The organism is Streptomyces griseoruber, assembly GCF_001514205.1.
Lineage (GTDB): Bacteria > Actinomycetota > Actinomycetes > Streptomycetales > Streptomycetaceae > Streptomyces > Streptomyces griseoruber.
On the sequence record NZ_KQ948768.1, the window covers coordinates 331,903 to 388,820 of the forward strand.

Here is a 56,918-nt window from a genome sequence, read left to right on the forward strand (position 1 = left end):
GGTGGGCCGCGGTGCGTTCGGTGTTGCTGGTGCAGGGCCGCAGGTAGGCCCATGCGTCGAGGAGGGTGCGGTGGAAGCCTGCGACCTTGCCGTCGCTCTGTGGCCGGTGGGCGCGGGTGAGTTCGCCGGCCGCACCGAGGTCGGCCAGCGCCCCTCGCCAGGCGGTCCCGGCGGTGACCTCCCTGCTCCTCGACCGCGTGCCGGCCGAGCGCGCGGGCACCGCCGACGGCGTCCTGAACACCGCACGCCAGGTCGGCGGTGCCTCGCCGTGACCGTGTTCGGCGCGCCCCGGTGGCCCAGCACGCGGCCTTCTTCCCCGGCCTGCGCACCAGCCTCCTGACCGCCGCCGCCCTGGTCCTCCTCACCACCGCGGCCAGCCCGCTGCTCAGGCCCGCCCGGCAGCAGTGACACCGGACGAACGACGGCAAGGAACCCGGCGCCGGCCCCCGGCCGGTCAGGAGCCGTCCGGGGCAGTCAGCAGGGCCAGATGGGCGAGGTCCCCGGGTGGCGGCGTGGTGACCGACCACAGGGGTGCGGGGGAACCGTCGGCGACCGCCGCCGGGGCGTCGGTCAGGTTCATCCGCTCGCGCAGCCGGCCGTAGAAGTCCATCGGGCCCAGGCGGACCGCACGCAGACGGCGCGGGGCCGCGTACACACCGATCCAGTCCCCCGGGTCGAGCACGCCCCGCAGCTGACCGTCGACACTGACCGCGGCCGGCCCCGAACGCTCCAGCAGACGCAGCCCGACGGGCTCGTCGGGCGCCGTGACGACCGAGCGGTCGAAGGCCATGTGAGGGGCGACCGGCGTGAACACGAGGGCCTCCGCGCGGGGCGAGACCACCGGCCCGCCCGCGGCGAAGCTGTAGGCCGTCGACCCGGTCGGCGTGGCCACCAGCAGCGCGTCGGCCGAGTAGGAGGCCAGCAGCCGGCCGGAGACGTAGACCCCCACCGACACCTGCCGGTCCCTCACCAGCTTCTCCACCACGACGTCGTTGAGCGCGGTGACATCCAGCGGAATGCCCCAGTCCGGGTCGACCTCGCAGTCGGGCCGCACCTGCGGAGGCGGCAGCAGCGGCCCCCGGCCGTACGCGATGAGGGATTCCATGCCCGCCGGCACCTCCAGCCGGCGCGAGGCGCGCAGGGCGAGCAGCATGCGGCTGTCGACCTCGAACCGGTCCTCCCGCACCGCGTCCAGTGCCGAGCGCACCGCGGAGGCCGACACCTCCGTCAGAAAGCCCACCCGGCCCAGATCGACCCCCAGGACCAGGGAGCCGTTCTCGGCGGCCAGCCGCGCGCCGCGCAGAAAGGTGCCGTCACCGCCCAGCGTCACCACGAGATCCGGGTCGCCCCCTGCCTCGACCTCCTCGCGGGCGCTGCGCCGTCCGCCGTCGTGCCACACGTCGATGTCCGCACACCCCACGGCGTGTTCCGCGCACCATGTGCGGACGAGGCCGGCCGCCGCCACGGCCTCCGGGCGTCCACCGTGCACGACCAGACCCAGCCGGTCCACTGTCACATCCGCCTCCGGACGATCTCGGGTCACCAGGTGGTGGCCTCGGTGCGCAGCACGACCCAGGTCTCGCCCCTGCGGACGCAGTCGGTGGCCAGTCGCAGCCGCCGGTCCCACCGGGTGCCGTACACGGTCGCGTCCGTGACGGTCCGGACGACCAGGCGGGCCGTGTCGCCGTCGACGTCGAGGGTCGTGCTCTTCTCCTCGATGGTGTGGTAGACGAACCGGCCTTGTCTCATCTCTGCCAGCCATTCGGCCTTCGGCTGCACGTATCCGGTCATGTGGGTGAGGGTGAAGCCGCCGCCGAGCAGGTCGCCGAGGACCGGGAATGTCGGCCTCGTGCATGGCGGTCAGGTAGGCGCGGTGCGCGTCGACGATCCCGTCGCGGGCGGACGGGCCGGCTGTTGGCCGCACGGGTGGCTCCGGCTCCGGAGGGGGGTTCCGCTTCGTTCGCGGGCCGGTCACCGGCCGAGCAGGCGCATGCCCGCCTCGTCGTGGTGGTCACCGGCGGCCGCCGGCAGGTTGTCGAGCTTCTCGATCTGCCCGGCGGTCAGGACGACGCGGTCGGCGGCGGTGTTCTCCTCGACCCGCTCCACGCGCTTGGTGCCGGGAATGGGGGCGATGTCGTCGCCCTGGGCGAGCAGCCAGGCCAGGGCCACCTGCGCGGGTGTCCCGCCGACCTCGTCCGCGACGGCCCTGACCTCGTCCGCCAGACGCAGGTTTCGCTGGAGGTTCTCGCCGGTTCCCTCGGCGACCAGTTCCGCCATGGTTCCCACGGTGTCCTCGATCGGGTGTCCGGGTCGACGCGGTGCTGGTAGCAGAGGTCGATGCGGTCCGTGCCGAGGCGCTTGAGGGAGCCTTCGACGGCGATGCGGATGTTCGCCGGGCTGCTGTCGATGCCGCCTTCGCGACCCGTGTGGGACATGAAGCCGAACTTCGTGGCGAGTACGACGCCTTCGCGGCGGCCCTTCGGCGCGCGGCCGACGAGTTCCTCGTTGACGTAAGGCCCGTAGACCTCGGCGGTGTCGAGCAGGGTGACACCGAGGTCGAGTGCCCGGTGGATCGTACGGATCGACTCCGCGTCATCGGTGCCCGCCCCGGTGTAGGCGTGGGACATCGACATCGCGCCCAGACCGATTCTGCGGGCCCGCCGAGCCCGGGTCACCCCGGCCGACGTGGGCCTCCCGGAAGGGCCGTCCGGAAGACGGAGCTGACAAGCCGTCCTGCCTCACTGCCGGTCCCGCACCGCAGGGTGCGCGTTCACCGGGCGGACCCTGTGCCAGGGCGACCTCCGCCGGGCATCTCCATCTCCTGCAGTACGAGCAGCGCGATGTCGTCGAGGCGCTGCCCGGTGGTGCCGGACGTGCTCAGCACGGTGTCGATGAGCAGATGCAGGTCCCGGTCGTCGGCTTCGCCGAGATGGTGGGCGAGGCGGGTGATGGAGTCGTCGAGGTCGACGCCCGGTGCTTCGACGAGTCCGTCGGTGTAGAGGGCCAGCAGCATCCCCTCGGTGAGCGGAATCTCGGTCACCGGGAAGGCCGCGTCCGGGTCGATGCCGAGGAGCGGTCCGGGCGGGACGTCCAGGGGCCGGGTCGCGCCGTCGGGGAGGCGCAGGATCGGCGGCGGGTGGCCGGCGCTGGCGAGGGTGACGCGTCGGCGGGCGAGGTCGAGGTGTGTGTAGAGGCAGCTGGTGAACAGGTCGGGGTCGAGATCGGTGAGGAGCCGGTTCGTACGCCGGAGGACCTGGTCGGGGGGTGCGCCGAGGGTCGCGTGGGCGTGAACGCCGGTGCGTACCTGGCCCATCAGGGCGGCGGCGGCGACATTGTGCCCCTGGACGTCACCGATGACGGCGGCTGCCGCGGTGTCGCCGAGTCGGATCAGGTCGTAGAAGTCCCCGCCGATGTCCATGCCGCGGGTGGCGGGGAGGTAGCGGGCGGCTACCCGTAGGCCGTCGATCGTGGGGAGGCGGTGCGGGAGCAGTGCCTGCTGGAGGCCGTGGGCGAGTTCGTGTTTGGTGTCGTAGAGGCGGGCGCGGTCGACGGCCTGGGCGATGAGCCCGGCGAGGGAGGTCAGGACGGCGCGTTCCTCGGCGCCGAACGTGTGGGGGGCGTCGTACGACAGGACACAGATGCCGACCGGGCGGCCGGAGATGATCAGCGGGAGGAACGCCCAGGCCTGCTTGCCGCTGACCGGCGGGGCCTCGGGATAGTCGCGCCGCATCTCCTCGACGTCGGCGAAGAACGCGGGGATGCCGGTGGCGAGGGTCTGCCCGGCCGGGGTGAAGGCGGTGTCGAGCGGGAGGCCGTCCAGGCGTGCGATGGTGTCCGAGGCGTAGCCGCGGTGGCCGGTGATCCGCAGCCGGCCGGCGTCGGCGGTGGACAGGACGAGGCCCCGGGCGCCGAAGGCGGGCATGATCTGGTCGGCGACCAGGTCGACGACGTCCTGGACGCCGACGACCTCGGTCAGCGCGGCGGCGAGGTGCGTGAGCTGGTACAGCTGGCCGGCGCGGGTCGACTCGGCGGCGGTGACGGTCCGGCCGGCCGCCGGTGAGGACGGCTCGTACGCACTGCTGGGAAGGATGCGGGCGCTGATGCCGCTGTCGTCCGGGTAGAGATGGAAGTCGAGCCACTGGTCCGGCGGGCGGCAGGCGGTGAACGAGACGGGCTCGCGGCTGATCACCGCGGCACGGTAGCGGTCCTCGTAGAGGGGAGCGTCGAGCCAGCGCAGGGACTGCCATGGCAGCGTGCCCAGCAGGTGGGCCGCCTCGCGGCCCAGGAGGTCGACGGCACCGGCACTGACGTAGGTGAAACGCCCCTCCAGGTCCAGCGCGCAGCTGCCGCCGGGCAGCCGCTCGACGAAGTCGGCGACGGCCGACGCCGTGGGAGCGGGCCGGCGGCCGGTTCCGACGGGAACGGCACGCGGCCGCTCGGGGTGGGCGGGCCCGGGCTGATCGGCGGCCTCCTCCAGCAGCCGGGCCAGACGGCCGCAACTGGACCTGATGTTGCCCCGCTCGCGTGGCGTCATGTGGGAGGGGCGCGTGGCCGGCCACATCAGCAGCAGCGTCCCCCACCGCCGGACGCCGGTGACCGGCGCCGCCGCCAGCGCCAGCGGATAGGGAAGGACCATCGCGGTGCGCGGATAGGAGCGGGCCATCTCCTCCTGGCTGCCGATCCACACCAGCCGGTTCTCACGCACGGCGTCGGCCACGGGTGCCGGGGAAGCGAGCGGGACTCGCGCCCAGGGGGCGGCGAACTCCACCGGGACCCCGCACACCGCGACCAGGCTCAGCAGCCGCTCGTCCGGTGCGAGCAGGTACAGAGCGCCGATGGACGCGCCGGTCCGGCGCACCGTCTCCGCGAACGCGGCATCCAGTACATCGGTGTCCGTCCCCGGATCAGCCCTACCGGTCATGCCCTCTGCTCCTCTCGGGGCCCGGGCTCCGGCGCCGTGAGCGGCGCGCGCCTCGGGCGGTCAGGAGGCGGCTGTGGCGAGAGCCCCGATGAGCTGGTCGCGGGGTTCCTCCTGGACCGGCCGGAGATGTCCAGCCTAGCCGCCTGCGCTTACGGCTCGCCCTGGCTCAGCTCCTCGAACTGCTCCTTCGAGCCCGTGACGGCCTGCCCGCTCCCCGGTCACGGGATCCCGCGTACACCGCGCGGTGCGGCCGCAGGTCCCGTAGGGTCGCAGTGCCGCCGCGGCAGGACCGGCGGTGCGGTGTGACCCAGCGTTCCTTCGCACGTGTCCGAGCGACGAGGAGTGCCCATGTCAGGACGGTTCGAAGCGACGGTCGAGGTCGACCGGCCCGTCGCGGAGGTGTTCGCCTACCTGGCCGACGGCCGCAACGACCCCCAGTTCAGCCCCCGGGTGCTCAGGATCGAGCGGATCCCGGACGCCCCGACCTCCGTGGGCACGATCTTCCGGAGCACCGTCAAGGACGCCGGGATGAAGACCGCACGCGAGTTCCGCATCACCGCGCTCGAAGCCCCCGTGCGACTCCGTTGGGCCGAAGTCTCGAAGAACACCGTGACCGCGCGCGAAGGCGGCTACGACCTGGAGTCATTGCCCGAGGGCCGGACGCGGGTCCGGATCCACAACGTCCTGGAGGGCCACGGGCTGGGCAAGCTCCTCGTCGGCCTGGCGCTCGCCGCGGCTCGCAAGGACGCCGACGCGTTCGGCCACCGGATCAAGGCCGCGGCCGAGGCGGCGATCGCTCCGCTCTGACGTCCCTCCAGGGCGGCCCCGCCTGCGTGGTCATCCACGTGGCGGGCGCCGGCATTCCGATACGTCGATCAGGCCGATCGCCTGGGGAATGATCACGGCCGCCGCGGCTCCCTGCACCACGCGGAACACGATCGGCAGCCCGGCCGCGAACGCCAGCGCGCCCGCGACGGGACACCGGCTGGGTGGGTCCGTGCGCGACGACACCCACGCGGGCTTCGGCCAGGGCGGGTGCGGGTGCTGTGAACTCGGCGGGCATCGGGCCTCCGGGAGGTGGGTTCGGCCGGAAGGGCGAGTAAGGGATGGCACGGTCGGGATTCAGAGGAACGCGTGTCCCTCGCCTCGGTAGGTGGGTGCCTGGCCGACGGTCTCGGAGCCGGACACCAGGTGGAGGGTGTTGACGCGTTCGCACAACTCGCCGGCCTTGGCGTGGCGCAGCCACACACGGTCGCCGAGCCGCAGGCCGTGCGCGGCCTCGCCCCGTACGGGGGTCTGGACCTCTCCGGCACCTTCGAGCGAGGTCAGCTTCAGCCCCTCGGGCCGGCTGAGGGTCGGCAGCCGGTCGGCGCCCACCGGCCCGGAGGCGACCCAGCCACCGCCGAGGAGCGTCGCGATCCTCGCCGTGGGGCGGCGTACGACGGGCATGACGAAGAAGGCGGCGGGGCGGGGCCGGAAACGGCGGTAGTGGTCGAACAGCCCGGGTCCGTAGAGCCCCGATCCCGCCCCGACCTCGGTGATGACATGCTCGGCGGCGGTCTGCTCGACGGAGCCGGTGCCGCCGCCGTTGACGAACTCCAGTGGTGCGACGGCCTCGACGGCGGCGACGGCGGCGGCCCGGCGTTCGGCGAGTTCCCGGGCCGACAGGCGCTGCATGGCCCGCCGCAGGACGCCCTGGACCGGAGCGCCGAGCGGGTTGTCCCCGAGGCCGGCGATCTGGCCCTCGTACGACATCACGCCCACCAGCCGGAAGCCGGGCCGCTCGGCGACGGTGCGGGCCAGGTCCGCGGCCTGCCACGGGGTGTGTACGGGGGAGCGGTAGGGGCCCAGGTGGATGCGGCCGCCGAAGAATTCGAGGGCGGCATCCAGGTCGATGCAGACCCGGATGTCGGGGCGCTTCGGGCCTGCGGCCTCGTCCACGAGGTCCAGATGGCCGACCGAGTCGATCATCAGGGTGACGCGCTCGGCAGCACGGTCGTCCGCGGCGAGCCGCCGCAGCGCTTCCCGGTCGGTGGTCGGGTAGCCGATGACCACGTCGTCGTGCTCCTCGGCCAGCCACAGGGCCTCGGGCAGGGTGAAGGCGAGGATGCCCTGGTAGCGCGGTCGTGCGACCGCGCGCCGGATGAGGTCACGGCTGCGCACGGACTTGCTGGCGAGGCGGACGGTGGCCTGGCCGTGCGTACGGCGGGCCAGGTCGGCGGCGTTGCGGTCGAAGGCGTCCAGGTCGACGACGGCGAAGGGGGGTTCCAGGTGCTCGGTGGCCTGGGCGAGCCGGGTCATCCGGTCCTCGCTCGGCCCGCTGATGGCGCCCCCCACCCGGTCGGGCACGGATGCCGCGGACGTACTCGTACGGTCTTCCTCGATTGTCATCACGAGCCTCCGGACGGGTCCGACAGCCGGGTGGGGCCGGTGCGCAGGAGGCGGTCGCGTTCGCGCCGCCCCTTGGCCTCGATGGTGGGCACGAGCAGGCGGATGAGCTGCGGTACCGCACCGGCGATCTGCTGGACGCGGCCGGCGAGGGCCGGGAAGACCACTTCGGTCGGCTTGGTGCGGAACGTCTCGACGACGGCCCTGGCGACCTCGGCGGGTGTCACCGGCTTCTCGGCGAACGCGGTGATCGCGGTCGGGTCGTTGAGCTCCTGGTCGAGCATCCCGGTGCGGGTGGATGCCGGGTGGATGATCGTGAAGTCCAGCGGGCCGTGCCGCTCCTCCAGCGCGACGGCATGGTGGAAGGCCCGCAGCCCGTGCTTGGTGCCGCCGTAGGGGGCGTATCCCGGCAGTGGCAGGAAGGAGCTCATGCTGCAGATCGTGACGATGTGGCCGCTGCCCCGCTCGGTCATCCTCGGGATGGCCGTGCAGACGCCGGTCATGGTGCCGAGCAGGTTGACCTCGACCATGGCACGGTGCTGTGCCAGGCTCAGGTCGCGGGTGTTGCCGGTGGTGATGACGCCGGCGTTGTTGACCAGGATGTCGACGGGGCCGAATTCGGCCTCGGCCGCGTCGAACGCCTTGGTCCAGCCCTCCGAGTCACGGATGTCGAGGCGGAAGGCCGCGGCCCGCCCGCCGAGACGGGTGGCGGTGGCCTGCGCGGCCGCCTCGTCGATGTCGGTCAGCAGCACACGGTGGCCGGCGCCGACCGCGGCCGCGGCGATCGCGGCTCCGATACCGGCCGCCGCGCCGGTCACGAGGACGACGCGGTCGTGCTGGGGTGGCTTGCTCATGGCCTCAGACTTTCTCTTGGTCAGTAGTCCAAGTCAATCGTTCAGGAATGGCCGAGACGCGACCTTTACCTTCCGGCGCACAGCCGGGACGCGGTGCCTCACAGCCGGAACACCTCGATGTGCCCGTCACTGAGCGCGGCAGCGCGCACGGGGTCGTCGGTCGGGACGGTCGCCGCCAACAGGGTGCGGCCGTCGTCGCCGGCCACCAGGCAGCTCAGCGTGTGCTGGCTGGTGGCGACGCGGTCGAGGACCCGCCCGCCCTCCTCGACCCGGACACACTCACCGCGCAGCGCGTTGGCGACCCAGACGGTCCGGCCGTCCTCGTCCCAGGCGAGACCGTCCGGGGCGATCGGCGAGGCGGGAGCGCCTGGCCAGCTCGGGGTGGTCCAGCGCGGCGGAGATCTTCCGGGTGACCCGGCCGAGGAGCGCCCGTCGTTGACCAGCCGCCACAGCAGAGGCGAGACCAGTGAGCCCCAGGGGCGCGGTGCGTCGAGCGGCCAACAGCATGCTGCCGAAGGTCGACTTCCCCGAGTTGCTCCTGGAGGTCGCCGAGCCGACCGACATGACAACCGCGTTCACCCATATCTCCGGTGCCGACCCGCACATGGACGACTTCGAGGTCAGCGTCTGCGCGCTGCTGCTCGCGGAGGCCTGCAACGTCGGCCTGACCCCGGTCGCCAAGCCGAACGTGCCGGCACTCACCCGCGCCGCCCGGTCCAGGTCGACCAGGGACACCTGCGGGCCGAAACCATCGGCGCCGCCAACGGGATGCTCATCGGCGCCCAGGCCAAGGTCGACATCGTCCGGGCCTGGGGCGGCGGCCTGGTCGCCTCCGCGGACGGGGTGCGGTTCCGTTCCGGTCCAGACGATCCACGCAGGTTACAGCCCCCGGTACTTCGGGCTACGCAAGAACGGCGCCACCTGGCTGAACGTGGTCAACGACCAGGTCATGGGCCTGGGCGGAGTGGTGGTACCCGGCACGCTGGGCGACTCTCTGTTCATCCTGGACGCGCTGCTGGGCCGCGACGGCGGACCGAAGCCGGAGACCGTGGTCACCGACACCGCGAGCTACAGCGACATCGTGTTCGGGCTGTTCGCGATCTGCGGCTACCAGTTCTCCCCGCGGATCGCGGACATCTCCGACGCCCGACTGTGGCGCACCCACGCCAGCGCGGACTACGGGCCGCTGCAGGAGGTCTCCCGGCACACGGTGCCCTTGGGACCGCATCCGGGCGCACTGGGGCGACACGCTGCGGGTGGCCGGCTCCCTGACCCTTGGTGAGGTCCGCGGCCACGACCTGATCCGCATGCTGTCCCGGGACGGTCGCCCGACCGGCCTGGGCGACGCCTTCGCCCACTACGGCCGGATCTTCAAGACCCTGCACCTGCTGCAGTTCATCTCCGACGACGGCTACCGCCGCATGATCGGCAAGCAGCTGAACATCACCGAGGCTCGCCACCGCCTGGCGCGGCGGATCCTCTTCGGCCGGCGCGGCGAGCTGCGGCAGAAACACAGCCTCTACCTGGACCGGGCGGCCAAGTATCTGGCCGCCGACGGCTTCCCCGTCACCGACGACCTCCTCGCCCGCCTCTCACCACTGCAGTTCGACCGCATCAACTTCCTCGGCCGGTACGCGTTCTTCCGCCCGGCCGAGGCCGGGCTCCGGCCGCTGCGCGAACCATCGGTCGGTGACGATGAGAGCGGGCTATAGGTTCTGCGCAGATGGCCGTACGGGGTGGGGTCCGAAAACCATTCGCGATGGCAGGGGCTTCGAGCCGAGACTGGTAGGTCGATCACATTCAACAGGAAGTGTGGCCAGCCCTGACGTACAACCGTGACACCCTGCTCTTCCCCGACAACCGCGTGCCTCACGTCACCTACGAGGACATTCGGAACTGGGACGAACTCGACCCGGCTCGTCACCCGTTCGCCTGGGATGAGACCGAAGACGCTCGTCTCCGCTCGCTGGTCCGCGCGTGGGTGCCGCCCGTGCTCTCCGGCATGGCCGGCTGGTGGCAGGGCGAACGTTGGTGTGAGAGCCAGGTAGACGCGGTCCTTCGGGAGCGATACGGCACCTGGGCCTGGGGATGGAGCTGGTCCTATCGCGACGGCGGGCCCATCGGCAACTGGGTCAGCGGGCCGAGCTCGGTGACGACCCCCGACGAGACCGCAGCACGCGTCGTAGCCGCGCTGCGGGAGTGGCGGGAGTGGCTGGAGCGGACGGCCCAGCGCTTCGCCGAGCTGGCGCCGCCGCCGGACGCCTCACCCGAGGATCGCAGCTGGCACCTGGAACGGGCCTGCGTCCGGCTCGTGACCCACGCGCTGGACTCGGGCGCGGACAACGCCTGGCGCGGCCAGACCTCGATCGTCCTGAGCTGGTTCCTCACCAGCACTGGCATGGACCGGGCCGAAGCCGCGCAAGCAGTGGAGAACGCGATCGGTGGCCGGTTCAAAAGCTGGGTCCCGGAGCGGACACTGATCGAATCCGTCGGCGATGACCTCGCCGTCGGCCTCACCGGCCACGCCCCGTACCAGGACCATCGTGAGAGGGCGGCGCTGGAGGAACTCCATGACCGCTACTGACAGCCTTTCAGTCTGGCTGCGCGTGCGCCGCGAGGTCGACTGGCAATGTGCACCGGCCCTACAGCGGGTCCCGCCCGACCGTGATGGGTTCCGGTCCTGGTGCGAGGGGCCGGTGCGTCGGCGCGACCCGGTTCGCGCCGAGCGTCTGCTCGCCGCATACGCCTTGGCCCGAGAAGATGCCGCACGCCGCGCCCCGCTGGACTTCGCCCTGCTGGCCGGTTGGCAGCGCGAAGTCCTTGCTGCAACAGGGGCACCGTTCCGCGTGAGCGACGCCTATGCGAAGGCTGGCCGCGAGCGCTACGGCCTGAGCCCGCGCACCCCAGCCGAGTTCGATTCCTGCCTGCGCGAGACGAACGACCCGGACATCCCGCTGGCGGCCCGCGCGGCCCGCGCCTACCTCGATGTGGCGTTCTTCCACCCCTTCACTGATGGCAATGCCCGCGCCGCGCTGTTGACCTTGGTCCATGTTCTGACCCGGGAGGACATCGTCCTTCCTGAGGTCGGTCCCCTCCAGACCACCCGCTACGCGGATGACCCGGCTGGCGCCGGCGACCTTGCCGCGCTCATCGGAGTGCTCAACCGCCGCCGACGATGAAGCGTTCGGGCGGGCGTACTGACAACTTCACCAGGCTTCAACAAACCATGGCGAGCTCAAGCGGTCAGCGCATCACCGCTGTTCAGGAGGTCAGCGTGGACCTCTGCCGGGGTGTGAGCACCCCCTTCGAGTCCGATGTGTTCGACCTCCTGGTCGCCGAACCCGCCCACCGGACCGAGATCCTCATCGGCTACGCCCGCCTCTCCACCGGCGGGCAGAAGCTCGACCGACGGATCGACGCCCTCACCGCGGCCGGATGCCGACGGATCTTCGCCGACAGGAAGTCCGGCAAGGATGACCTGCGCCCCGAGCTCAAGGCCTGCCACTCCTTCCTCGCCGCCGGCGACACCCTGGTGGTCCCCGCGCTGGACCGGTACGGCCGATCCCTCAAGGACCTGGTGAACATGGTCGGCGAACTCCGGCGCCGCGAGATCGGCTTCTGCTCGCTGCACGAGCGCCTGGACACCACCACCCCCGGCGGCCGGCTCGTCTTCCCCGTCTTCGCCGCCCTCGCCGAGTTCATCCGCGAGCTGATCGTCTCCGGCACCCGCGAGGGCCTGGACGCCGCACGCGCCCGCGGCCGCGTCGGCGGCCGACCCACCGTCGCCACTCCCGAAATCATCCGTGCCGCCCGCGACATGCTCCCCAACCCCGAGAACTCGATCACCTCGATCGCCAAGATCCTCGGCGTCAGCCCCGGCGCCCTCTACAACCACATCCCCGACCTACGGGAACTCCGCGCCTCCGGCCGCATCCCGGGGCAACTCACCACCGGCTGACCGCTCCCGCTACTGGCCGTTCCGATCCTCCCCGGAGGCCGTACGGCACGAGAGGAACGGCTCCATGCCCCCGACGACCACCACCACCGCCCCCGTCCCGCACGAGTCGGTCGGCCCCCTGCCCGAAGGCGTCACACTGCCGGTACCGCCGCAGAACCCGACGGTCGAGGAGGAGCGACTGATCCGCAAGCAGGAACTCGCCGCCGCCTTCCGGCTGTTCGCCCGCTTCGGCTTCTCGGAGGGAGTCGCGGGACACATCACCGGGCGCGACCCCGAACGCCCCGAGGCCTTCTGGGTCAACCCCTTCGGAATGTCCTTCGGGCAGATCCGCGTCCGCGACCTCGTCCTCGTCGACCACGACGGGACCCTGCTGGAGCGGAAGCGGCCGGTGAACAAGGCCGCGTTCTGCATCCCTTCGAGGTCCACCGGGCCCGCCCCGACCTCCGGTCCGCTGCCGGGCCGGTTCCGGTTCCGCCCGATGTGGGACCAGATCACACAGCAGGAACCGGATCTGCTCGACTGACGGACGGACCGGGAACGCCGGTCGGGCGGGCAGCGCGTCCGCACTCCTCACCGCGAGAGTCTCGAGGCGTACGTACTACCGTTCTGACCGGCACTTCCCCACCGGCCCCCTGCACCCTCCGTCCCGGACAGTGGCCGCACCTTCGAGAAACGGATCACCATGGCAAGGATCACCGACCGCACGATCCTCATCGTCGGCGCGTCCTCGGGCATCGGTGCGGAAGTGGCGCGCCAACTCGCCCCCGGCAAGAACCGGTTGGTCATCACGGCCCGGCGCGCCCCCGAACTGGCCCGGGTCGCGGAGCAGGTCCGGGCCGCAGGCAGCCACTGCCTGCCCCTCACCGCCGACGCCCTCGACCCGCGGGCGGCGGCCGACGTGGTGGCGGCCGCCGCGAGTGAGTTCGGGGCCGTCGACATCGCGCTGCTCAACGCCGGCGACGGACCGGACATGGCCATGGACGAGGTCTCCGTCGCCGATGTCTCACACATCATGGCGCTGAACTACGGGGTCGTCGTCAACCACCTCGTCCCGCTGACCGAGCAGATGCTCCGGCAGCAGAACGGCGGCCTGATCGCCCACACCAACTCCCTCGCGGGGCTCATGGGCCTCCCCCGCCAGGGCCCGTACTCGGCGGCGAAGGCCGCCGCCCGCACGCTGCTGGACGCCGCCCGCGTCGAACTGGAGCCCAGGGGAATCCGGTTCACCACCATCCATCCGGGCTTCGTGGCCACGGAACGCATCAGCGAGGACGGCCTGCCCAAGCCGTTCGAGATCAGCGAGGAGCGCGCCGCACGCCACGTCACACGCGCCCTGGAGAGGGAACCGGCTCACGCGTACTTCCCCTGGCCCACGGCGGCCCTGGTCCGCACCCTGCGCACGCTGCCGACGCCGCTCTCCTCCCTGATACTCCGGAAACTGGCCTATCGATAGAGGGAGTCCCCGGGTCGAGCAGCGGACCGACGCACTCGCCTCCTCCGGCATGGCCGCCGCCGGCCATGCCGCACTCTGGCCGGACGGGATGGCGGCGGTCGCCGACGGGCCAGACCCCGACCACGGCCATGACGCTCACCGACTCCGACCGCGGCCTGCCCATGGGCCGGGCGGGCTCCGACGCCGGGTCCTTCACCGCCGGTTGCACCACCACGGTCCCCGCGCGCGACGCCGTCCTGCTCACCGTCTCCGGCAGCGCGGCGTCGGGCTCCACGTACGAGGACACGAGCACCGCCACCACGCCCGCCTTTTCCGGCTCACCGCGACCGTCCAGGTGGGCCGTGTAGGTCCGGCTCCGACGACCAGCGCCCTTGCCGCGCAGCTCCTCCGGGCACGGGTAAGTGCTCGCGTGTGCCGCATCCCGCGGCTGAGGTCCCCTGGTCACGCACCGGCACACCGCCGCCTACAGGGCCTGAAGCGCCTCGGGAACCAGGTCGTCCACGCGTGGGTATCCGTCGACGGCCATGATCAGATCGGCCTCGGCGAGCAGGGCGCGCAGGACGTGGACGATGCCGTCCGTGCCGCCCAGCGCGCAGCCGTAGGCGTAGGGGCGGCCGATGCCGACCGCCGTCGCGCCCAGGGCGAGGGCCTTGACGATGTCCGCGCCGCTACGGACGCCGGAGTCGAAGAGGACCGGCAGCCCGTCGGCGGCCTCGACGACGGCGGGCAGGGCGTTCAGCGCGGGGAGGCCGCCATTGGCCTGCCGGCCGCCGTGGTTGGAGCAGTAGATCGCGTCCACTCCCCCGTCCCGGGCGCGGCGGGCGTCCTCGGGATGGCAGATGCCCTTCACGATCAGCGGCAGGTCGGTCAGTGAGCGCAGCCAGTCCAGGTCCTGCCAGGTGAGCGGGTTGCCGAAGACCTGGGTCCAGCGCAGGACCGCGGACGGGGGGTCCTCCTCGGGCGGGCGGGGCAGCGCGGCCCGGAAGACGGGGTCGGTGAAGTAGTTGGCGAGGCAGTGGCCGCGCAGCTGCGGGAAGTTGGCTGCCGAGAGGTCGCGCGGGCGCCAGCCGGTGATCCAGGTGTCGAGGGTGACGACGATGCCCCGGTAACCGGCGCTTTCGGCGCGGTGCACGAGGCTCTCGGCGAGTGCCCGGTCGGTGGGTGTGTAGAGCTGGAAGAAGCCGGGGACGTCCCCGAGTTCGTCCGCGACGGTTTCCAGCGGGTCGACGGACAGGGTCGAGGCGACCATCGGCACCCCGGTGCGCGCGGCTGCCCTGGCCGTGGCCAGGTCGCCGTGCCCGTCCTGGGCACACAGCCCGATCACGCCGACCGGGGCGAGGAACACCGGGGACGGCAGGGTCATGCCGAACAGCTCCACGGTCAGATCGCGCTGCGCGGCCCCGACGAACATGCGGGGGATCAGCCCCCAGCGGGCGAAGGCGGCCACGTTGGCTCGCTGGGTGTGCTCGTCCCCCGCGCCACCGGCGACGTAGGACCACACCGACGGCGGCAGCGCTGCGCGTGCCTTCGCCTCCAGTCCGGCGAAGTCCATGGGGAACGAGGGCAGCACACCTCCCAGCCCGTTCAGGTAGATCTCGTTCTGGTAGTCGGCGAACGCCATGACTGACACCTCATCGCTCAGCTGCGACACGCACAGGGTCTCGTGGACGTCCAGAGTGCGACACTGCGCCGTACGGGTCGGCGAAACGCAGGATTCACCCTCGCCGGCCGCCGTGAACGCAGGATCCGGAGACAGGTGCCCGTGCTGAGTGAAGGCGATCTCGCGCTCATCCACGCCCTGCAACTGCGCCCCCGCGCCTCCTGGACCGAGCTGGGCCGCACCCTCGGCGTGGACGCCGTCACGGCGGCGCGCCGCTTCAGGCAACTCACCGAGCGCGGTGAGGCGTGGGTCGGGGTCTCCCCCGGACCCACACTGCTGCACCGCCTCTGTGTCGCGTTCGCCGAGATCGACTGCGCGGCCGGGGCGGCCGACGCCGTGGCCGGCGCGCTGCGGGGCCACCCGCACGCGGTCACCATCGAGCGGACCGCGGACACCCACCGGCTCCTCGCGACCGTGGTCACCGCCGACATCGCGGCCATGGCGCGCTACACCCTGGACGTCCTCTCGGCCGTGCCGGGCATCGCCGCCGTGCGCACGCGGATCGTCACGCACATGTTCGCCGAGGGCGGGCAATGGCAGATCGACGCGTTGGACCGCGAACAGCGCTCACTGCTGCGCACACCGCCCGGTGGCGGGGAGACCGGGCGGGGCACCGGCAGCGAGGAGATCACCTCGCGGGACCGCACCCTGCTGAGCCTCCTCCACTACGACGGCCGCGCCTCCTTCCAGACCCTGGCGGAGGCGCTCGGCACCACCGCCTTCACGGTCAGGCGGCGCCTCGACCGGCTGACCAGGCTCGGCCTGGTCCGCTTCCGCTGCGACTTCGCCCGCCCACTGGGCGGGTGGCCGGTCGCGGTCACGTTCTGGGCCACGGCCCCCGTCAGGGAACTGCCCGCCGTCGGGCACGCCCTCGTCCGTCTGCCCGAAGTCCGCAACTGCGCCGCCGTCACGGGCGAACACAATCTCGTCGTCCAGGCCACTCTGCACTCCGTGAGCGACGTGCCGCGTCTGGAGATCCGCCTCTGTGACGTCCATCCCGGCCTCGTCGTCACCGACCGGACGATGACCCTGCGCCACGACAAGCTCCTCGGCCGGGTCCTCGACCCGCGGGGCCGCTCGCTCGGCGTCGTCCCGCCCGACGTGTGGTGCGAGCCGGGCACGTCCGCCCCGGCTCCATGAGGTGGGGCGCCCCGGCCGGCTCAGGTCTCCCTGGGCGTGGTGTGCCGGAGGAGGTGGTCGGCCAGCAGTTCGAGGGCCGCCCGGCTGTCGTCGCTGTTGCGGTCCACCAGCCAGGTGATGTTGAGGCCGTCGAGCGTCGACTGCACGTACCGCGCGAGGACCGGTACGGGCACCGTCCACTCGATCCCCGCATGGTCGGCGGCGAGTTCGAGCAGGGCGGCGTGGGCGCCGAGGAAGATCTCGTACTGCCGTCTCGCCACGTTCTCGAAGCCCGGATTGCGCAGCGCGTACTGTGTGAGCTCATAGTTGATCTGGTGCTCACGAGGGTTGGCCTCGAAGCCCTTCCAGAACGTGTACAGGCTGTCGAGGACGCTGTCGCGGATCTCCTTGTGCGGTGCGAAGAGTCCCCGGACCTCCGCCACGTACCGCTCGGTCAGAGTCTCCGTGACGAGTTCGAGCAGCTGCTCCCTGGAGTCGAAGCAGTAGTGGAACACCCCGAGGGGCATGCCGGCCTCGTTCACGATGGCGCGGGTGGTGGCCTTGGCCACGCCGTCCCGCGTCATGACCCGGATCGCCGCTTCGAGCAGTTCGGCCCTCCGGTCGGTCGCCGCCATGCGGGGCACGCGCACTCCTCTCTCCACCGGCAGCTTCGCCCGTCAGGATAACGGCGGTCGGATACTCACCCCAAGAGATCTCAGTCATCCGTCCAAGACGCCTGACTCGGCGCGGTGCGCCCGGGAACGCACGCCGCGGCGAGGACCGACGACGGCTCCGCCCGGGAGCGGAGCCGTCCGGCCTTGCTACGGCGTGACAGCGACGCCCGGTCGCCCCGTCAGGAGCGACGCGCGCGCCCGGCCGCGTACACCGCCCCGGCGCCGGCCGCGACCACCAGGGCCGCCGCACCCGCGATCAGGCCGACCGGTGCGCCGGCACCCGTCTCGGCCAGCGGCGGCTTGCTGCCACTCGGTGACGGCGTGGGGGTGGCCGGCGGTGTCGACGTCAGCGGCGGCACGTCCGGAGTCGTGGGAGGTGTCGAGGAGGGCTTGGGCGCGGTGGGGGTGGCCGGAGGTGTCGACTCGGCCGGGGGTGTGCTGTCCGCGGGGGTCGTGGGTGTGGCCGGCGCGGTCGGGGTCGGCTGCGACGCGGTGGGGGTGGGCGAGCCGGGGGTGCAGGCCTTCTCGCCGCCGTTCCAGGCCGCTATGAGGTGGTACGGGGTGACGACGCCGTCGGGCTCGTAGGGTGCGGGGCCGTGCCCCGCGCCGCTGCCGCCGTCGTAGGTGACGTCGTCGCCGTACAGGTCGATCTGGCCGTAGCAGTCGGGCGTCTTCACGCTCAGCTTCTGCCAGGTGCCCTTGGCGTCGTCCGTGCCGGCGACATCGGCGGAGGTGAGGTAGACGGTGGCCTTGTCGACCAGCGTCTGGTGGCCCGAGGTGTACCAGTCGGGGCCCTCGGTGGTGTACTCGGCGAGGGAGACGGGGTACGTGCAGCCCTCGGCGACCTTCTGGCCGGGCGCGAGACGGACCTCGACCGTCCCCGGGGCGGACTTCCAGAGGTAGAGCCCGCCCTGCGAAGTCCAGTCGGCTCCGACGACGTTTCCGTCGGCGCCGACGATGCGGTACTGCACGGTGGCCGACTGGCACCCGCCGGCCGGTGCGGCACTCGCCGAGCCGGCCGCGAGCACGGGGAGTGCGGCGGCAGCGGTGACGGCGAGCGCGGGCAGGGTTCTGAGACGTTTCGAACGCGACAAGATGAGCCCTTAAGGAAAAGAAGGTGTGGGAGGTGGCACAGTGCGAACGGCGGACGCACGCGGGGAATCGTCACAAGGCATGCGCGAACAGACCGGTCGCCTCACTTCGTCCGCTGTGAACGCGACGAAGTAGACCGGATTCTGCTCGGCATTCACAACTTCCGTCAATCTTCCGCGGGTTCACCACGCTTCCCCCCGGTCACCAAGGAACCATATGCCCGACAAACACCCTCGAATGCCCTCGCCCGGAACCAGCCGCAGTACCTCGGCCACCATCCAGCCGAACATCCTGCGCTACCTCGCCCTCGTCTCCGACGCGTACGACGTCCACCTGCAGCCCCTGCTCACGGACGTGGGACTGGACGAGGCCGTGATGCGCTCCGCCGCGCTGCGGGTCTCCTACCGGCAGGGCAGCGTCGTCATCCGGCGCGCGGTGGAGCTCACCGGCGACGCGCATCTGGGCCTGCGGGTGGGCGCGGCGCAGCACCTCACCGCCTGGGGTCTGCCCGGCTTCGCCCTGATGGCCGCCGACACCTTGCGGGACGCGATCGACACGGGCGTGCGGTTCCAGAACCTGTCCGGCGCCATGGTGGTCTGGTCGGCCCGGCCGGAGGACGCCGGGTATGTGCTCCGGGCCGAGCTGCCCGATCCCGCCCTGGATCCGTCGGTCGCGGTCTTCCTGGCCGAGGAGGCGTTCGCCAGCGTCGTGGCCCTCACCCGTTTGAGCGCGGGCGCCGAATTCGCCCCGCTGAGTGTCGGGTTCGCGTTCCGGCCGCCGCACGACACCGGGCCGTTCACGGAGTTGTTCCGCTGCCCGGTGCGTTTCGGCGCCGCGGAGAACCGCCTGGTGTTCCCCATGGCATGGGCCGCCCGGCCGATGCCCGGGCGGGACCCCGTCACCTACGCGGCGGTGATGGGGCTGCTGGAGGAGCAGATGACGTCACGCCGGGACCAGCAGGAGCTGCTGGAGGTGCTGGAGATCTCGATCGCCCAGAGCCTGCCCGACGTGCCGTCCTTCGCCGACCAGGCCCGGCGGCACGCCACCAGCGAACGCACCCTGCGCCGTCGGCTGGCCGAGTGCGGCACGACGTACGAGGCCCTCGTCGACGGGGTCCGCCGGGAGCGGGTCGAACAGCTGCTCCGCCGGCCTGGGCCGACCCTGCGCGATGTCGCCCGGCAGGCCGGTTTCTCCGACGTGCGCGCCCTGCGGCGGGCGGTGCGCCGCTGGCACGGGGTGACCCCGGGACGGCTGCGCGCCGGCATCTGAGCCGACGCCGCCCGCACCGCGGGGTCACCCGGTCAACGGGTCCGGATCCAGACCGTCTTCTCCCTGGTCCACTGGTCGAAGGCGCCGGTGGACTTCTCCGCGCCGCCGAACCCGGACTGCTTCCAGCCGCCGAACGGGGTCGTCATGTCCCCTTCGCTGTAGGCGTTGACCGAGACCACTCCGGCCTCGATGCCCCGCGCCAGACGGAACGCCGCGTCCAGGTCCCGGGTCCACACCGAGGCGGCGAGCCCGTACTCGGTGGCGTTCGCGACGCGCACGGCCTCGTCCTCGGTGGTGAAGGTCCGGACGGTCACGACGGGGCCGAACAGCTCCTTGGTGAGCACGTCGCCGTCCTCCGGCGCACGGCTGATCACGGTGGGCGGGTAGTAGGCGCCGCGTGCCGGCAGACCGTGCGGGAGGCCCCCGGTGTGGAGGTGGGCTCCGGCGGAGCGCGCCGCGTCCACCGCCGCCGCGACCCGGTCGAAGGCGGCACGGTTGATGAGCGGCCCCACCTGGGTGCGGGCGTCCGCGGGGTCGCCGATGACCAGCCCCTTCGCCGCCGCCGTGAACCGGTCCAGCACCTCCTCGGCGATGCTGTGGTGGACCAGCACGCGCGAACCGGCGGTGCAGTTCTGGCCCATGGTCAGGAACGCGGCCTCGGTCATGGCGTCGATGAGGTCGTCGCCGTAGGTGAGCGCGTCGGGCATCAGGATCTGAGGGCTTTTGCCGCCCATTTCCAGGGAGACCCGCTTGAAGTTGGTCTCCGCCGCGTCGGCCAGGATGCGGCGCCCGGTGGCCGTGGAGCCGGTGAACGACAACGCACGCACCAGCGGGTCGCGGGCCAGCGCCGTACCGGTGACGGAGCCGTGGCCGGGAAGCACCGTCAGCACACCGTCCGGGAGGCCCGCCTCCTGGGCCAGCTCGGCCAGGTGAAGGGCCGAACGCGGTGTCGCCTCGGCCGGCTTGAGCAGGAGGCAGTTCCCTGCCGCGAGGGCGGGTCCCACCTTCCAGGCAGCCATGGCCAGGGGGTAGTTCCAGGGCAGGATCGCGGCGGCCACCCCGACCGGCTCCCGGCTCACGAGCCCCAGACTGTCGTGACCGGTGGGGGCGACGCGCCCGAAGATCTTGTCGGCCGCCTCGGCGAACCAGCGGACCGACTCGATCGCCCCGGGTACGTCGCCGGTACGGCACTCCGTGATCGGCTTTCCTGCGTCCTCGCTGTCCAGCCGCGCCAGAATCTCGGCGTCGCGCTCCATCAGGTCGGCCAGGCGCAGCAACACACCGGCGCGCTCCCTCGGTGCGCGTCCCGACCAGACGCCGCCCGTGAAGACGTGGTGCGCGCGCTCGGCCGCCGCCGCCACCTCGCCGGCACTCGTCGCGGGGACCGTGGCGATCAGCTCACCGGTCGCCGGGTTGACGACACGCAGCTTCTCCTCGCTCATGCTTCCTCCACCAGTTCCCAGCGGCCGCCGACCTGACGGGCCAGCCCCCTGCGGCGCAGGTCGTCCAGGTAACGCGCCATGCCCCGCTCACCGCGCTTGCGGAACAGCGGGAACAGTCTCGGAAGCAGGTTGGGCGCCAGCATCGCGAACCGCACCAGACGGGACTCGCCGGGCCGGACGTACGCCTCCAGCCGCGGCTTGTCGAGCAGGCCGACGACCGCGCGCACGACGTCCTCGGGCTGTTGCGGCCGGTCCTGGAACTGGAGGGAGTTCCCGCCGTCGACGGCTTCCTGGCGCAGCATCCGTGTGTCGGTCGCCGACGGCAGCACCGAACCGGCCCTGATGCCCTTGCCGCGCAGGTCCAGCCCGATGGCGAGCATCGCGCCACGCAGCCCGAACTTGGACGCGGTGTAGATGGGGGTCTCGCCCAGCGGGAAGATCCCGCCGAGGGACACCGTGGTCACCACGCGCGGGTCCGTGGCGGCGCGGAGCAGCGGGAGGGCGATCCGGGTGGTGACCAGCGGCGAGAGCAGGTTGAGGCCGATCTCCCGCTCGATGCTCTCCACGCTGCGCACGTCGAAGCGTTCGGCGCTGGTCATGCCGACGTTGTTGACCAGGACGTCGAGACGGCCGTGGGTGACGGCGACGCCGTCGATCGCGCGTTCCACCGCCCCGCGGTCGAGCAGGTCGCAGCCCAGCCCCATGTGCCCGCTCCCCGGCAGGCCCGCGGCGGTCCGCTCGGCCCGGACCTCGTCGATGTCGACCACGACGAGACGGGCACCGCCTCCGGCGAACCGCCGGCACAGGGCGCTGCCGATGCCGCCGGCGCCGCCCGTCACCAGGATGACCTTGTCGCGGAAGTCGTACGTCACGACGCCACCGCCTCCTGCCGCACGGACGTGGCCCGGGGCGGCCGGCCCTCGGTGCGCCAGCCCATCCCCGCGGCGACCTTGCCGAGGTACTTCACGAAGGCGTCGCTGTGGACGTACCCGGTGTGGCGCGGTGAGTCGACGAACTTCAGTCCCCCGCTCAGGTCCGGGCGGTCGCCGCGGATCATGCGGGCGAAGCGCTCGGCGGTCGGCAGCCCGTGCCGCGAGTCCCGGATGAAGGAGGCGATCAGCTGGGCCTGGGTGTCGAAGAGCTGGTAGGCGCCGGAGTTCGTCTCCACGAACCCGATGCCGAAGAGGCCCGCGTGGTCGCGGGAGAACGCCGACAGGTACAGATCGGGGTGCTGCTCGTCGCCGAAGTACTTCTGCGCCACGGGGACCTTGTGGAGGTATCCGGTCGCCAGCAGGATCAGGTCGAAGGCGTCACTGGTGCCGTCGGTGAAGTGCACCGTCCGGCCCTCGGTGCGGACCACCCCGGGCCTGGCGTCGATGTCCCCGTGCTGGAGGTGGTGGATCAGCATCGAGTTGATGGCGGGGTGGGTCTCGAACAGCTTGTGGTCGGGCTTCTGCAGTCCGAGCCGGCGCGGATCACCGTTGACGAGCCGCAGGAGGGCACCGAACACCTTCTGCTGCAACCACATCGGCAGGTGTGGACCGCCCGCCGCGATCGTGTCCACCGGCCGGCCGAACAGATGCTTGGGGATGAACCAGTAGCCACGGCGCATGCTGATCGCCGCGTGGTCGGCGGAGCGCGCCGCGTCGCAGGCGATGTCGAGGCCGGAGTTTCCCGCACCGACCACCAGCACCCGCCTGCCGCGCAGTTCCTCGCTGCTGCGATAGGTCACGGTGTGCCGGATCTCGCCGGTGAAGTCACCGGGAAGGTCCGGGATGTTCGGGTGCCACTGCGCACCCGTGCAGACCACGACGTGGCGGTGCACGCTCTCCCGTCCGTCGGCCCGGGTGACCGTCCAGGTGCCGTCCGCGTTCTTCTCCACGCCGCGGACCTCCGTGCCGAACTCGATCCGGTCCCTGAGCCCGTACGCGTCGGCGAAGGACGTCAGGTAGGACAGGATCTGCCGGTGCGGCGGGTAGTCCGCGAAGTGGTCCGGCATCGGATGGCCGCCGAACCCGGACAGCGTCCTGCTGGAGATGAAGTGGGCCGACTCGTACATCGGGCTGCCCGGGTTGTCGATGTCCCACAGTCCTCCCGGGCCCGTGTGGCGCTCGATGTGGGTGTACGGCAGCTCGCGCTCCGCCAGCGCCCTCGCCACGGCCAGCCCCGCGGGTCCCGCCCCGATCACACATGTGTCGTACTGGTTGTCGTCGCTCACCAGTCCGCCTCCTCGCCGCTTGCTCAGGTGTTGCCGGGAACCTATGCGTCCGGAACACGGCGGCAACTGACCCGCGCGGCCACAGAGGGGACCTCGGCGGCCAAGGGGGATGCCGCTGAGGACCACCGGCGGGCCCGACTTGGTCGCACGACTTGCTCGGCAGACTGAGTCGATATGATCCGCGCATGGCTCATGTGTCCGCGGCGGAGCGCCGCCCCCAGCTGATCAAGGCCGCCATCGACCTCATGACCAGGGAGGGCGTCGCCGCCGGAAGCACCCGCGCCATCGCCGCCGAACTGGGCGTGGCCCAGGCGACGGTGCACTACACCTTCGGCACCAAGGAGGACCTGTACCGGGCCGTCATGGAGCAGCTCACCCATGACCTGATCGCGCAGGTCGAGCGGGCCGCACCGGCGGACGCCGGTTTCGAGGAGACGATCGCGGCCCTGGCCGCGGCCCTGTGGCGGACCCTGCGGGAGCAGCCGACCAGCCACCAGCTGCTCACCGAGCTGTCCATGTTCGCCCTGCGGACACCACGTCTGGAAGAGGCCCTGACGAGCCACTACCGCGAGGTGACGACCGTGACGACGAGGCTGGTGACCCAGGCCGCCGAACGCACGGGACACCAGCTGGCCCAGCCGGCGGAGACCCTGGCCCGCTTCTTCCTCGCCGGCTTCGACGGCCTGTCGGTGCAGCACCTCTCCCTGCCGGACGAGGAGGCCGAACTCACCTGCCTCCAGGCCATGGTCTCAGCCGTCGTGGCCCTCGCGGGTGGCCGGCTGGAGCTCGTGCCCATGGCGGTGAGGTGACCCCAGGGGTTCGTCGCGCGGTGGGTGCCGTACACGTCGTGGCAGCCGGGACGGCGCCGGTCGATCGGCGCGTAGGACACGGGCGCCTTGGCGCGGACTCACAGTTCCCACACCACGGGCAGTGAGGCGTCGGCGCCGTCGGCGGAGTAGTCGTGGACGACGTCGAGCAGGTCCGCCATCCGGGCCTGCCAGGCGATGTTGACCGGCAGCTTCTCCAACTCGGCGATCATCGCCCGGTAGTCCTCCACCTCCAGCACATGGAAGAGATCCGTGCCGCTGCGCCAGATCGTCCACTCGCGGACCCCGGCGGCCCGGATGGCGGCGGTCAGTTCCTCGGGCACCTCGCGGTGGGCCGCCTCGTACGCGTCGACGCGGTCGGCACGGACCTTGGTGTGCAGGGCGATTCTCACAACGGCTCCTTCGTCGGCGGGGCCGGCTCCGACGGATCGCGCCCGGGAGCCGGAGTGCCCGGGGCCAGCAGTCCCCGTGCTTGCAGTTCGTCCCAGAGGGAGGCCGGGACCGGGTGCCGCAGCATGGCGACGGTGTCGTGCACCTCGTCGGCGGACCGCGCGCCGGTCAGCACGCTCGCGACGGCCGGGTGCCCGAAGGGGAAGTGCAGGGCGGCGGCACGCAGCGGGACGCCATGCCGTTCGGCGACCTCCTTCAGCCGCAGGGCCCGGTCGAGGACCGGCCTGGGGGCGGGGGCGTAGTCGTACGTGATCCCCGGCCGCGGATCGGCCAGCAGACCGGAGTTGAGGACACCGCCGACGAGGACGCTCCTGCCACGGGCTGCGGCCTCGGGCAGCAGTTCGACGAGCCCTTCCTGTTCCAGGAGGGTGTAGCGGCCGGCCAGCAGGACGACGTCGATGTCGGTGTCGCGCAGGAAGCGGGCCGGGACCGGGCACTGGTTCATGCCGATGCCGATCGCGCCGACGACTCCCTCGGCACGCAGCCGCTCCAGCGCCGGGTAGGCCTCATGGAGCGCCTGTTCGACGTGGTCGTCGGGGTCGTGCAGGAGCGCCACGTCCACCCGGTCGAGGCCGAGGCGGTCGAGGCTGGCCTCCAGGGAGCGCAGAACGCCGTCGGCGCCGAAGTCCCGGACGCGCCGGTGCGTCGCCGGGACGGCGAAGCCGTTGACCCGGTCGTCGCCCTCGCCGTCGTGGGGCACCAGCAGGCGTCCGACCTTGGTGGACACGGTGTACGCGGCACGCGGGCGGCCGCGCAGCGCGGCGCCCAGACGCCGTTCGGACAGGCCGAGTCCGTAGTGCGGTGCGGTGTCGAAGGACCGGATCCCCGCGTCCCAGGCGGCCTCCACGGTCGCGGCGGCCGCCTCGTCACCGACCTGGCGGTACAGGTTGCCGATGCCGGCGGTGCCGAGGGACAGCCGGGTGACGTCGACGGCGGTGCCTCCGAGCGGCACGCTCCTCACGAGGCCGCCGCCGGGCGCAGTCTGAGTCCCTGCATACCGCCGTCGACCGCGAGGGCGGTGCCGGTGACGGACGCCGCCGCGGGGCCGGCCAGGTAGCCGATCGCCGCCGCGACCTCCTCTGCGCTGACCAGCCGCCCCATGGGCTGGCGGGCGTCCAGGGCGGCCCGCTCGGCCGCCGGGTCGTCCGCGGCGTCCAGGAGCCGCGCGACCCACGGGGTGTCCGCGGTGCCCGGGTTGACGCAGTTGACACGGATGCCCTCGCGGACGTGGTCGGCTGCCATGGCCAGGGTCAGGGCGAGGACCGCGCCCTTGCTGGCGGAGTACAGCGCGCGCTGCGGGAGGCCCGCGGTGGCCGCGATGGAGCAGGTGTTGACGATGGAGGCGTGTGCCGAGCGGCGCAGATACGGCAGGGCGGCCCGGCTGGTGCGCACCATGCCGAGGAGGTTGACGTCCAGAACGTGGTGCCACTGGTCGTCGGTGTTGTCCTCGATGGTGCCGACGGCGCCGATGCCCGCGTTGTTGACCACGACGTCCAGGCCGCCGAGCCGCGCGGCGGCCTCGTCGACGGCGGCGCGTACCGAGGCGTCGTCACGGACGTCGGCTCGCAGGGCGGGCAACGGGCGTGGCACCCCGGAGGGGTCGAGGTCGAGTACGGCCACCGTGGCGCCCTGGGCGACGAACATCCGGGTCGTGGCGAGCCCGATTCCGGAGGCCCCGCCCGTGACGACCACCCGCAGGCCCCTCATGCCGGCCGGGCCGGTCACGCGCCCTCCTGTCCGGCGAGATCGGCGGCCCAGAACGAGCCGTCGGGATAGCGGTAGGCGTCGATGGACTCGGGGCGCATGGTGGCGGAGAAGCCGGGGGTGAGCGGTGCCGTGTAGTGGCCGTCGCGGATGAGCACGGGCGCGGTGAAGTGGTCGTGGAGGTGGTCGACGTACTCGATGACCCGGTTCTCGGTCGTGCCGGACAGGGCCAGGTAGTCGAACATCGACAGGTGCTGGACCAGTTCGCACAGTCCGACACCACCGGCGTGCGGGCACACCGGTACGCCGAACTTGGCGGCGAGGAGCAGGATGGCCAGGTTCTCGTTGACACCGCCGACGCGGGCCGAGTCGATCTGGAGCACGTCGATGGCGTCGGCCTGGAGAAGCTGTTTGAAGATGATCCGGTTCTGCACGTGCTCCCCGGTGGCGACCCTCACCGGGGCGACCGCCTCGCGGATGGTGGCGTGGCCGAGGATGTCGTCGGGGCTGGTGGGCTCCTCGATCCAGTAGGGGTCGAACGCGGCCAGCGCGGTGGTCCACTCGATCGCCTCGCCGATGTTCCAGCGCTGGTTGGCGTCGATGGCGATGCGGATGCCGTCGCCGACGGCGGCGCGGGCGGTGCGCAGCCGCCTGATGTCGTCGTCGAGATCGGCGCCGACCTTCAGCTTGATCTGCGTGAAGCCGTCGGCGACGGCCTGCTTGGCGAGCCGGGTGAGCTTCTCGTCGGAGTAGCCGAGCCAGCCCGGCGAGGTCGTGTAGCCCGGGTAGCCGCGTTCCAGCAGGACGGACTCCCGTTCCGCCAGTCCGGCACGGCCTTCCCGCAGCAGGGTCAACGCGTCCTCGGGGGTGAGGGTGTCGGCGATGTAGCGGAAGTCGACCTGGGAGACGAGCCACTCGGGGTCGGCGTGGGCGAGCAGGCGCCACAGGGGCTGCCCGGCCCGCTTGGCTGCCATGTCCCACACGGCGTTGACGACCGCGCCGATCGCCATGTGCATCACGCCCTTCTCGGGCCCCAGCCAGCGCAGTTGGCTGTCCCCGATCAGATCGCGGTTGAGTGAGCCGGGGTCGGCGCACAGCTCGTCCACCGAACGGCCGACGAGATGGGGGCTCAACGCTCCGATCGCGGCGACCTGGACGTCGTTGCCGCGTCCGATGGTGAAGCAGAAGCCGTGACCTTCCAGACCGTCGCCGTCGTCGGTGCGCAGGATGACGTACGCGGCGGAGTAGTCGGGGTCGGGGTTCATCGCGTCGGATCCGTCCAGTTCCCGGGAGGTGGGGAAGCGGACGTCGAACGTGTCGACGGCGGTGATCCGGGCGGGGGTTGCAGTCACAGGGGTGCCTTTCACGCTGGGGCGAAGGTCTGGCGCTGGCCACCGAGCCCGTCGATCTCCGGCTCGACGGTGTCACCCGGGCGGAGATACGGGGTGCCGGGCAGGCCGAGGGCGACGCCGGCGGGCGTGCCGGTGTTGATGACGTCGCCGGGTTCCAGCACCATGTAGCGGCTGAGGTACGCCACGAGGTGGGCGACGGGGAAGATCATGTCGCGGGTGTTGCCGTCCTGCCGCTTGACGCCGTTGACGCTCAGCCGCAGTCCGAGGTTCTGCGGGTCGGCGACCTCGTCCGCGGTGACCAGCCAGGGGCCGAGCGGGTTGAAGGTCTCGCAGGACTTGCCGAGGTCCCACTGGGGCGAGTACTCCAGCTGGAACTCCCGCTCGGAGACGTCGTGGCTGACCGCGTACCCGGCGATCACCTCATGGGCCGCGTCGGGCCCGTCGAGGTAGCGCGCCCGCTGTCCGATGACGACCGCGAGTTCGACCTCCCAGTCGGTCTTCACCGAACCTCGCGGGATCAGCACCTCGTCGTACGGGCCGACGACGGTGCCCGGGTCCTTCATGAACACGACGGGACGGGCGGGTATCGGCGCGCCGGTCTCGGCGGCGTGGTCACGGTAGTTGAGCCCGACACAGACGATCTTGCCCGGGCGGGTGACGGGCGGCCCGATCCGCAGGCCGTCGGCGTCCAGTTCGGGCAGCTCCCCGGCCGCCACGGCCGCGCGGGCCCGGTCGACGCCTCCGCAGGAGAGGAAGACGCCGTCGATGTCGGGGGTCACGCCGGAGAGGTCGAGCAGCCGTCCGTCGTCGGTGCGGACCGCGGGCCGCTCCTCGCCAGGGGCGCCGACGCGCAGCAGTTTCACAGGGCAACTCCTTGGACGGAGGGATCGGGGGTGACCGCGCGTGGGCCGATCGGGCGCACCGGCCGGGCCGTCCGGCGGACGGGACGAACGCCGCGTCGCCTCATATTCATCGGAGGAATGGCGGCAACGTGACTGTAGAGGCCACAGAGCGGCCTGGCAACGCATTCCTCGGATGTATCTGTGGACCGAAGGCATCCTGCCCAGGTCATGCCGTCGCCTTCGGCAGGCCGCGGCCCCACGTGGGCACACCGGATGACGCGCCCTCCGATGAATCGTCCCCGGAGCGGTGTACAGCGGCGGCCCGGACAACACGGCTCGCCGCGTCCGTTCCGGAGACACCCGTCCACCGGCACCCGACCGCGCACGCCCGCGGGAGCCGTCGCGGGAGCGGCCGCCGAAGCGCCGCACCGCTGTCCTTCATCGAATCGTGAGGTGGGGCCGACTGCCGTCGCGGCTCCACGCGACGGCGGGCAGGTGCAGGTAAGCGCAGATCAGAGGCTGCCTCCGGCAGCATCTGCCGCGCCCTGCGCCGGTCGCCGACAGCTGTGCTCCACGGGCCCGACAATTCGATGGAGCCCACCTCTTGTCAGCATCGGCAACGCCGTCGTAACGTCCTCGACGTCCCGAGATACATCGGAGGAATCCCCCGGACTGCTGGTGGGGGCGTTCCTCTCGCCACTCCGGACACCGCAGCGCCCGTTCCGCCCCTCCGTCCCCGCCGGGTCCGGTCCCCGTACGCCCTGCCCGGGCGGCGGCAACGCCCGCCCGCGGTTCCGCCCCGCGCACCGGCGACCACGTCCCCCATCGGCGTCGCCCCGCGGCTCTTCCCCTGGCTTAGGAGAGAACACGGCCATGAAGCTCGCTCGTATCCGATCGACCACCGCAGCCGCCGGCGCCGTCCTCGCAGCCCTCGCCCTCGTCACCGCCTGCAACCGGGAGGGCAACAGCTCGGGCGCGGGCGGCGACAAGCCCGCCATCGGTATCGACCTGCCGCGCTCCGACTCCGACTTCTGGAACTCCTACGCGCAGTACCTCAAGAAGGACATCAAGTCCGACGGCGTCAACGCCCTGCCCCTGAGCAACTCGCAGAACGACGTCACCAAGCTGGTCGCCAACGTCCAGGTCTTCGAGAACACCGGCGCCAAGGCAGTCGTCATGGCCCCCCAGGACACCGGCGCCATCGCCTCCACGCTGGACACCCTGGCGTCCAAGAAGATCCCTGTGGTCAGCGTCGACACCAGGCCCGACAAGGGCGACGTCTACATGGTGGTGCGCGCCGACAACAAGGCGTACGGCACCAAGGCCTGCGAGTTCCTCGGCAAGCAGCTCGGCGGCCAGGGCAAGGTCGCCGAGTTCCAGGGTGCCCTGGACTCCATCAACGGACGCGACCGGTCCGAGGCGTTCGCCGCCTGTATGAAGGCGAAGTTCCCGAAGATCCAGGTCTTCGAGCTGCCCACCGACTGGAAGGGCGACGTGGCCTCCGCCAAGTTGCAGAGCCTGCTCGCCGAGCACCCCGACCTGAACGGCATCTACATGCAGGCCGGCGGCGTCTTCCTCCAGCCGACCCTGGCCCTGTTGCAGCAGAAGGGCCTGCTCAAGCCGACCGGTACCAAGGGCCACATCACGATCATCTCCAATGACGGCATCCCGCAGGAGTTCGACGCGATCCGCAAGGGCCAGATCGACGCCACGGTCTCCCAGCCCGCCGACCTCTACGCCAAGTACGCCCTCTACTACGCCCAGGCCGCGGCCGACGGCAAGACCTTCAAGGCGGGGCCGACCGACCACGACTCCACGATCGTCAAGATCCCCAACGGCCTCGAGGACCAGCTGCCCGCACCGCTGGTGACCAAGGACAACGTGGACGACAAGACCCTGTGGGGCAACAGCGTCGGTCAGTGACAGACCGGAGGGAGAGGCAACCGGCTCTCCCTCCGTCCGGCCCTCCCCCTCGTCTCCCCACCCGAAGGACGGTATCCACCATGGCGGACACCGCGACCGCCCCGGCGCAGGCCGGCGCAGGCCCGGCTCCGGTGGCCGAGGCCGCCGGAATCAGCAAGCGGTTCGGCGCCACCGTCGCGCTGCGTGACGCGCGCATCACCATCACAGCGGGCGAGTCGCACGCGCTGGTCGGCCGCAACGGCGCCGGCAAGTCGACGCTCGTGTCCATCCTGACCGGACTGCAACCGCCCGACACCGGTGTCCTGCGTTTCTCCGGCGCGCCGGCGCCCGCGTTCGGCGACATCGACGCCTGGCGCTCCCGGGTCGCCTGCGTCTACCAGCGGTCCACCATCATCCAGGACCTGACCGTCGCCGAGAACCTGTTCCTGAACCGGCAGAGCGACGGAGTGCTGCGGCCCATCCGCTGGCGGGAGCTCAAGAGGCGGGCCGGGGAACTCCTCGGCGAGTACGGCGTGGACGTCGATCCCGCCGCACGGGCCAGGAACCTCTCGGTGGAACAGCGGCAGTTCATCGAGATCGCCCGCGCGCTGTCGTTCGGCGCGCGCTTCATCATCCTGGACGAGCCGACCGCGAAACTCGACGCCCGTGGCATCTCCCGCCTCTTCGACAAGCTCCGCGACCTCCAGCGGCAGGGGGTCGCCTTCCTCTTCATCTCCCACCATCTGCAAGAGGTGTACGACCTCTGCACCACCGTCACGGTCTACCGCGACGCCGCCCACATCCTCACCGCGCCCGTGGCCGGCCTCGGCCACCAGTCCCTGGTGGAGGCCATGACGGGCGAGTCCGCCGCCACCGCGATCCCGGTCGCCGCACATTCCGCCCCGGCGCGGGACGGCTCTGCGGAGCTCCTCGCGGTCGAGGGCCTCACGCTCGACGACGCCTGCCGCGACCTCTCCCTGTCCGTCCGCGCGGGTGAGGTCGTCGGACTGGCCGGCGCCGCGGCGAGCGGCAACGTCCGGGTCGGCGAGGCCGTCGCCGGTCTGCACCCGGCCCGGCAGGGCACCATCACGGTCGGCGGCCGGCGTGTGCGGACCGGCAGCGTGCCCTCCGCGCTCAAGGCGGGCGTCGGCCTGGTCCCCGAGGACCGGCACATCCAGGGCCTGGTCAACGACCGCAGTGTGGCGGAGAACGCCACGCTGACCGTCACCGACCAGCTCGGGCCGTTCGGAACCGTCCTCCCGGCGCGTACCCGGTCGTTCGCCCGGCGCATGATCCGGGATCTGGACATCAAGACTCCGGGCGCGGCCACCCCCGTGTCCGCCCTCTCCGGCGGCAACCAGCAGAAGGTCGTCGTCGCCAGGGCCCTGGCCACCGACCCCCGGGTACTGGTGGCCATCCGTCCCACCAACGGGGTGGACGTCAAGTCCAAGGAGTTCCTCCTGGGCCGGATCCGGCAGATCGCCGACGCGGGGAAGGCCGCGCTGATCGTCTCGGACGAACTGGACGACCTCAAGGCGTGCGACCGCGTCGTGGTCATGTTCCACGGCCGTACGGTCGCCGAGTTCGGCCGCGGCTGGAAGGACGAACAGTTGGTCGCCGCCATGGAGGGCGTGGGAGCCACGTCCGCAGCATCCGACACCGAAGCGCACGGAAGGTAGTCATGTCCGCCACCACAGATGTCACCGACACCGCGGCGAACGTGGGAAAGGCAGGCGACACGGACACCGGGCGCGGCCTCGGCCTCGGTCGCTTCCGCGAGTTGTCGCTGGTCCCCGCCATTCTGGTGCTGGGGCTGATCGGCTTCATCGTCTCGCCGGCCTTCCTGACCTCCGACAACCTCATCGGTGTGGCCCAGCAGTCCACCGAGCTCAGCCTGCTCGTCCTGGCCACCGCGCTGATTCTGATCGCCGGGCGGATGGACCTGTCCCTGGAGTCCACGATCGGCGTGGCGCCGGTGATCGCCGTATGGCTGGTGCTGCCCACCCATGGGGCGCGGTTCACCGGCCTCGGGCTGCTGCCCGAGTGGACGGCCGTCCCGCTCTGTCTGCTGGTGGGCGTGGTGATCGGCGCCGTCAACGGGTTCCTGATCCTGAAGCTGCGCCTCAACGGCTTCATCGTCACCCTCGGCATGCTGACCATGCTCCGCGGACTCCAGATCGCGATCTCCGAAGGCCAGTCCATCGTGGAACTGCCCTCTTCCTTCACCTATCTGGGCAAGGCGTCGTGGCTGGGTATGCCCGCGGCGATCTGGATCTGTGTGACGCTGTTCGCGGCAGGCGGCAGCGCGCTGGCCTGGCTGCGGCACGGGCGGGCGCTCTACGCGATCGGCGGCAACGCGGAGGCCGCACGCACCGCCGGCATCAAGGTCGACCGGATCGTGTGGACGGTCCTGATCCTCGGAAGCCTGCTGGCGGCGTTCGCCGGCATCCTCTACAGCGGCCACTACGGGTCCATCTCCGCCACCCAGGGCAGCGGCTGGATCTTCCAGGTCTTCGCGGCCACCGTCATCGGCGGGGTCAGCCTCAACGGCGGCAAGGGATCGGTCTTCGGGGCGCTCACCGGCGTCCTGACCCTGCAACTGGTCGTGAACGTGATGACCCTGGCGGGCGTCCCGGCGCTCTGGAACCAGTTCCTCAACGGCGCGATCATCATCGTCGCGCTGGTCATCTCCCGTTTCGCTTCCGGCGAGAAGCAGGAGTAGATCCCGCTCGGGCGGGCGGCGGCGCCTGGTCGTCCGCCGTCTGCCGCCCGCACGGCCCGGTACAGAAAGGCGCTCTCGTGGCACTGACGGACGAGGCCATGGACAAGATCAAGGCGATGATCGTCGACGGCGAACTCGCTCCGGGCTCCCGCCTGCCCAAGGAGGACGTCCTCGCCGGACAGCTCGGTCTGTCCCGCAGCTCTCTGCGCGAGGCCGTGCGAGCCCTGACCGCCATGCGGATCCTCGTCACCCGCCAGGGCGACGGCACCTACGTGTCGAGTCTCGAACCTCACCTGCTGCTGGAGACACTGTCGTTCGCCTCGGACGTCTCCCAGGGGCAGACGGCCCTGCAGTTGCTCCAGGTGCGCCGCCTGCTCGAACCGCAGGCCACGGGGCTGGCTGCCGCGCTGCTGGGTCCCGGCGACCTGAGGGAGCTGCGCGCTCTCCTGGCGCGGTCCCGATCCGCCACCACGGTCGAGGAGTTCGTCGTCCACGACATCGAGTTCCACCTGCGCATCGTGGCGGCCGTCGGGAACCCGGTCCTGTCCATGCTGCTCCAGGTGCTTTCCACACAGACCCAACGCGTCCGTATCGTTCGGGGCACCCGCGCCGAGCGGGCCGTGGAACACGCCCACCGCGAGCATGAGGAGATCCTGCGCGCGTTGGAGAACCGGGACGCCCTGTTGGCTGCGTCGGCCGCGACCGTTCACGTGTCCGCCGTCGAGCAGTGGGTCGCGAGGAGTCTGGTGGACACGTCGTTGCAGGTCGCCGAGGACTGACGGCTCGGGACCCGGGCCGGTTCCGGCCCCACCGGCAGGGTGCCGAGTCCGCCGGGCGCGCCGAAGGTGAGCGGCACGCCGGGCCCGTGGCCGGCGCCCGCCGGGGCGTGGCCGGGGCAGCTCGTGGACGTGGGTCGGCCCGCCGCCGGCCACGTGGGCGTCGGCCAGGCGCAGGGTGGTCCGAAGAGGGCGAGGCCCCGGACGCCGGGTTCCCGTCCAGCCGCCCCAGCATGCCGCCGAGCACGAGGGACAGGCGGTACGTGTCCCGGTGAACGTGACGACAGGACCTGCGCGACAGTCGCCGGTCGCCGAAGCGGCCCGGGTGTTCAGACCACGGGTGAGGGCGCCGGCCGGTGCTCGTCGGGGGCCTTCGCGCCGGACACCGTCATCCTCAGCAGGGGCAACGAGGCCGCGAAGGTGCCCAGCGCCAGTACCAGGCTCAGTACGCCGGCCCCGGCGCCGTCGAGGACGGCGCCGACGGCCAGCGGTCCGATGCCGGTGCCCAGCGCTCCGGCACCGCTGAGGGAGGCCACCAGTCGGCCGGTCGGGTCGAGGAGGGCCGCGGCGGCGAGCATCTGCACCAGGACGGCGAGTTGGCAGGTCTGCCAGAGGACGGCCGCGACGACGAAGAGCACGGGGTCGCGGGTGAAGATCAGCAGGGCCATCGCCAGGGCTTGCGCCGAGACGAAGGCCGCCATCGACGGCATACGTCCGAAGCGCCGTGCCGCGACGGGTCCCAGCACCGCGCCGACGAGCGCCACGACGCCGGAGACCGCGAGGACGGCCGACACGGCCGAGTGCGACAGGCCGGTGTGCTGGCGGCCCAGGACCGAGGCGTAGGACCAAGCCCCTTGTGTGACGGCCCACAGGAACGCGGTCCCCGCCAGCAGGACCGCCGAAGGCTTCACCGGGAGCGTCTCCCCCTGCTCCGCGCCGCCGGTGCCGGGTCGTGCGGGACCGTCCGGAAGCCTGCGCACCAGCGGCCAGGCGAGCAGGCAGCACAGCGCCATGAGCAGGAACCCGGTGCCCTCTCCCAGGCCGTGGTCGGCCGCGGGAACCGCCATGATCAGCAGTGCGGTCACACCGACCGTGCCGCAGACGGTGACCGTGCACGCCCGGTCCGCGTCGTCGGTGGCGGCGAGCGCCGCCGTGGCCGCCGCGTAGACCGCGCCCAGCCCCGCTCCGAGCACCAGATTGGCCAGGATCAGCGTCACCACGTCGGTGGCCGCCGTCGCCGCCAGGAAGCCGGCTCCCGCGAGGGCCAGACCGAGGCGGGTCATCCGCACACGGCCGGGACGCGCGGCCCGCCGGGCCAGCAGGAGCGTCACGACCGCCGTCGCCATCAGCTGGGTCGCGGCCACGAGCCCGGCACCGGAGTCCGACAGCGCGAAGCGTGACGCGAAGTCGTCGACGAAGACGGGCATCACGTTCGCGCCACCGTTTCCCAGGGTGACGCCCGCGACGAGGGCCACACCGACGGCGAAGGTCAGGGCGGAGCCGCTGCGGGCGTTCACCGGCCGCTCCGCTGCGGGGAGCCAGCGGTGATGACCGCCCTGCGGCAGGGCATCGAGCGTGCAACAAGCATGAGAACCTCACGAGTTGAGGGGATCGGGAGCCACCGCACGGGGGATCTCAGCCGGCCCAGACGTCCTCGACGTAGTAGCCGGACTCGATCAGGGCTCCCAGCCAGGCCGCGGCCTCCGCGTCCCCGGCACCCGTGTGCCCGCGGTAGATCGCCATGAAGGCCTCCCGTACCGCGGGGGCCATACGGCGGCCGTCACCGCAGACGTGGACGCGTCCGCCGGCTTCCAGCACCGCCCAGACCTCGTCGCTCTCCCGTGCGATGCGGTCCTGGACATGGCGGGCGCCGTCCACGGGGGCGCGGGCGAAGGTGGGCCGCATGGTGACGGCACCGGCCGCTTCGGCCGCCTCGAACTCGGCGCGGTGCAGATAGTCGACGTCCGGGTGGTCACAGCCGAAGTAGCACAGCAGCGTGCCCGTGGAGCGGGTGTGGTGACGGTCGAGGACCGCGCCGCGGAAGGGTGCCAGTCCGGTGCCCGCGCTGACCAGGATCACCGGTACGGACCTGTCCTCGGGCAGGCGGAAGGCCTCACTGCAGGGCAGCACCCTGGCCTGGAGGGTGCCTCCGGCCTTCACGGCCTGCAGATAGTGCGAGGCGATGCCGCGGAACGCGCCCTCGCCGGCGCGGTGGGGGGCGGCGAGCAGCGACACCATCAGGTCCACCTCGCCGGGCGCGGCCTCGGCGGAGGAGGAGATGGAGTAGTGGCGCGGGCGCAGCACCGGCAGCAGTTCGAGGAAGCGCTCGAAGGGCAGCTCGCAGGCGCGGTGGCGGTCCAGGAGATCCAGGACGCTGCGTCCGGCGGCGGTCACCCGCTCGCGGAAGGACTCGGGATCCGTGGTGGCGAGTTCGGCCAGGGGACGCCGCTCGGGCGGGCAGGCGGTGTGCTCGGCCAGCACGGCGACCTGTTCCTGGGTCGCGGGGTCCTGCAGTTCGACGAAGTCGGTCAACAGACGGCGCAGGGTGAGCGGGCGGTCGACGGGCAGGACGCTGCGGCTGCGGCGGCGGGCGCGCAGCCGGACGGTGCGGTCCAGGTCGAGGGCGAAGCGGTCGGCCACCCGCCGGACGAGGGTCTCCGGGTTGCCGGGGAGTACGGCCAGGTGGTCGCCGGTGCGGTAGGTGACGCCCTCGGGCAGCCGCAGCCTCAGGAAGCGCTTGGAGCGGCCCAGCTCGTGGTTCATGTCGACCAGTTCGTACGCGTCGAGCACCTCCATGGGCTGCACGCCGTGCCGCGCGGCGAGTTCACCGATGACCGAGTCGGCCGTCTCCTCCAACTCGTACAGCCCCGGCTCCTGTTCGGTGTCCGGCTCCCTCCGGCTCACCTCCGCCTCGGTGCCGTACCGGGCCAGCAGGGCGTTCCACAGGTCGCGCGTCCACCGGTCCACCGTCCCGGCGAAGTCGCCGGAGGCGTCGGCGGCGCCGCGTTCCAGCAGGGGCGTGGCACCGGCGGCGCTCAGCCGCTCTTCGATGAGCGCGGGGATGCGCTGGTAGGTGGCGGCCCAGTTGCGGTCGCCTACGCCGAGTACGGCGTACCGGACTCCGTCGAGCGCGCCCGGTCGCAGTCCGTCCAGCCACTCGACGAACCGGGCGGCGTCGTCGGTGGGCCTGCCGTTGTAGGAGGAGGCCACGATCACGACGGGTCCGTCGCCGGCGGTGAGCCTGTCCACGGCGTCGTCGAGCGGGGCGACGGACGGGGCGAAGCCACGCTCGTCGCCGTCCGTCGCCAGATCGCGTGCGATGCCCGCGCAGGTCCCCAGGTTGGAACCGTGCAGCAGGGTCAGCGCGGTTCCCGTGGCCCGCCGTGCCGTGGGCCGCTCCCGGCCGACGGGTGTGCCGCTCACGGCGGCGGCGGGCAGACGGCGCTCGTCACCGGTGCGCCGGGCCAGGCGGAGGGTGAACCCGTCGGGCTTGAGGGTGAGCGACTGCTTGATCTTCAGCTGGTAGTCGGCGTGGTCGATCAGGCGGTACCGGTGGATCACCAGCGCGAGGACGAGCGTCGCCTCGTGCAGTGCGAACTGGCGGCCGATGCAGGCGCGTTCGCCGTTGCCGAACGGCTTGAACAGATGGGCCGGGCGCTGCTCCTCCCGCTCGGGGAGGAACCGGTCGGGGTCGAACAGCTCGACGTTCTCGCCCCAGGCGGGGTCCCGGTGCAGCTGAGGGATGAGCACCTGGATCGACTCGCCCCCGCGCACGGCGTACTTCCCGCCGATGACCGTGTCCTCCAGCGGCTCCACGGCATAGGCGGGCGCCGTCGGCCACAGCCGCAGGCTCTCGTTGAGCACCTGGCGGATGTACGTGAGCCTGCCGATGTCCCCGTACTCCGGCTCGGGGGTGTCCTCGTCTCCCCACAGCGCGTCGACCTCTGCCTGGGCCCGGGCCAGGACCTCGGGGTGCTTGGTGAGGTAGTAGAGGGCGAAGGACAACGCGCCGCTGGTGGTCTCATGGCCGGCGATGAGGAACGTGATCGCCTGGTAACGGATGTTGACATCGTCCAGGGGCTCGCCGGTCGCCGCGTCGGCGGTGTGCAGCATCCGGCCGAGCAGGTCGGCGGTGCTCCGGTCGCCGGATGCCCGGCGCTGCCGGATCACGTCGTCGACCAGGTCCTTCATCAGGGCGACGTCGCCGCGGAACTGTTCGGCCTGCCTGCGCTTGAACAGCTCCATGCCGGGGATGGACTCCCCCCTGGCCTGGGCGAAGCCGAGCGCCCGGGACAGCGCGGTGACGAAGGGGTGCGTCTCCTCCCGGGCGAACGACTCGAAGTCGTAGCCGAAGCCGCACAGGCCGATCGTGTCGAAGGTCAGCCGCGTCATGTCGGCGGCGACGTCCACGGGCTCGTCACCGGCCGCGCCGTCCCACTTCCGGAGGAGCTCCCGGGCAACCTCGAGCATCGTCGTGTGGTAGCCGCGCATCGCGCCCAGGGAGAACGCCGGCATCAGGACGTCGTGCGCCCTGCGCCAGTTGGGCTCGTGGTGGAAGGCGGTGAAGAGACCGTCACCGCCGATCTCCCGGAGGATCACGAGGTCGTTGTGCACGCTCTTGCGGAAGCGGCTCTCGTCCGCGAGTTCGGTGACGAGATCGAGGCCGGAGGCGAAGTTGATCTCGTTGCCGAAGACACGGATCTTGAACAGCGGCCCCAGTTCCCTGGCCTCCTTCATCACATGGAGCAGGCCGTCGGCACCGCTGGGGATATCGAACGCGTGACCGACCAAGGGCAGGGCGGGACGCTGGGGTATCGGTTCGGTTCCGCGCAGGGTCGCGTGAGTCATGAGCTTGCCTTTCGTTCCACACAGGCGGTCGCTTGCCCCAACCATACGAGTGACCTTGTCACTCGACAATGTCGATCGATTGTGTTGGTTGACACGGTCAATCGACGGAACCACCGGGAACCTTGAGACGTCTGGCGTGGCCGAGCCGGGGGAAGGGGCACGGACGGCCTCGGCGTGCCGGGGGCCGGCCGCCCTGCGTCACCCGTGGAAGCGCGCGCACCTTCTCCGGTCCAGGACCAGGCACATGCCCGCCCGGACGGAACAGGGCACAGGGGACAGGGCACAGCGCCGAAGATCCCGGCCGGGCCGGTTTCCGGCTGCCCAGCGGGCAGCGGTCGGGGCCGGGGGCCGGGGGCCGTGCAGATCAGCCGAAGAACACCTCGAACTCGTCGTACAGCGACAGATCCACCGTCTTGTTCCTCGCCCCGGCCTCCGGCAGCGCGGTGCGGACGATCCGGGTCCCGCGCAGGGCCACCATCGTGCCGAAGTCCCCCTCCCCGACCGCGTCCACGGCATGCAGCCCGAAGCGGGTGGCCAGCCACCGGTCGAAGGCGCTCGGGGTGCCGCCACGCTGGACGTGGCCGAGGACCGTGGTGCGGGCATCCTTGCTCGTGCGTCGCGAGATCTCCCGCGCGAGCCACTCACCGACGCCCGACAGCCGCACATGGCCGTACTCGTCCAGCGACCGGTCCTTCAGGATCGTCTGCCCCTCCTTGGGAACGGCTCCCTCGGCGACGACCACGATCGGCGCGTAGTTGATCCTGAACCGGCTCCGCACCCACGCACAGACCTGCTCGATGTCGAACGGCCGCTCCGGGATGAGGATCACGTTGGCGCCACCCGCGACACCGGCGTGCAGGGCGATCCATCCGGAATGCCGCCCCATCACCTCCACCACGAGGGTCCGCATGTGCGACTCGGCGGTGGTGTGGAGGCGGTCGATGGCCTCGGTCGCGATCCCGACGGCCGTGTCGAAACCGAAGGTGTAGTCGGTGCCGGCCACGTCGTTGTCGATGGTCTTCGGCACGCCGACCAGCCGGATCCCCTGACGGCTGAGTTCGGCGGCGGCACCGAGCGTGTCCTCGCCGCCGATCACGACGAGCGCGTCGACCTCGTGCGCGGCAAGGGTGTCCTGGATGCGCCGTACCCCGTCCTCGTGCTTGAACGGGTTGGTGCGGGAGGAGCCGAGGATGGTTCCGCCGCGCGGGAGGATGCCTCGTACGACGGCGATGTCCAGCGGCACCACCTTGCCCTGGAGCGCGCCGAGCCAGCCGTCGCGCAGGCCCACGAAGTCGAAGCCGTACTCCTGGACACCTTTGCGTACGACGCTGCGGATGACGGCGTTGAGACCGGGGCAGTCCCCGCCACCGGTCAGCACCCCGACCCTCATGACGTCCTCCCTTCTCGGCCGTCAGTCGGTATGGGTGGTACATAAAGCGGCCGGTGCGACGTGTCGTGCGGCCCTCTCCCCATCATCAGCGAGAGCGGCCCCGGCGGCGACCCGCCTCGGCCGTGGGACCCGCTCGCCCGCGACGAACGCCCTGCTGAAATACCCGGCAGGGTACCGACATCAGCGAGAGCGGGGCCGGTCGTGTGGACCTTGCCCGACCGGGTCCGGGCCGGCCTCGGTCGTGCGATCTCCCTGGCCCGGACCCGACCGCCGATCGGGAGCCGTCGCTACGAGGACGGCTTCGCCTCCTCCTGTGTGGCCCGCAGGTCGGCGAGGAGTTCGGCCTGTCCGGCCAGCACCCCGGAGAGGATCGTGCGGGCCACCCGCAGCAGCTCCGCGATCTGCGGGCTCGTGAGCGAGTAGTAGACGGTCGATCCCTCCCTGCGGGTGATGACCAGGTTGGCGCGGCGCAGCACCGCCAACTGCTGCGAGAGATGGGCGGGCTCGATGCCCACTTCGGGCAGCATCTCGGCGACCGCGTGCTCCCGCTCGCTCAGCAGCTCCAGTACCCGGATGCGTGCCGGGTGGCCGAGCGTCTTGAAGAACTCGGCCTTCAGTTGGTACAGCGGCGTACTCACCGTGCCGTCTCCTCCCCGGCAGGCCGGCACGGTCCCTCCGGCCGGGCCCCGGCGCGTCGCGTCCACCCACCTGTCGACAACATGCCGCCCATCCTCGCGTGCGGCAGCGGTCCGGCCGAATCCGCCGGTGCGGGTCCGGCTGTCGCTTCGCGTGCCGACCGCTCCCGTCCGGTCCCGCGCTGTCGGTGGCCGGCTCGACGGCCGTACTCCCCCACGCGTCGCATGCTCATCGCAGGGTCTCCTCGTGGGATTCCCCGGGCTTCCGCGCGGAAGGGGCGGACGGGACGGGCACGACTCCGGCCGTCTCCAGGTGCTCGCGCGCGGCCCGGATCGCCTCGGGGGTGGTGGCATACTCCCCGCCCCCGTGCCGCAGCAGGTCCAGCGCGCCGACGGAGTCCAGGACCCGGTGCTGGCCGGGGCGTATCCCGGACGCGAGGACGACGATGCCGCGGCGCCGCAGCTTCTCCACCGCGTCCTTCAGGACGAGGGCGCCGGTCGCGTCCATGGTCGACACGCGCGACATGCGCAGAACGACGACACGGACGTCGGCCACGTCGGTCAGCTCCAGCAGGAAGCGGTGGGCGGCGGCGAAGAACAGCGGCCCGTCGATGCGGTAGGCGACGATGTGCTCGGCCAGCAGGGCGTGTTCCTCCGCGGAGTGGTCACCCCGGTCGAGCGGCACCTGGTCGAAGCGGGCCTGCTGGGCGACGGCACGCAACGCGAGGGCACCCGCGACGGCCAGGCCGATGACGACGGCGTACACAAGGTCCAGGACCAGGGTCGCGACGGCGGTCAGCACGAGGATCAGCGCGTCGGCGCGGGTGGCCTTGGCCATCGCCTTGAGCGAGCCGACCTCGACCATGCGGATCGCGGTGGCCAGGAGTACGCCGGCCAGTGCCGCCAGGGGAATCTTCGCCACGAGGGGGGCCGCGGCGAAGACGATCACGGCGAGGACGGCCGCGTGGGTGAGGGCGGCCAGCCGGGAGGTCGCGCCCGTACGGACGTTGACCGCGGTGCGGGCGATCGCCCCGGTCGCCGGTACTCCGCCGAACAGCGGGGCGGCGATGTTCGCGAGCCCCTGGCCGAACAGCTCCCGGTCGGGGTCGTACTGCTGGCCGACCGTCATGCCGTCGGCGACCGAGGCGGACAGCAGGGACTCCAGCGCGGCCAGGGCCGCGACCGCCACGGCCGGGACCATGAGCGTGCCCAGGGAACCGACGTCCAGGAAGGACAGCGAGGGCGCGGGCAGCCCCGAGGGGAGCTCTCCGATCGGCTTGGCGGCGTCCAGCCCACCGGCCTGCGCGACCACCGCGGCGGCGGCCACGGCCAGGAGGGAGAACGGAACGGTCGGCCGCCACCGCGCACCGGCCAGCATGACCGCCGCGACGACGACGGCGAAACCCAGGGCGATCCAGTTCGGGGACCGGACGAACTCCCCGATCGCCCGCCAGGTCACCACCAGCACCCGGTCGCCCTCGGGCCTGGGCACGCCGAGCGCACTCGGGACCTGCTGCAGGCCGATCACACAGGCGATGCCCAGCGTGAAACCCTCGACCACCGGGGCGGGGATGTACCGCATGTAACGGCCGGCCTTCAGCGCGGCCAGCGCCACCAGCATCACACCGGCGATCAGGCCGACCGTGAGGACGCCCGTCGGCCCGTACTCGCCCACGATGGGGACGAGTACCACCGTCATCGCGCCCGTCGGTCCGGACACCTGAAGGTTCGATCCGCCGAAGAGCGCGGCCAGGGCACCCGCGACCACCGCGGTCGCCAGGCCGGCCTCCGCGCCCAGACCGGAGGAGACACCGAAGCCGAGGGCGAGGGGCAGCGCCACCACGGCCACGGTCAGCCCCGCCAGCAGGTCACGGCGCGGGTCACGGCGCATCTCCGCGAGGTCGGCGCGGGCCGGCAGCAGCGCCGCGGTCCGGGCCAGGATCCGGATCCGGATCCGGTCGATCCGAGAGGTCATCGCGCGGCGACCTCCTGGTCCCCCGGCATCCGGAAGAACTCGGCCTTGGCCTGGTACAGCGGAACGAACACGATCCCTCGGCTTCTCCTTCGGGCCCCGCCTCGGAGCGGGCACGCAGGCCGGCCCCACGCTACCTACGAACATAGTAAACACAGCACCTGCTCAATTGCGAAATCTTGCAATTCAGCAAGAGGGCAATGCTCCGGGATGCCGCGGTGGACGGGCTCGGCCGTCACTTCCCTGGACCGAGCCGGGTGCGGAGGTTGTGGAACTGACGGGTCTGCATGACGACGTGCGCGGGCTCCCCCAGCACCAGGTCGAACGGCCGGGTGAGCGGACGAGGGCGGCCCCGGCCGCGCGTGCGCACCACCAGGCGGGTCTCGCCGTCGGCGGTCGGCCGCAGATGGAAGCCCCAGATGCCCTCGAGGCGGGCCCGGGGCGGAGGACCCGACGGGTCGAAGGAGTGACCGGAGGGCAGGGCCAGGTCCGACCGCAGCACCAGAGTCCGGTTCGGCTCCAGACGGGCCACGGTGAACCAGGCCCGGCCGTCCCTCGTCGCGAGCAGCCGCGCCCCCTCGCGCAAGCTCTGCCATGCGGGCACGACGCGGTCCGCGCTGGGCTCACCGAAGTGGTCCAGGCGGTCCCAGCTGTACCAGCCGCCGCGGTCGCCTCCCATCTGTACCAGCCAGGGCCAGACCCTCTCGGGTGGCGCCGGGAGGGTTGTGGCCATCGTCGACATGCCGTCGGCGTCGGGGACGAGTTCGTCGCCCGGGTAGACACGGGCGGCCTCGCCCTGGGTGGCGCCCCAGGTCAGCAGCCTGGGCCGGATCCACAGCGCGTAGAGCACCGACGTGGCGGAGGCCGCCGCGAGGAACACCGGACCGGCTCCCGCTCGCCTCCGAGGCGCGGCGGGCGGCCGGGAGCACGGCTCGTCGAGGTGGAGCGCGTGGGGGGTCCGCGCGGGGGCGGTGCCGGACACCATGTCTCAGGGCTCGATGTCGAGTACGTGCGAGACCGGGCGGCGCGGGGTGCCGGGGCCCTTGGGGCCGTAGCCCAGGCGGAGCACGACCTGGGTGGGGCCCGTCCCGGTCGCCGGGTCGCGCAGGGGCCAGCGCAGGTCCGTCCATTCGAGGGGCTGGGTGGCGAAGGAGGCGGACAGGCCGTGCAGGGTGGCCAGCAGCAGGACGCGTTCCATGGCCTGGCCCGCGCGGAGCCAGTCCTCGCGGCGGTCGTGGACCGTGCTGACGAGAGCCAGCTGAGGACTCTGTTCGAAGTCGGCGGCTTCCCGTCCCGCCATCGGCCGGACCCCCGCGAAGTCACGCATGGGGGCCTTGCCGCCGCGCATGCGCGGCCCGTAGGCGTAGCGCGGGACGCCCTCGCCGACGCCGCCCACCGACACCGCGTCGCCGCCGGTCCACCGGGTCAGGTCCTGGTCGCTTCCGGGGTCGGTGCGGTTGCGGGCCTCGGCCTCCTGGAAGAGTTCCAGCACCTCCCGCAGATGCCAGCCGGTGGGGAACGTCAGCGTCGCGCCCTCGGCCCGCGCGGCGGCGGCGAGAGCCTCCCTCACGGCCCCGGGGATCTCCCGCTCCTCGAACGGGTGGCGGCTGGTGTGCCGCTGGTGGATCGCCGGATGCAGCGCGGCGAGGTCCCCTTCGCCGCCGGTCCCGTCGGTCAGCCGCACGCTCGCGAGGAGCGTCCGGTCGGCGGGGTCGGGGAGCAGCAGGGTCTCGGGGTGGCGGTCCTCGTGGGCGATCGCGACCCGCAGGTTCAGCAGGGCGGCGGCACAGCCCAGGTGCAGGGCGCGGGTGTCGGGGTCGGCGTGCGGCATGGTGCGCTCGAAGTCCGCGTACAGCTCGAACGTGTGGCGGTGCCGGAGGTAGCGGAAACGCCAGGGCTGCGCGTTGTGCATGGACGGCGCGGCGGCCGCGTCCCGGACCAGGGCCGCCACCCGGTCGTCGGACAGTGCTTGCCGGCTCACTGGGAACCTCCCTCGTCTACCGGTCTTCTGCGGTGATCCTGCGGCCGGTGAGGCTCGTGGGGCGGATGGACACCCACATCTGGCGCTCACCGCCCGCCCAGGGGGTGGTGTGGGCGTGCTCCGCCAGGCCGCGCACCGCCTCGGGCTCCGTGACGACGCTCGCGCGGCCGACGGCGAGCACGCTCCAGCCCCGGCTCATGGCGTCGTCCACATGGTCGACCTCGAAGGCGACCTCGGTGCCCACGGCGGCCGCGGGCAGCGAGTCGGGGGCGGTCCGGAAGGCGATGGTGTCGTCGACGATCTCGTAGTTGACCGGTACGACCGCCGGGCGGCCGTCGGACGAGGCCACCGCGATGCGCCCCACGCCGTGGGTGGACAGCAGGGAGCGGCATTCCTCCTCGCCGAGATCCTCAAGGCGCGGGTGCAGCAGCGCGTGCCCCTGGCCGGGCGGCAGGCCGGTTCCGCCGCCGCGCAGGGCGGCGGTGGTGGTGCCCAGCGCGTCCGCCAGCCTGATGAGGGCCGCCAGGCTCGGATCGGCGGGGTGTTCCTCCAGGTACGACAGGTAGCCGGGCGACATCCGGGCGCGGCGGGCCGTCTCCTCCCGGCCGAGCCCTTGCCGGCGGCGTTCGGCGGCGACCCGTCGGCCGATGTCGCCGGGGTCGACCGGGCCTCCCACGGAAACGGGCTCCTCGTGCGGGGAAGTCCGCCGGGCGGCTCCGGGCCGGGGGTGCCCGAAATGCTGGATGTGCGCGTCGGGCCCGGGGAACACGAGCGTCACCCCGTCCGTGTCCGACCAGCGCACGTCGTACGGCGGTGTGCCGTCCTCATGGTGAAGTCCGACGATCTCGCCGTCGCGCCGGGCGGCGCCGGACGTCGTGCTTTCGACGACGAGTCGGTCGCCGAGGTGAGCTCGCATGGTGGCCACCCCTCCTCAGGATGGTGCGGTGTCCGGTGCTGTGTCCGACGTAGGCCGACGGGCCGGGCCGACGGCGACCGCCGGCCCTTCGCGCCGGTGACCGGCCTCAGCCGGTGATCTCGATGCGCTGTGTCGTGCCCTTCTCGGTCTTGGGGACCCTCACGGTGAGGACGCCGTTGCTCAGTTCCGCGCTGATGTGCTCGATGTCGGCGTTCGGGGGCAGCGTCGTGCGGTAGTCGAACTGGCCGATACGACGCGTGTGCCGGCGGACCGCCCCGGTGTGCTCCCGCTGTTTGACCTCACCGTGGACGTCGAGCTCTCCCTCGGAGACCTCCACGGTGATCTGGTCCTTGTCCATGCCGGGCAGCTCCAGTTCCACCAGGTAGGCGTCTTCGGCGTCCTCGATGTCGGCCAGCGGGGCCCAGGGCTCGGCCCCGCCGAACGTGGGCCATCCGCCGCCGGCGAAGGCGGCGTGCATGAGCTGGTCCATCCTGGTGCGAAGGTCGTCCAGCTCGCGCAGGGCGGCAGGAACGCCGCCACCGCTGTGTCGTGCGGGATGTGTCATGAGTGATCCCTCCTCGGCTTCACATGGGCTTCGGCTTCACATGGGCTCCGGCTTCACAGGAGCCAGCCGGCGGCCTGGTGCGTGCCCGGCCGGGGCGCGCCCGTGCCTTCGATGTCCCGCTCGGCGGCCTGCAACAGCTTTCGGGCGAGATCGTTCATCGCCCGGCCCGCCGCCAGCTCGTCGCCGATCTCCGGCACGTTCGCATCCGCCGGATGGCAGTGCGCGGCCCCGTGGCCGGTGAGTGCCGTGGTACCGGTGTCCAGCACCAGATGCGCCTTCGTCGTCCCCTCGTCGTCCTCGAAGATATGGAGCCGGGCCTTCCATTCCACCGTGTGCGACATCGCTTTCCTCCTCATCCCGGTACGGTCCTCCGCGGTGCGAGCTGCTCCTCGGTGCGGTGCCGGACGCGGTCCGCAGCGCAGCCCGCCCGGCGCTCGTCGAATGTGGGCCGTGGGCCGTGGGCGCGTGCGCTGCCCGTCGCGCATCACCGTCTGCGGCAGCGGAACGCCGTGACGCGGCGGGCGCTCGTCGGCGAGGCCGATCACGTCGGCGCGGCCGGGACGGCGGAACACGCCGTCGTACTCCACCATTTTGTACGCGGGCTCCAGGTACGGCGCGTCGGCCGACACCCCGACACGGGTGCCGGCCGCGGGTGCACCGACAGCCGTGCTGGTCGCGTCCGGCATCGGCGTCACCTCCTCCGCCTCGACCACGTCTCCGCCGGGCGCGGTGGCTGGGTGGTCTGCGAAGCCGCTGGTCGCTTCGCCCCGCTCCTGATCCCACCGTCGGACACCGGCGGGCTCCGGTCACAGGGCCGAAGGTCCCTCGTGGACCGGCTTCCGGCCCCGAAGACCCGCGGTGTTCCCGCGGCTTCCATGAAGATCACTGGAAGGCGGCCTGGATCTCCTGCTCGGTCGCCGTGTGGGAGACGAGGAGGAGTTCGTCACCGGGCCGCAGCCGTACCGCCGGGTCCGGTACGGTCGGCTGCCCGTCGCGGACGATGGTGGCGACGACCGTGCCCTCGGGCAGCACGATGTCGCCCAGGGCCCGGCCCCGTGTCCTGGACTGCTCCGTGATGGCCGTTTCGATGACCTCGACGCCTGCCTTGCTGAGCCGCAGCAGGGCGACGGTGTCGGTGGCGCCGGTGGCCTCCTCGATGAGGGAGATCAACGGGGTGGCGGAGGGGACGGCGACGTCGACCCCCCAGCGTTCGTCGAACAGCCAGGCGTTGTCGGCGTCGTTGACACGGGCGGCGACGCGGGGCACCGAGAACTGCCGTTTGGCGAGGAGGCTGATGACGAGGTTGTCCTCGTCGTCGCCGGTGGTGGCGATGACGAGGTCGGCGGTCAGGGCCCCGGAGTGTTCCAGGAGGGCCGGTTCGCAGGCGTCGCCCGCCACCAGCCGTGCCGGGACGTGGCCTTCCAGTTCGGCCAGACGGTCGTCGTCGGTGTCGATGAGGATGACCTCGTTGCGGGCGGCGCAGAGCACCTGGGCGATCTGGGTGCCGAGCCGTCCGGCGCCGGCGATGAGCACGTTCACGTTCCCAGCTCCTTGTCGAGGAAGCCGCGCAGCCTGCCGAGCGCGGTGGCGGCGACGGCGAAGGTGACCAGGTCGCCCGCCTTCGCGGGGGTGCCGTGCGCGGGGATGAGGGAGCGGCCCCCGCGGGTGACCTCGACGACGCGGATCTCGCCGTCGACGTCGAACTCGGTCAGCCGCCGGCCGACGAGGTAGGCGGGCACCTCCGAGCGGACGAGCAGGGTCTCGCCGTTGCCGAAGCCGAGTACGGGGCTGAGGTGGCGGTGCAGCAGCATCCGGTGGATCTCGTGCACGGTCCAGCGGACGCTGGCGATGGTGGGGATGCCGAGGTCACGGTAGATGTCGGCGCGCCGCGGGTCGTAGATGCGGGCGAGGACGATCGGGACCCGGTAGGTGTCCTTCGCCGTGCGCGCGCTGACGATGTTGCTGTTGTCGCCGGAGGTGACGGCGACGAAGGCGTCCGCGTGCTCGATCCCGGCGGACCCCAGGACGGCGCGGCTGAAGCCGTTGCCCTCGTGGAAGCGGATGCGGGGGTTGTCGGGCAGCCGGCGGGCGGCCTTGGGGCGCCGGTCGACGACCTCGACGTCGTGCCCTTCCGTGGCGAGCAGGCCGGCGAGGGCGGCGCCCACCCGTCCGCAGCCGACGACGATCACTTTCACCGTGGGGCTCCTTTCCGGCGTGCGTCGCGTCGGCGCAGCCACGCCTTGCGGGTCTCGTCCGCGAGCAGCGGCAGGGTGCCGAGTGCGGCCAGGACGGCCCAGTCGGCGGCGTCGAGCGGGGCCGTGTCGAAGACCGCCTGCAGCGGGGGCAGGTAGCTGATCGCTGCCATGAGGGCGACACCGAAGCCGCCCGCGGCGAGCAGGGCCGGATTGGACAGCAGGCCCACTTTCAGGATGCTCTGCCGGTCGGTGCGCACGGCGAGCGCGTTGAAGAACTGGCTGAGCACGATCCCCGCCTGGACCATGGTGATCGCCTCCCGGTAGACGGGCGTGTCCTTGGTGAAGTCGTCGAACGGGATCCCCGAGGCGAGGATGTGCCAGAAGAAGACGGCGGTGACGCAGAGCGCCTGGATGCCGCCGAGGAACAGGATCCGTCCCGTCACGGCGGCCGAGAACAGCCGCTCCCGGCGGGAGCGCGGGGGGCGGTCCATGACGTCGGGTTCGGGCGGCTCGGCGCCCAGGGCCAGGGCCGGCAGTACGTCGGAGCCCAGGTCGATGGCGAGGATCTGCACCGCGCTGATGGGCACCAGCGGGAAGCCCGCGAAGGTGGCCGCCAGAATGGGGACCAGCTCCCCGATGTTGTGGCTGAACAGGTAGACGAGGAACTTGCGGATGTTCTGGTAGACGGCCCGGCCGAGCCGTACCGCCGCCGCGATGGAGGCGAACGAGTCGTCCAGCAGGACCATCGCGGCCGCCTCGCGGGCCACGTCGGTGCCCCCGGCCCCCATCGCCACGCCGATGTCCGCGTGCTTGAGCGCGGGGGCGTCGTTCGCGCCGTCCCCGGTGACCGCCACCACCTCGCCCCGCCGCTGGAACGCGGTGACCACGCGCATCTTGTGCTCCGGGCTGACCCGGCACAGCAGCAGTTCGGACGGTTCGGCGAGCAGCGCGTCGAGCTCGTCGTCGTCCATCGCGTCGAGCCGGGACCCGGTCACGACGACCGGACCGGGCCGCCGCACGATCCCCACCCGGCGGGCCACGGCCTCCCCGGTCAGCGGGTGGTCCCCGGTGACCATGACGATACGGATGCCGGCCCGGCGGCAGGCGGCGACCGCGTCGGTGACCTCGGGACGCGGCGGGTCCAGCATGCCGACCAGTCCCAGGAACGTCAGTCCGGACTCGGCCTCCTCCTGCGCGGGGTGGGGCCCGTCGACCTCCCGCCGTGCGACGGCCAGCACCCGCAGTCCCTGGGAGGCCAGTGCGTCGGCCGCGGCGACGACCGCCGCCCGGTCCTGCTCGGTCAGCGGCTCCGGCCGTCCGTCCCGCTCCGCGTCGGTGCAGCGCGCCAGCAGCTCCACGGGGGCTCCCTTGACGCATGCCTGGTGGCCCGTCGCGGTCCGGTGGACGGTGGTCATCAGCTTGCGGTCCGAGTCGAAGGGGAACTCCGTCACCCGGGGGGTCGCGGCCGCCTCCGCGTCCAACTCCAGACCGGCCTTGGCCGCTGCGACGAGCAGGGCGCCCTCGGTCGTGTCGCCGAGCACCCGCCAGTGCTCCCGGGGGCCGGCGGGCGGCACCAGCCGGGCGTCGCAGCACAGGCCGGCCACCCGCAACAGCTCACGCACCGGCGGCGCGTCGCCGACCTCCCCGTGCGGGGCGTAGCCGACACCCGTCACCTCATGGGTCAGCCCGTCCGCCCACACCCGGGTGACGGTCATCTCCGCCTGGGTCAGCGTCCCGGTCTTGTCGGTGCACACCACGGTGGTCGATCCGAGCGCCTCCACCGCCAGCAACTGCTTGATCAGGGCCTGACGCCGCGCCATCCGCCGTACGCCGATCGCCAGGGACACCGACAGGGTGGCGGGCAGCCCCTCCGGCACCAGCGCCACCATCACCCCCAGCGCGAACACGAACGACGGCACGACGGACTCGCCGGTGGGAAGCCGTACGACGAACATCAGGGCCCCGGTCGCCAGGGCCGCCCCCGCCACCCGACGTGCCATGACGGCCACCTGGTGCTGAAGCGGGGTCTTCTGCCGCGGCGCGGCGGCGGCCAGCCGGTAGATCCGGCCGAACTCGGTGGACGCGCCCGTGGCGACGACCACGGCACGCCCGGATCCGGCGACCACGTCGGTCCCCATGAAGACGCAGTTGCGGGACTCGAGCGCCGGCCCGGCCGCCACCGGATCGGCGGTGCGGCCCGCGGCGTTGCTCTCTCCGGTCAACGGCGCGTTGTTGACGGCCAGTTCGTGCGCCTCGACCAGCCGGCAGTCCGCCGGCACGGCGTCCCCGGCCTCCAGCACCACCACGTCCCCCGGCACCAGGTTCCGGGCGGGCACCTCCAGCCGTTCACCGCCGCGCAGCACCCGGCAGGCGTGCGGCACCATCGCCGCCAGGGCCTGCGCCGTGCGCTCCGCCGAGTACTCCTGCGCGAAACCGATGGCCGCGTTCAGCACGACGACGGCCAGGATGGCCACGGCCAGTTGCAGGGTGCCCGCCTCGCGCGGTTGCTGCAGTCCGTACGCCAGGAAGGTGATCGCCGAGGCGACCAGCAGGACCACCGCGAAGAGGTCCGTGAACTGGGCCGCCAGGTCCCGCCAGACGGCACGGCGTCGTGTCCGCGGCAGTTCGTTGGGCCCGTACCGCTCCAGCCTCTCCCCCGCCTGCGCCGGCGCCAGGCCACGCCGTGTGGTGTCCAGGGCGGAGAAGACATCGGCGGCGGCGAGTTGCCGTACCCGCGGCGGCGGGCCGGAGCCGGGCTCCGTCGTTGGCCGTGTGCCGGCGGTCGGCGGGGCCGGACTCGTGCGCATCAGGCGGGTCCGTACGGTGACCGGGTCGCCGTACGGGCGACCCGGCGGGCCTGGTGTGAGGCTTCCATCATCGACTCCCGGGGGTCGGCGGCCGTCTCGCCGTCTCGCCGTTCGAGCGACGGCGCCCTCCGATCGTGTGCCGGGCCCGCCCGGAGTCACCAGGGCCGTCCGGGGAGGGGGGCCGGGCCGTCCGGCCCTCACCCGGGACGGTGACGACGGAACAGCGGGCGTGGTGCGGCACTCCCCGGCTCACGGCCCCGGCAGCATTCCCGTGAACCGGTGACCGCGGACGACTTCGTGGTGCGGCTCCACCGCCGGGAGGCCGTGGCTCAACCGGCGGCCGTCCGCACCGGCCATGGCGGCCGCCAGATGATCTCCCCATCGCCGTCGGTCCGTCTCCCTCCAGGCTCGCCCCTCGCGTCGGACGGCGCCACGCCACGGCTCCGCGGGCGCGCCGCCGTTGTGCGCCGCCGGGCCGATGGGGGCCGACCGGCCCATGCGGCTGCCGCGTGTCAGGCGGACAGTGGGAGGCAGGAGGGACCGCACACGACACGAGGAGGCGGGAACCATGTGGCACCGGATGGTGAGCGACCTCATGACCACGTCGGTCGTCAGCGTGCGCCGGGACACCGGCTTCAAGGAGATCGCCAAGCTGCTCGCCGAGCACGGCATCACCGCCGTACCGGTCGTGGACGACGAACGCGTCCTGGGCGTGGTCTCCGAGGCGGATCTGCTGCGCAAGGAGGCGGGCCTGCTGGATCCGGCCGGCGTGCTGCCGGTACTGCGCCCCGGGCCCGCCGACCGCGCGAGGGCCGAGGCCACGACCGCCGAAGGGCTGATGAACAGCCCGGCCGTGACGGCCAGGCCGCAGTGGACGGCGGTGGAGGCGGCCCAGGTCATGGAGCGTCACCACGTCAAACGGCTGCCCGTGGTCGACGAGGCCGACCGACTGGTCGGGCTGGTCAGCAGGGCCGATCTGCTGCGTGTCTTCCTCCGGGGCGACAGCGCCATCCGGGAGGAGATCACCGGGGAGGTGCTGATACGCGCCCTCGGTATCACCCCCGGCGCCGTCACCGTGCGTGTCGTCGACGGACGGGTGTCGCTGACGGGCACCGTCGAACGCAAGTCCCTCGTCCCCGTCGTCGTACGCCTGTGCCAGGGCGTGGACGGAGTGGTCGACGTCTCCGCGGAGCTGCACCACCGGGTGGACGACACCACCTCCGCGGTGCCGGAGCCCGAGGCGTCACGCCGTGCCGGACTGGCCACGTGACCTGACGAACCCCGAGACGAGGTGGTCGGACATGAGCGGCACTCCCCACATCGTGAGCGATGTGATGACCCAGACGGTCGTGGCCGTCGGACGGGACGCACCGTTCAAGGAGATCGTGCGGACCATGGAGCAGTGGAAGGTCAGCGCCATGCCGGTGCTGGAAGGAGAGGGACGCGTCGTCGGTGTCGTCTCCGAGGCCGACCTGCTGCCCAAGGAAGAGTTCCGCGAAGGCGGGCAAAGCCTCTCCCAGCAGCGGCAGCGGCTGGTCGATGTCGCCAAGGCCGGTGCGACCAGGGCGGAGGAACTCATGAGCACGCCCGCCGTCACCGTCCACCCGGACGCCACTCTCGCGCAGGCCGCGAGGATCATGGCCGTCCGACAGGTCAAGCGGCTGCCCGTGGTCGACGACATCGGCATGCTCCAGGGCGTCGTCAGCCGGGCCGACCTGCTGAAGGTCTTCCTGCGGCCGGACGACGACATAGAGGAGGAGGTGCGCCGCACGGTGGTGTCGTACCTGTTCCCGGGCTTCAGCCACGCCATCCACGTGAACGTGCACGACGGCGTGGTCACCCTGCGCGGACATGTCCGCGACACCGCGCTCATCTCGGTCGCCGTGCGCCTCGTCCGCGCCGTGGAGGGCGTCGTGGACGTCGAACCGCAGCTCACCGGCGAGTCGACGCATCCGTAGCGACGTGGGTGACCGTGATGTTCTGGTACGGGCACGATCCGAGCGGGTGGGCTGGTTCACCATGCCGGTCGGCATGATCCTCTTCTGGGCGGTGCTGATCGCCTTCGCCGTCCTCGCAGAACGCTTCGCCCGCGGGAAGATCGACGAGGAGGAATACCGCCACCGTCTGTCGGGCGAAGACAGGGTGCCGCCCAGGGCGGACTTCGGTGCGCCTCATGACGTCGTCGCGGAAGAGCCGGCAGGGCGGCCTCGGCCGTTTCGGCCGACTGCGCGACCGTCAGCCGTCCGTCGGCCGGTACGCGGTCGCCGGCTTCCAGGAGCACCAGGTCGCCCGGCACCAGGGCGTGCGCCTCGACGACGTGTTCCCGGACGTCGCGGCGCGCCCTGGCGGTCGGTACGAGCCATTGCGGAACCGGTCCAGGAACTTCAGCCACTCCGCGCGCCGAGCCGGTCCGGACAGCCGGACGAATCGAGCCGGTGGGCGTCCGCCCCTCCGGCGTGCGGCACCGCACCAATACGTTCCCGGGCGACCTCGGTCGTCATCGGCCCGGTCACGGGGCCTCCTGCGCCGCGTGGATCACCGCGACGGGGCAGTCGGCGTGCCGCAGGGCGGCCCGGCTGACCCGCGTCGGCAGGGCGGCCGCGAATCCGCCCCGGCCGCGCGTGCCGATCACGACCAACTGGGCGCGCGCACTGGCCGCGACGACCGCTCGGCGCGTCCCGCCCCGGACACGGCGCCGGTGCACGGTGACGTCCGGATACTCCTCCCGCGCTGCCGCCAGTGTGTCGTCGGGCCTGTCCGGCTCCTCCCCCTCAGGTGTCCCGGAGCCGTTCAGCACCATCACGTCCGTTCCGCGGGCCGAGGCCTCGGCGAGGGCGAACGCGACCGCTTCCCTGCCGAGGTGCCCGTGGTCGCCGGCGAGCACGACCGGGCCGGCCGGGTCGGGCCTGCCCCGGACCATCAGCACCGGAGAGCCACCGTGGGCCGCCAGCCGGACGGCGACCGATCCGCTTCGCGCGGCCGCCGGGCGGCGCGCCGAGCGGCTGCCCACGACGGTGAGCGACGCCCCGCGCGACTCGGTCTCCAGCACCGCCGCGGGTTCGCCCAGGAGGACCGTGTGCGTGACGCGCAGGCCGGGCGCGGCGTCGCGGGCCCGGCGCTCGGCCTCCGTCAGCGCGCTCCCCACCGGGCCGCGTACCCCGGTTCCGACCGGGTCCCACGGGGGCACGCCCGGCGGGACATGGGCCGCCGGCCAGGCGAGGGCGTGCGCCAGCCGAAGCTCCACCCCCAGCCGGTCTGCCTCCCGCGCGGCGGTCTCCACCGCGGCCAGGCTCGATGCCGAGCCGTCCACTCCCACCAGTACGGGGCCGCCGCTCATGACGTCTCCCCCCCTTCTCCTCGCACGGTCTCAGGACCGGGGCACAGTGGCGCTCCCCGGCGCGACAGCGGACGGCCCGGTGCTCGCGGCACCGTCCTGCCGGCCACCCCACGCTCTCCGTTCCCAGGGCGCTCGGGCAGGGGCCGGTCGGTACCCGAAGCGTCCCGTCCGGCCCTGTCGCCGGCTGTCCGGGCGCGTTGAGGATCGGGGTAGTGGTGGACAGCGCGCGGCAGCCGCGGCGTCGAGCAGCTGTCGCGCCGGACACGGGAGGTGTGTGTCATGACCGGACCCGTCGTGGTCGGAGTCGACGGCTCACCCGGGAGCGTGACGGCCGCGTGGTGGGCGGCCGAAGAGGCCACCCGCAAGAAGTTGCCCCTGGTCCTGCTCCACTCGTGGCCCACGCAGCCGCTCGACGTGCCGATCCCGCAGGAGGCCCGGAGCAGGCAGCTCTACGGACGGAACCTGCTCCGGCGCATGGAGGCCGAACTGGTGCATCGCCACGCCGGTCTGACGCTGACCACGGAACTGGTGTCGGACACCGCGGCTCACGCCCTCCTCGCCCATGGCGAGGACGCGTCCCTGCTGGTACTGGGGTCCCGCGGCCACAGTGCGGCGGCGAGCTTCCTGCTCGGTTCCATCAGCCTGCACGTGCTGGGCCTCGCGCAGTGCCCGACGGTCACCGTCCGGGCCGGGGATCCGGCTGTCGAGGCCGGCTGGGGGCATCCGGCGGGGCACCGCGACGAGGTGGTGGTCGGCCTGGCGGAGGCGGGGCCCGCCAACGACCCGGTGCTGGAGTTCGCCTTCGCCAGCGCGGCGTCGTACGGAATCGGTGTACGCGTGGTGCGGGCCCTCGCCCACCGCGTGCCGTACCCCGCGTCCCCCGAACACGCGGCGGACATCCTCGAGGCGGAGGAACGGGCGCGGCTCACCACCACGCTGGCGAAGTGGCGTGAGAGGTTCCCCGACGTCCCCGTCCTGGTGCAGGTCGTCACGGGGTCGGCCGCGCACGCCCTGCTGTCCGCCGCCACCCGCAGTCGGCTCACCGTGGTCGGACGCCGTCGCCGTACGTCCCACCTGACGTGGAAGCTCGGACCCGTCGCGCACGCGGTGCTGCACCACGGTCCGTGCCCGGTCGCCGTCGTACCGCATGACTGATCAGGACCACTCTCTGGAAGACCGCTCTCTAGAAGTGGGGGACAACGGCGACGGGGCAGCCGACGTGGTGGATCGCGGCATGGGTGACGGGTCCGGTGCGGGGGCCGACGGGGCGTTCGGCGAGGCGGTGTCCCACGACGAGGAGGCTCGCACCGGTGGCGGCCCGGACGAGCGCCGTCGCGGGCTTCTCGTCCACGACGGTCTCCTGGACCTCGACGTCGGGGTACTTCTCACGCCAAGGCCGCAGGACGGCCTTGAGGAAGCTCAGCCACTCCTCGCCCTGCCACGTCTGCTCGACCAGGCCGATCTCGCCGGGGCCGAGGCCGAGGGGGACGGTCGTGTGCCAGGCGTGCACGGCCCGCAGCCGGGCGTGCCGGCACCGGGCGGCCTCGAAGGCGAACTCGATCACCTCGTCACAGGCCTCGGCGAGGTCGACGGCGAGCACGACGTCCCGGTAGCCGGTGTCCGTCGAGGCGCTTCCGTCGCCGCCCGGCACGTGTTCGTCGGCCGCCTCCTCGTCCGCCCGGACGAGGACGACGGGACGCGTCGCCTTCGCGACCACGCCCAGTGCCACGGAACCCACGAGGAACCCGGCGAGGCCGGTCAGTCCACGTGAGCCCAGGACCATCAGCTCGGCCTCGTCCGCGGCCTTCAGCAGGGCGGGCGCGGCCGGGCCCTCCACCTGTTCGTCGGTGAGGCGGACATCGGGGCACTGGGCGCGGACGTGTTCCTCCGCTTGGCGCAGCGCGCGCCGGGCCAGATGCCGCTGGGCGGCACCGGCGATCTCGCGCTCCTGCCGGCGAGGGTGCCGGTCCCAGGCGTGCACCAGATGGAGCGGCTTGTCCCGCCGCTGGGCCTCACGAGCCGCCCATGCGGCAGCGGCCAGGCTTTCGGCGGATCCGTCGACTCCGGCGACAACGGGTCGAAGCATCTCGGCACCTCCCACACTCGGTCTGTCGTCCGGTACCCAGCGTCACTCCGCGGCCCCAGCGGGGGCAGAGGCTGCCCGGTCCTCTCCGGGGGCCGTCCGGCCCCTCTCCAGGGCGCTCGCCGTCAGCCCGGAAGGGGGAGGTGACGCGTCTCGCCCGGTGACACGCGGACCGCTCGGTCCGGCAGCCGGATGTCGATCGGGGAGCGGTCGGACGGCGGCACCCTCACCTCCAGTCCTCCGCGCTCCAGGCGCAGCCGAACACCCCAGTGCCCCTGGTAGCGGAGGGAGAAGCCGTACGACGACAGTTCGGGCAGCGGCACCGGATCGAGCCACAGCGCCCCCTCGCGGGTCTCCAGCCCGGTCAGTCCCCGTTGGACGAGGTCGAGGGTGCCGGCCATGGCGCCCAGGTGGATGCCCTCTTCCGTGGTGCCGCCCTGCAGGTCGGCGATGTCGCCGCGCAGGGCCTCCTGGCAGTACTTCCACGCCTCGGTGCGCCGCGCGCGGGCGAGGACCCAGCCGTGCACCAGGCCGCTCAGCGTGGAGCCGTGGCTGGTGCGGCGGAG

General features: G+C 72.3%; 52 protein-coding genes and 4 pseudogenes (1 of these 56 running past the window's edge). 20 read left to right on the forward strand and 36 right to left on the reverse strand.

Annotation, left to right across the window (positions count from 1 at the left end; translation table 11 throughout):
• The 5 genes and pseudogenes from AQJ64_RS18420 to AQJ64_RS18440 all read right to left on the reverse strand — a co-directional run.
• Positions 1-163, reverse strand: a pseudogene (locus AQJ64_RS18420) (IS481 family transposase); the annotation flags it as partial.
• 291 nt (positions 164-454) lie between these two features.
• The gene (locus AQJ64_RS18425; protein WP_055632956.1) at positions 455-1,516 is read right to left on the reverse strand and encodes an NAD(+)/NADH kinase; all 1,062 of its coding nucleotides are present in this window, start codon (positions 1,514-1,516) and stop codon (positions 455-457) included.
• A 23-nt stretch (positions 1,517-1,539) separates the two neighbouring features.
• Positions 1,540-1,791: a nuclear transport factor 2 family protein gene (locus AQJ64_RS18430; RefSeq protein ID WP_240512548.1), complete on the reverse strand. Its 252-nt coding sequence runs from the start codon at positions 1,789-1,791 to the stop codon at positions 1,540-1,542.
• Between the two features lie 180 nt (positions 1,792-1,971).
• Positions 1,972-2,633 (reverse strand): annotated as a pseudogene (locus tag AQJ64_RS18435) (aldo/keto reductase).
• Between the two features lie 137 nt (positions 2,634-2,770).
• Positions 2,771-4,921 carry a SpoIIE family protein phosphatase gene (locus tag AQJ64_RS18440; RefSeq protein ID WP_059202769.1) on the reverse strand — a complete coding sequence of 717 codons (2,151 nt, stop codon included), beginning with the start codon at positions 4,919-4,921 and terminating at the stop codon, positions 2,771-2,773.
• A gap of 348 nt (positions 4,922-5,269) precedes the next feature.
• Here AQJ64_RS18440 and AQJ64_RS18445 point away from each other — a divergent pair, with 348 nt between their 5' ends.
• Positions 5,270-5,728: an SRPBCC family protein gene (locus AQJ64_RS18445; RefSeq protein WP_059202770.1), complete on the forward strand. Its 459-nt coding sequence runs from the start codon at positions 5,270-5,272 to the stop codon at positions 5,726-5,728.
• 315 nt (positions 5,729-6,043) lie between these two features.
• On the opposite strand, the gene AQJ64_RS18450 is transcribed toward AQJ64_RS18445, so the two are convergent.
• From AQJ64_RS18450 to AQJ64_RS52365, 3 genes are all read right to left on the reverse strand, one after another.
• A complete protein-coding gene (locus AQJ64_RS18450; RefSeq protein ID WP_079061756.1) occupies positions 6,044-7,312 on the reverse strand; it encodes an amino acid deaminase/aldolase in 1,269 nt (422 codons plus the stop codon).
• Positions 7,312-8,163, reverse strand: coding sequence for an SDR family NAD(P)-dependent oxidoreductase (locus AQJ64_RS18455; RefSeq protein WP_055638001.1), 852 nt, complete (start codon positions 8,161-8,163; stop codon positions 7,312-7,314). The genes AQJ64_RS18450 and AQJ64_RS18455 overlap by 1 nt, the downstream gene beginning before the upstream one ends.
• Before the next feature lie 98 nt (positions 8,164-8,261).
• The gene (locus AQJ64_RS52365; RefSeq protein ID WP_420876579.1) at positions 8,262-8,732 is read right to left on the reverse strand and encodes an SMP-30/gluconolactonase/LRE family protein; all 471 of its coding nucleotides are present in this window, start codon (positions 8,730-8,732) and stop codon (positions 8,262-8,264) included.
• Between AQJ64_RS52365 and AQJ64_RS52370 the strand changes: the two are divergent.
• The 9 genes and pseudogenes from AQJ64_RS52370 to AQJ64_RS18500 all read left to right on the forward strand — a co-directional run.
• A pseudogene (locus AQJ64_RS52370) lies at positions 8,669-8,860 on the forward strand (Tn3 family transposase); the annotation flags it as partial. The gene AQJ64_RS52365 and the pseudogene AQJ64_RS52370 sit on opposite strands and share 64 nt — an antisense overlap.
• Before the next feature lie 71 nt (positions 8,861-8,931).
• Positions 8,932-9,445, forward strand: a pseudogene (locus AQJ64_RS52375) (Tn3 family transposase).
• A complete protein-coding gene (locus AQJ64_RS51745) occupies positions 9,420-9,875 on the forward strand; it encodes a Tn3 family transposase (RefSeq protein ID WP_276206727.1) in 456 nt (151 codons plus the stop codon). Before AQJ64_RS52375 ends, AQJ64_RS51745 begins: the two are co-directional and overlap by 26 nt.
• Positions 9,876-9,973: 98 nt before the next feature.
• Positions 9,974-10,747, forward strand: a complete 774-nt coding sequence (locus AQJ64_RS18475) for a hypothetical protein (protein WP_240512919.1) — start codon at positions 9,974-9,976, stop codon at positions 10,745-10,747.
• Entirely contained in the window at positions 10,734-11,342 is a 609-nt protein-coding gene (locus tag AQJ64_RS18480) for a Fic family protein (protein ID WP_240512920.1), read from the forward strand. The genes AQJ64_RS18475 and AQJ64_RS18480 overlap by 14 nt, the downstream gene beginning before the upstream one ends.
• Before the next feature lie 47 nt (positions 11,343-11,389).
• Positions 11,390-12,121, forward strand: a complete 732-nt coding sequence (locus AQJ64_RS18485; protein ID WP_240512921.1) for a recombinase family protein — start codon at positions 11,390-11,392, stop codon at positions 12,119-12,121.
• 64 nt (positions 12,122-12,185) lie between these two features.
• Positions 12,186-12,644 carry a class II aldolase/adducin family protein gene (locus AQJ64_RS18490; RefSeq protein WP_079061758.1) on the forward strand — a complete coding sequence of 153 codons (459 nt, stop codon included), beginning with the start codon at positions 12,186-12,188 and terminating at the stop codon, positions 12,642-12,644.
• Positions 12,645-12,803: 159 nt separating this feature from the next.
• Entirely contained in the window at positions 12,804-13,574 is a 771-nt protein-coding gene (locus tag AQJ64_RS18495) for an SDR family NAD(P)-dependent oxidoreductase (RefSeq protein WP_055638004.1), read from the forward strand.
• A gap of 128 nt (positions 13,575-13,702) precedes the next feature.
• Positions 13,703-13,921 carry a hypothetical protein gene (locus AQJ64_RS18500; protein ID WP_059202771.1) on the forward strand — a complete coding sequence of 73 codons (219 nt, stop codon included), beginning with the start codon at positions 13,703-13,705 and terminating at the stop codon, positions 13,919-13,921.
• Between the two features lie 116 nt (positions 13,922-14,037).
• On the opposite strand, the gene AQJ64_RS18505 is transcribed toward AQJ64_RS18500, so the two are convergent.
• On the reverse strand, positions 14,038-15,195 hold the full coding sequence (locus AQJ64_RS18505) for an alpha-hydroxy-acid oxidizing protein (protein ID WP_059202772.1): 1,158 nt from the start codon (positions 15,193-15,195) through the stop codon (positions 14,038-14,040).
• Positions 15,196-15,330: 135 nt separating this feature from the next.
• On the opposite strand from AQJ64_RS18505, the gene AQJ64_RS18510 reads away from it, so the two are divergent.
• Positions 15,331-16,374, forward strand: coding sequence for an Lrp/AsnC family transcriptional regulator (locus tag AQJ64_RS18510; RefSeq protein ID WP_244902667.1), 1,044 nt, complete (start codon positions 15,331-15,333; stop codon positions 16,372-16,374).
• A 20-nt stretch (positions 16,375-16,394) separates the two neighbouring features.
• Here the strand turns inward: AQJ64_RS18510 and AQJ64_RS18515 are convergent, their stop codons facing one another.
• A complete protein-coding gene (locus tag AQJ64_RS18515) occupies positions 16,395-16,988 on the reverse strand; it encodes a TetR/AcrR family transcriptional regulator (protein ID WP_059202773.1) in 594 nt (197 codons plus the stop codon).
• Between the two features lie 218 nt (positions 16,989-17,206).
• A complete protein-coding gene (locus AQJ64_RS18520) occupies positions 17,207-18,121 on the reverse strand; it encodes a hypothetical protein (RefSeq protein ID WP_059202774.1) in 915 nt (304 codons plus the stop codon).
• Positions 18,122-18,356: 235 nt separating this feature from the next.
• Here AQJ64_RS18520 and AQJ64_RS18525 point away from each other — a divergent pair, with 235 nt between their 5' ends.
• Entirely contained in the window at positions 18,357-19,388 is a 1,032-nt protein-coding gene (locus tag AQJ64_RS18525) for an AraC family transcriptional regulator (protein ID WP_240512581.1), read from the forward strand.
• Between the two features lie 32 nt (positions 19,389-19,420).
• On the opposite strand, the gene AQJ64_RS18530 is transcribed toward AQJ64_RS18525, so the two are convergent.
• The 3 genes from AQJ64_RS18530 to AQJ64_RS18540 are packed head-to-tail and all read right to left on the reverse strand — an operon-like array spanning position 19,421 to position 23,018.
• Complete coding sequence (locus AQJ64_RS18530; RefSeq protein ID WP_055633498.1) at positions 19,421-20,830, reverse strand: aldehyde dehydrogenase family protein; 1,410 nt, start codon at positions 20,828-20,830, stop codon at positions 19,421-19,423.
• Positions 20,827-21,702, reverse strand: a complete 876-nt coding sequence (locus AQJ64_RS18535; RefSeq protein WP_055633499.1) for an SDR family NAD(P)-dependent oxidoreductase — start codon at positions 21,700-21,702, stop codon at positions 20,827-20,829. Before AQJ64_RS18535 ends, AQJ64_RS18530 begins: the two co-directional genes overlap by 4 nt.
• Positions 21,699-23,018 (reverse strand): flavin-containing monooxygenase, encoded by a 1,320-nt coding sequence (locus AQJ64_RS18540; RefSeq protein WP_055633539.1) that lies wholly within the window; start codon positions 23,016-23,018, stop codon positions 21,699-21,701. Before AQJ64_RS18540 ends, AQJ64_RS18535 begins: the two co-directional genes overlap by 4 nt.
• Positions 23,019-23,233: 215 nt before the next feature.
• Here AQJ64_RS18540 and AQJ64_RS18545 point away from each other — a divergent pair, with 215 nt between their 5' ends.
• Entirely contained in the window at positions 23,234-23,857 is a 624-nt protein-coding gene (locus tag AQJ64_RS18545) for a TetR/AcrR family transcriptional regulator (RefSeq protein ID WP_055633500.1), read from the forward strand.
• A gap of 98 nt (positions 23,858-23,955) precedes the next feature.
• Here the strand turns inward: AQJ64_RS18545 and AQJ64_RS18550 are convergent, their stop codons facing one another.
• The 5 genes from AQJ64_RS18550 to AQJ64_RS18570 are packed head-to-tail and all read right to left on the reverse strand — an operon-like array spanning position 23,956 to position 28,244.
• Positions 23,956-24,267, reverse strand: coding sequence for an L-rhamnose mutarotase (locus AQJ64_RS18550; protein ID WP_055633501.1), 312 nt, complete (start codon positions 24,265-24,267; stop codon positions 23,956-23,958).
• The gene (locus AQJ64_RS18555; RefSeq protein ID WP_055633502.1) at positions 24,264-25,286 is read right to left on the reverse strand and encodes an aldo/keto reductase; all 1,023 of its coding nucleotides are present in this window, start codon (positions 25,284-25,286) and stop codon (positions 24,264-24,266) included. Before AQJ64_RS18555 ends, AQJ64_RS18550 begins: the two co-directional genes overlap by 4 nt.
• Entirely contained in the window at positions 25,283-26,032 is a 750-nt protein-coding gene (locus tag AQJ64_RS18560; RefSeq protein WP_055633540.1) for an SDR family NAD(P)-dependent oxidoreductase, read from the reverse strand. The genes AQJ64_RS18555 and AQJ64_RS18560 overlap by 4 nt, the downstream gene beginning before the upstream one ends.
• A gap of 14 nt (positions 26,033-26,046) precedes the next feature.
• On the reverse strand, positions 26,047-27,381 hold the full coding sequence (locus tag AQJ64_RS18565) for an L-fuconate dehydratase (protein ID WP_055633503.1): 1,335 nt from the start codon (positions 27,379-27,381) through the stop codon (positions 26,047-26,049).
• Between the two features lie 11 nt (positions 27,382-27,392).
• Positions 27,393-28,244, reverse strand: a complete 852-nt coding sequence (locus AQJ64_RS18570; protein WP_055633504.1) for a fumarylacetoacetate hydrolase family protein — start codon at positions 28,242-28,244, stop codon at positions 27,393-27,395.
• A gap of 852 nt (positions 28,245-29,096) precedes the next feature.
• Between AQJ64_RS18570 and AQJ64_RS18575 the strand changes: the two genes are divergently transcribed.
• The 4 genes from AQJ64_RS18575 to AQJ64_RS18590 all read left to right on the forward strand — a co-directional run bounded on the left by AQJ64_RS18575 (position 29,097) and on the right by AQJ64_RS18590 (position 33,626).
• On the forward strand, positions 29,097-30,146 hold the full coding sequence (locus AQJ64_RS18575) for a sugar ABC transporter substrate-binding protein (protein ID WP_055633505.1): 1,050 nt from the start codon (positions 29,097-29,099) through the stop codon (positions 30,144-30,146).
• A gap of 80 nt (positions 30,147-30,226) precedes the next feature.
• Positions 30,227-31,804 carry a sugar ABC transporter ATP-binding protein gene (locus AQJ64_RS18580; RefSeq protein WP_055633506.1) on the forward strand — a complete coding sequence of 526 codons (1,578 nt, stop codon included), beginning with the start codon at positions 30,227-30,229 and terminating at the stop codon, positions 31,802-31,804.
• A gap of 2 nt (positions 31,805-31,806) precedes the next feature.
• Complete coding sequence (locus AQJ64_RS18585; RefSeq protein WP_055633507.1) at positions 31,807-32,847, forward strand: ABC transporter permease; 1,041 nt, start codon at positions 31,807-31,809, stop codon at positions 32,845-32,847.
• 77 nt (positions 32,848-32,924) lie between these two features.
• Positions 32,925-33,626 carry a FadR/GntR family transcriptional regulator gene (locus AQJ64_RS18590; protein ID WP_055633508.1) on the forward strand — a complete coding sequence of 234 codons (702 nt, stop codon included), beginning with the start codon at positions 32,925-32,927 and terminating at the stop codon, positions 33,624-33,626.
• Between the two features lie 326 nt (positions 33,627-33,952).
• Here AQJ64_RS18590 and AQJ64_RS18595 read toward each other — a convergent pair whose 3' ends face one another.
• From AQJ64_RS18595 to AQJ64_RS18655, 13 genes are all read right to left on the reverse strand, one after another.
• Positions 33,953-35,140 (reverse strand): MFS transporter, encoded by a 1,188-nt coding sequence (locus AQJ64_RS18595; RefSeq protein WP_055633509.1) that lies wholly within the window; start codon positions 35,138-35,140, stop codon positions 33,953-33,955.
• 118 nt (positions 35,141-35,258) lie between these two features.
• A complete protein-coding gene (locus AQJ64_RS18600; RefSeq protein WP_055633510.1) occupies positions 35,259-38,471 on the reverse strand; it encodes a bifunctional cytochrome P450/NADPH--P450 reductase in 3,213 nt (1,070 codons plus the stop codon).
• A 364-nt stretch (positions 38,472-38,835) separates the two neighbouring features.
• On the reverse strand, positions 38,836-39,861 hold the full coding sequence (locus tag AQJ64_RS18605; protein ID WP_055633511.1) for a 6-phosphofructokinase: 1,026 nt from the start codon (positions 39,859-39,861) through the stop codon (positions 38,836-38,838).
• A 287-nt stretch (positions 39,862-40,148) separates the two neighbouring features.
• Entirely contained in the window at positions 40,149-40,499 is a 351-nt protein-coding gene (locus tag AQJ64_RS18610; protein ID WP_055633512.1) for an ArsR/SmtB family transcription factor, read from the reverse strand.
• A 226-nt stretch (positions 40,500-40,725) separates the two neighbouring features.
• On the reverse strand, positions 40,726-42,471 hold the full coding sequence (locus AQJ64_RS18615; RefSeq protein ID WP_055633513.1) for a SulP family inorganic anion transporter: 1,746 nt from the start codon (positions 42,469-42,471) through the stop codon (positions 40,726-40,728).
• A gap of 232 nt (positions 42,472-42,703) precedes the next feature.
• Complete coding sequence (locus AQJ64_RS18620) at positions 42,704-43,348, reverse strand: hypothetical protein (RefSeq protein ID WP_055633514.1); 645 nt, start codon at positions 43,346-43,348, stop codon at positions 42,704-42,706.
• 108 nt (positions 43,349-43,456) lie between these two features.
• Positions 43,457-44,449: an Acg family FMN-binding oxidoreductase gene (locus AQJ64_RS18625; RefSeq protein ID WP_055633515.1), complete on the reverse strand. Its 993-nt coding sequence runs from the start codon at positions 44,447-44,449 to the stop codon at positions 43,457-43,459.
• 16 nt (positions 44,450-44,465) lie between these two features.
• The gene (locus tag AQJ64_RS18630; protein WP_055633516.1) at positions 44,466-45,365 is read right to left on the reverse strand and encodes a DUF1918 domain-containing protein; all 900 of its coding nucleotides are present in this window, start codon (positions 45,363-45,365) and stop codon (positions 44,466-44,468) included.
• A 106-nt stretch (positions 45,366-45,471) separates the two neighbouring features.
• Positions 45,472-45,930 (reverse strand): Hsp20/alpha crystallin family protein, encoded by a 459-nt coding sequence (locus AQJ64_RS18635; RefSeq protein ID WP_055633517.1) that lies wholly within the window; start codon positions 45,928-45,930, stop codon positions 45,472-45,474.
• A 53-nt stretch (positions 45,931-45,983) separates the two neighbouring features.
• A complete protein-coding gene (locus AQJ64_RS18640; protein ID WP_055633541.1) occupies positions 45,984-46,271 on the reverse strand; it encodes a DUF1876 domain-containing protein in 288 nt (95 codons plus the stop codon).
• Positions 46,272-46,812: 541 nt separating this feature from the next.
• The gene (locus AQJ64_RS18645; protein WP_055633518.1) at positions 46,813-47,469 is read right to left on the reverse strand and encodes a potassium channel family protein; all 657 of its coding nucleotides are present in this window, start codon (positions 47,467-47,469) and stop codon (positions 46,813-46,815) included.
• Entirely contained in the window at positions 47,466-48,125 is a 660-nt protein-coding gene (locus AQJ64_RS18650) for a potassium channel family protein (protein ID WP_055633519.1), read from the reverse strand. Before AQJ64_RS18650 ends, AQJ64_RS18645 begins: the two co-directional genes overlap by 4 nt.
• Entirely contained in the window at positions 48,122-50,932 is a 2,811-nt protein-coding gene (locus AQJ64_RS18655; protein ID WP_079061760.1) for a cation-translocating P-type ATPase, read from the reverse strand. Before AQJ64_RS18655 ends, AQJ64_RS18650 begins: the two co-directional genes overlap by 4 nt.
• 568 nt (positions 50,933-51,500) lie before the next feature.
• On the opposite strand from AQJ64_RS18655, the gene AQJ64_RS18660 reads away from it, so the two are divergent.
• Together AQJ64_RS18660 and AQJ64_RS18665 are read left to right on the forward strand one after the other, a co-directional pair.
• A complete protein-coding gene (locus AQJ64_RS18660) occupies positions 51,501-52,202 on the forward strand; it encodes a CBS domain-containing protein (RefSeq protein WP_055633520.1) in 702 nt (233 codons plus the stop codon).
• Positions 52,203-52,233: 31 nt separating this feature from the next.
• Positions 52,234-52,890: a CBS domain-containing protein gene (locus AQJ64_RS18665; RefSeq protein WP_055633521.1), complete on the forward strand. Its 657-nt coding sequence runs from the start codon at positions 52,234-52,236 to the stop codon at positions 52,888-52,890.
• 56 nt (positions 52,891-52,946) lie between these two features.
• Here the strand turns inward: AQJ64_RS18665 and AQJ64_RS52055 are convergent, their stop codons facing one another.
• Both AQJ64_RS52055 and AQJ64_RS18670 read right to left on the reverse strand, forming a co-directional pair.
• Complete coding sequence (locus tag AQJ64_RS52055) at positions 52,947-53,402, reverse strand: P-type ATPase actuator domain-containing protein (protein WP_206189680.1); 456 nt, start codon at positions 53,400-53,402, stop codon at positions 52,947-52,949.
• Between the two features lie 39 nt (positions 53,403-53,441).
• A complete protein-coding gene (locus AQJ64_RS18670; protein WP_055633522.1) occupies positions 53,442-54,269 on the reverse strand; it encodes a universal stress protein in 828 nt (275 codons plus the stop codon).
• Positions 54,270-54,548: 279 nt separating this feature from the next.
• Between AQJ64_RS18670 and AQJ64_RS51750 the strand changes: the two genes are divergently transcribed.
• A complete protein-coding gene (locus AQJ64_RS51750) occupies positions 54,549-55,424 on the forward strand; it encodes a universal stress protein (protein WP_055633523.1) in 876 nt (291 codons plus the stop codon).
• Between the two features lie 28 nt (positions 55,425-55,452).
• On the opposite strand, the gene AQJ64_RS18680 is transcribed toward AQJ64_RS51750, so the two are convergent.
• Entirely contained in the window at positions 55,453-56,355 is a 903-nt protein-coding gene (locus AQJ64_RS18680) for a universal stress protein (RefSeq protein WP_055633524.1), read from the reverse strand.
• A 122-nt stretch (positions 56,356-56,477) separates the two neighbouring features.
• Positions 56,478-56,918: the end of a glycoside hydrolase family 65 protein gene (locus tag AQJ64_RS18685; RefSeq protein WP_055633525.1), read on the reverse strand. Its footprint extends 1,929 nt past the window's final position; 441 of the gene's 2,370 nt are visible here — the last part of the coding sequence; its start codon lies off the right edge, out of view; the stop codon is at positions 56,478-56,480.

Coding starts and splice junctions, on each gene's coding strand:
- AQJ64_RS18430 (WP_240512548.1), bottom strand. CDS start 1,791: ATGACCGGATACGTGCAGCCGAAGGCCGAATGGCTGGCAGAGATGAGA.
- AQJ64_RS18440 (WP_059202769.1), bottom strand. CDS start 4,921: ATGACCGGTAGGGCTGATCCGGGGACGGACACCGATGTACTGGATGCC.
- AQJ64_RS18445 (WP_059202770.1), top strand. CDS start 5,270: ATGTCAGGACGGTTCGAAGCGACGGTCGAGGTCGACCGGCCCGTCGCG.
- AQJ64_RS18450 (WP_079061756.1), bottom strand. CDS start 7,312: ATGACAATCGAGGAAGACCGTACGAGTACGTCCGCGGCATCCGTGCCC.
- AQJ64_RS18455 (WP_055638001.1), bottom strand. CDS start 8,163: ATGAGCAAGCCACCCCAGCACGACCGCGTCGTCCTCGTGACCGGCGCG.
- AQJ64_RS18480 (WP_240512920.1), top strand. CDS start 10,734: ATGACCGCTACTGACAGCCTTTCAGTCTGGCTGCGCGTGCGCCGCGAG.
- AQJ64_RS18485 (WP_240512921.1), top strand. CDS start 11,390: ATGGCGAGCTCAAGCGGTCAGCGCATCACCGCTGTTCAGGAGGTCAGC.
- AQJ64_RS18490 (WP_079061758.1), top strand. CDS start 12,186: ATGCCCCCGACGACCACCACCACCGCCCCCGTCCCGCACGAGTCGGTC.
- AQJ64_RS18495 (WP_055638004.1), top strand. CDS start 12,804: ATGGCAAGGATCACCGACCGCACGATCCTCATCGTCGGCGCGTCCTCG.
- AQJ64_RS18500 (WP_059202771.1), top strand. CDS start 13,703: ATGACGCTCACCGACTCCGACCGCGGCCTGCCCATGGGCCGGGCGGGC.
- AQJ64_RS18505 (WP_059202772.1), bottom strand. CDS start 15,195: ATGGCGTTCGCCGACTACCAGAACGAGATCTACCTGAACGGGCTGGGA.
- AQJ64_RS18515 (WP_059202773.1), bottom strand. CDS start 16,988: ATGGCGGCGACCGACCGGAGGGCCGAACTGCTCGAAGCGGCGATCCGG.
- AQJ64_RS18525 (WP_240512581.1), top strand. CDS start 18,357: ATGCCCTCGCCCGGAACCAGCCGCAGTACCTCGGCCACCATCCAGCCG.
- AQJ64_RS18530 (WP_055633498.1), bottom strand. CDS start 20,830: ATGAGCGAGGAGAAGCTGCGTGTCGTCAACCCGGCGACCGGTGAGCTG.
- AQJ64_RS18545 (WP_055633500.1), top strand. CDS start 23,234: ATGGCTCATGTGTCCGCGGCGGAGCGCCGCCCCCAGCTGATCAAGGCC.
- AQJ64_RS18560 (WP_055633540.1), bottom strand. CDS start 26,032: ATGAGGGGCCTGCGGGTGGTCGTCACGGGCGGGGCCTCCGGAATCGGG.
- AQJ64_RS18575 (WP_055633505.1), top strand. CDS start 29,097: ATGAAGCTCGCTCGTATCCGATCGACCACCGCAGCCGCCGGCGCCGTC.
- AQJ64_RS18580 (WP_055633506.1), top strand. CDS start 30,227: ATGGCGGACACCGCGACCGCCCCGGCGCAGGCCGGCGCAGGCCCGGCT.
- AQJ64_RS18585 (WP_055633507.1), top strand. CDS start 31,807: ATGTCCGCCACCACAGATGTCACCGACACCGCGGCGAACGTGGGAAAG.
- AQJ64_RS18600 (WP_055633510.1), bottom strand. CDS start 38,471: ATGACTCACGCGACCCTGCGCGGAACCGAACCGATACCCCAGCGTCCC.
- AQJ64_RS18605 (WP_055633511.1), bottom strand. CDS start 39,861: ATGAGGGTCGGGGTGCTGACCGGTGGCGGGGACTGCCCCGGTCTCAAC.
- AQJ64_RS18615 (WP_055633513.1), bottom strand. CDS start 42,471: ATGACCTCTCGGATCGACCGGATCCGGATCCGGATCCTGGCCCGGACC.
- AQJ64_RS18630 (WP_055633516.1), bottom strand. CDS start 45,365: ATGCGAGCTCACCTCGGCGACCGACTCGTCGTCGAAAGCACGACGTCC.
- AQJ64_RS18635 (WP_055633517.1), bottom strand. CDS start 45,930: ATGACACATCCCGCACGACACAGCGGTGGCGGCGTTCCTGCCGCCCTG.
- AQJ64_RS18640 (WP_055633541.1), bottom strand. CDS start 46,271: ATGTCGCACACGGTGGAATGGAAGGCCCGGCTCCATATCTTCGAGGAC.
- AQJ64_RS18655 (WP_079061760.1), bottom strand. CDS start 50,932: ATGCGCACGAGTCCGGCCCCGCCGACCGCCGGCACACGGCCAACGACG.
- AQJ64_RS18660 (WP_055633520.1), top strand. CDS start 51,501: ATGTGGCACCGGATGGTGAGCGACCTCATGACCACGTCGGTCGTCAGC.
- AQJ64_RS18665 (WP_055633521.1), top strand. CDS start 52,234: ATGAGCGGCACTCCCCACATCGTGAGCGATGTGATGACCCAGACGGTC.
- AQJ64_RS18670 (WP_055633522.1), bottom strand. CDS start 54,269: ATGAGCGGCGGCCCCGTACTGGTGGGAGTGGACGGCTCGGCATCGAGC.
- AQJ64_RS51750 (WP_055633523.1), top strand. CDS start 54,549: ATGACCGGACCCGTCGTGGTCGGAGTCGACGGCTCACCCGGGAGCGTG.
- AQJ64_RS18680 (WP_055633524.1), bottom strand. CDS start 56,355: ATGCTTCGACCCGTTGTCGCCGGAGTCGACGGATCCGCCGAAAGCCTG.